Below are 57,671 nucleotides of genomic sequence, written 5' to 3' on the forward strand. Positions count from 1 at the left end.
AGTTGCCATGACCAATCTTAACAACCGATGGCTTATTTATGACTCAGGACACTAGAGCTTCACCGGCATCTCCTCGAGCCCGGACACGAAGTTGGCGGGACGACGCCGCAGTGGGCCGTCGTCGACGAGCACCATGTCCGGCAGCCGCGACAGCAGTTGCTCGAACATGATCTTCGCTTCGAGCCGGGCGAGTTGGTTACCGAGGCAGAAGTGGGTGCCGAAACCGAATGCGACGTGCGGGTTCGGCGACCGTTCGATGTCGAACACCTCGGGATGCTCGAACACCGCCTCGTCGAAGTTGGCGGATTCGAACAGCAGCATCATCTTCTCGCCCTCGCGCAGGTCGGTTCCGAAGAATTCGACGTCGCGGGTGACGGTGCGGCACATGTTCTTGATCGGCGACGACCAGCGCAGCATCTCCTCGACCGCCGCCGGGATGCCGTCCGGGTCGTTCACGAGCCGCTGTTGCTGGTCGGGGTGCCGCAGCAGTTGTTCCATGCCGCCGCTGAGAACGTGCCGGGTGGTCTCGTCGCCGCCGATCAGGATCAGCAGGGTTTCGCCGACGATGTCCGGGTCGCTGAGCCGGTGACCGTCGATCTCGCTGTGCACGAGGATGCTGGTGAGGTCGTCCGTCGGATTCTGCCGCCGCTCCGCGATGGTGCGGAGCGTGAATTCGTTGAATGCCAGGTACGCGTTGGCCTGGGCCTGGAGTTCCTCCGGGGTGGCGTTGCTGCCGAGGGCGTTCATCAGGTCGTCGGACCAGTGCAGGAACGTGTCGCGTTCCTCGGGCCGCACGCCGAGCATGTCACCGACGACGGCCATGGGGAGCGGCGCCGCCAGATCGCGCACGAAGTCCACTTCGTCCTTGTCGCACGCGGCGTCGATGAGGTGATCGCAGATCTCCCGGATCCGGTCGGTCTTCGCTTCCACCTGTTTACGGGTGAAGCCGGCGTTGACGAGGCGACGGTGTTGCAGGTGCTGCGGGTCATCCATGTCGATCATCTGCGGCAGCGGGCCCACCCCGGGGCGGATTCCGCCCGCGTTCGAGAACAACTCGGGGTCGCGTTCGGCCGCCAGGACGGCCTCGTACGACGCGGCGCCGAGAATTCCGTCCGCGCGATACACCGGTTCGTGGGCGCGCATCCATGCGTAGGCCTCCCGCGGGTCGCCGAGTTCGCCCGAGTAGAACCGTCCGTCGATCAGATCGAAATCCGGCCTGTTCGTCATCGAGGTACTCCTCCGCATTGAATCCCGCCGATCGTGCCCCGATAATAGAACGTGTTCCTACTATGACGCAGTGGTATAGCGGCAAGTTTCACAGATCCTCGGCTCGATAATTGACACGAGTTCTATTACCTGGAGGTGTACGTGGTTACCAACGACGGCAGCAGCGGGCTCGCGAAGACGTCCGTACTCGTCACCGGCGGCGGCAGTGGCATCGGACTGGGCGTCGCCACCGCCCTCGCGGCCGACGGCGTCCACGTCACGATCTGCGGTCGCAACGAGGAGAAACTGGTACGCGCAGCGGAGCAGATCACCGCCGGTGATCCCGCGGGGACCGTCGACACGGTCACCGCCGACGTCACGAACGAGGACGACATCATCCGCGCGGTCGCCACAGCGGCCGGGCGCACCGGGCAGCTCGACGGCGTCGTCACGTGCGCAGGCGGGAACGAAACGGTGGGACCCGTGACCCAACTCGACGTGGACGCGTGGCGGCGGACCGTGGACCTGAACGTCACCGGCACCATGCTGACGATCAAGCATTCCGCGCGGGCGCTCGTCGCCGGGGGCGGCGGTTCCATCGTCACAATCTCCTCGATCGCGAGCAGCAACACGCACCGCTGGTTCGGCGCATACGGTCCGTCCAAGGCAGGTGTCGACAACCTGACGCAACTCGCCGCCGACGAACTCGGGGCGAGCAACGTCCGCGTCAACTGCATCCGCCCCGGACTGACCCGCACCGACCTCGTCGCGCTCATCACCGACGGCGGACCCGTCCTGGACGACTACCTGGCCAACACCCCGATCGCACGGGTCGGCGAGGTCACCGACATCGCCGCGCTCGCCAAGTTCCTCCTCGGCCCCGACTCCACCTGGATCACGGGGCAGATCATCAACGTCGACGGCGGCCAGATGTTGCGTCGCGGACCCGACTTCACGTCGATGTTCGAGCCCATGTTCGGCGCCGACGGTCTGCGCGGAGTGGTCGCGCCGTGACGTCGCATCAGGTTCTCGGCAAGCAGGTCGACATGCCCGTGGAGATCCGGGCCGCGTCGGCGTTCACGGCGATGTATTCGGTGCCGACCGCCGCCGCCCAGTCGCTGATCGACTACACCGGCCTCGAGATCCTGCAGTTCCGGCCGGGACGTGGCATCTGCGTCCTCGTGTTCGTCGACTACGTGGACGGCGATCTCGGCCCGTACAACGAATTCGGGGTGGCGTTCCTCGTCCGCGACCACCGGGCCGACAGCACCTCGGTCCCCCAGGACCTGAAGGCGCTGACCCGGGGCCGGGCGGGTGCGCTGATTCATCAGCTGCCCGTCGACGGCGACTTCACTCTGGCCGCCGGCCGCGGCATCTGGGGCTTCCCGAAGTTCCTGGCCGATTTCGATGTCGACCACACCGGTTCCGTCAGGCGCGGTTCGGTGAGCGAGGGCGGCCGGCTGATCGCCCAGTTGAGCGTCAAACCGGGTATTGCGGTGCCGGGTTCGGGCGCAGGCACGTCGCTCGCCGCCTATTCGCACCTCGACGGGCTCACCCGGTTCACCACTTGGGACATGAACCCGACCGGGATCCGCTCCCGGCCCGGAGGCGCGGAGCTGAAACTGGGCAGCCACCCGATCGCGGACGAACTGCGGTCGCTGGGACTTCCGAAACGGGCGCTCGTCACGTCCTCGATCCCCGAATTGAAGATGACGTTCGGGGACGCGCAGCCGATCTGACCGCACGTGAGTGGCGAAGTGTGCGCGGGCACACTTCGCCACTCACGTGGGGGTTGCGCCGATTACCGAACTGGGGTCCAATACCGGCGACGCTTCTGGACGCTTGACCAATTCGTGGCGCCCCAGAGGGACGACCGCCGAAAGGACGATCGATAGTGCAGATCAGACGACGCAGCGTGCTCGCGGGGGCGGCCCTGACTCCGGCGCTCGCCGCGCTCGGCTCCGGGACGGCGGCCGCTAATCCCGACCAGAACTCCGAATTCCTCGTCGGCGTCGGCATTTCCGACGCCACCGGGCCGGTCGCCGACGTCGGGATGATGGGGTACTCCAGCTTCGAGCAGCGCGCCGAGGGACTGCATCAGCGGACCCGTGCGCGGGCGTTCGTGTTCGCCGAGTCCGGCCGGCAGCGCGTGGTCTACGTGTGCGTCGACGTGTGCATGATCTTCCAGTCCGTGCACGACGCCGTGCTGGCTCGGCTCGCGGAACTCCACGGCGACCTGTACACCGAGCGGAACGTCATGCTCACGGCGGTGCACTCCCACGCGGCGTGCGGCGGCGCGTCCCACGACTACGCCTACAACCTCGCCGTGCTCGGCCACAACCGTCAGGTGTTCGACGCCGAGGTCGGTGGCATCGTCGAGGCGATCACAGCCGCGCACGATTCGCTCGCCCCCGGTTCGGTGTCGTACGGCCGCAGCGAACTCACCGATGCCAGCGTCAACCGTTCGCGGATCGCCTTCGACCGCAACCCCGCCGAGGACCGGGACTACTATCCCCTGGGCATCGACACCTCGATGCGGGTCCTGCGAATCACGCAGGGCGGCAGAGACGTCGGGGCGATCAACTGGTTCCCGACCCACGGTGCTTCGCTCACCAACACGAACCATCTGATCTCCGGTGACAACAAGGGCGCGGCCGCCTACTTCTGGGAGCACGACCACGAGGGTGTCCGTTACCTCGACGACCAGAAGCCTCATTTCGTCGCCGCGTTCCCGCAGACGAACACCGGCGACATGTCCCCCAACCTCGACCTCCGGCCCGGCCACGGTCCCACCGACGACGAGTTCGAGAACACCCGCATCATCGGGCAGCGTCAGGTCGCGGCCGCACGCACGGCGTGGGAGTCGGCGTCGGAGACCCTCACCGGCGGCGTGGACAGCCGAATCATGTACCTCGACATGGCGAATCAGGAGGTCGGCGGCGAATTCACCCCCGACGGCCGCACCTATCGGACGTCCCCCGCGTGTGTCGGGGCCGCCATGAGCGCGGGCAGCACCGAGGACGGTCCGGCCATCCCGATCTTCCCGGAAGGCACCACCAACCCGCTCGTCGACGCACTCGGCGGTATGGACGCGCCGAACCCGCAGTGGCTGCAGGACGCGCAGGCCCCGAAACTCGTGCTCGTGGCCGTCGGTCTGCTGCCACCCGACGGGTGGGTTCCGCACGTGCTGAAGATTCAGATCCTCCGCATCGGCGACGTGTATGTCGTGGGCGGCCCGGCGGAATTCACGATCGTGTCCGGGCTGCGGATCCGCCGCACCGTCGCCGACAGACTCGGTGTGCCGCTGGAGAACGTGATCTTCCAGGGTTACGCCAACTCGTACGCGAGTTACTGCACCACCCCGCAGGAGTACGACGCGCAGCAGTACGAGGGCGGCTCGACCCTCTTCGGCCGCTACACGCTGCCCGCGTACCAGCAGGGATTCGCGGCGCTCGCCGACGCTGTGCGCACCGGCAGCGACATTCCCCGCGGCCCGGCGCCCCGTGACCTGTCGCAGTTCCAGCCGTACGTCGGTCCGGGCGTCGACCGCGACGAACCACCGGCAAGCCGCGTCTTCGGCGACGTACTGACCCAACCTGCCGCGAAAGTGTCGGCGGGCGAACAGATCGCGGTCGAGTTCGTCACCGGCCACCCCCGGAACGACCCGCGCCGGCGTGGCACGTTCCTCGAGATCCAGCGCCGGGGCGGCGACGGCTGGGTGCGTCACGCCGACGACGGCGACTGGTCGACCAAGTACCGCTGGACGCGCACCGGGGCGAACCGGTCTGTCGCGCAGATCACGTGGGACGTCCCGGCCGGAACTCCCGCCGGGCGCTACCGTGTGCAGCACTTCGGCAACAGCCGCGACGCGGCAGGCACGATCACCGCGTTCGCCGGGACGTCGAACGAATTCGAGGTCGGATAGCTCTCGACGTGCCCCCGATCACACGCGGCGACGCGGTGTCTCGCCCACCACATCGGCGTTGCACCCCAACGTATTTCACGACCATCCGTCACACCACCGACCGTGCGATGAAACTGCCCGGCAATACTTCCGGACGACAGTGGGTGCATGAACGATGCCGAGAGAGAACCCGGAGTTCATGTCAACGCGTGCGAGGCGTGCGGTCGGCTTCCGCACCCCCGCCGTCTCCGTCTGGCGCTTGCGAAACTGTGCGCCGTCTTTCCCGTCGAACTAGGGCTTCATGCCTTGGTCATTCATTTCCACGTCTCCTATCTGATGACCGTCACGGTCCTGACCGTCAGCACCACGGTGCTGGTGATCTGGGTGGTGGAGCCGTCGGCGATGAGACTGCTCGGCGGCTGGCTGCACGGTCCGCCCGACGGCAGGCACGGCCATCTCTCGACCGGACAGTCACTCTGGCGTATCCGTGTCCGGGTGAGCGACCAACCGGGACAGCTCGAGTCGCTGGCCCGCAACCTCGCGAAGCTGGATGCCAACATCCTGACCGTGCACGTCCATCACCTGGACGGCGGTTCGCTCGACGAGTTGATCGTCGGGGCGGGCCGGGAGACGTCACCGGAGGCGCTGTCGCATGCCGTCCGGGCCGGAGGCGGCCGCAGTGTGGGCATCTGGCCGGCTTCGGCGCTCGCGCTCATCGACGGCCAGACGAAGGCGCTGACGTTGGCGTCGCGGGTGGCGGCCGATCCGTCCGAACTGCCCCTGTCGATCGCGGAGCTGCTCGGCGCCCAGTATGTCGATTCGCTCGTGAGCGACCATCCGACCACGGCGGCGTCGGTCGCGATCCCGTCGGGCGAGGGTGAGCCGCTCGTCTTCGTGCGGCCGGTGGACGAGCCGTTCACGCCGGCCGAGATCGCCCGCGCTCGCCGCCTCAGCGAGCTGGCGCAGCGAACCCGCGAGACCGCGAACTCGGGGGGACTCGCCGACCCTGCCACGTGATCTTGCGGACATCCCCGACTACAGCCTGGGTGCGGGAGACACTACGACGGTGATGTTCGCCCGCACTTCGACTGTCCTGACGATCGGCGTCGCCACGCTCGGCCTCCTGGCCACCACCGCCGGTGCGGCGCCGACGTACGCCGTCATCGCCACCGTTCCCGTCGGGTTGACGCCGATGCAGGTGGCGGTCGCACCCAGCGGCGCCGTCACATACGCCACGAACTCCGGGGCCAACAGCGTGTCCGTCATCGACACCGCAACGAACGCCGTCACCGCCACCGTCCCGGTGGGCGGCGGACCCACCGGAATCGCCGTCACCCCGAACGGTGCGCGGGTGTTCGTCGTGAATACCGCTGACCGGAGCGTGTCCGTGATCGACACCGCCACCAATACGGTGGCGGCCACGATCCCGGTCGGTGAATTCGCCTTGGCGGTCGCGGTATCCGCCGACGGGGCCCACGCCTACGTCACCAACGGCGTCGAGAGCACCGTCTTCGTGATCGACACCGCCACGAACACGGTGACCGCCACGGTTCCGGTCGGCGCCTTCCCCATCCAGCTCGCGACCAACGGCACGCACGTGTACGTCACCAACTCCTCCGACAACACGGTGACGGTGATCGACACGGCCACGACGAGTGTCGTCGACACGATTCCCGTCGCCTCCCACCCCAGTGCCGTGACGGCCACGAATGACCGGGCCTACGTGCGGAGCGGCGCGGAAATGTCGGTGATCGACGCGACCACCAACACGGTGACCGCCACGTTCGGCGTCGACGGGACGATGGGCGGTGCCGCGGTGACCGCGGACGGACACACGCTGTACGTCGTCGACTCCGAGGGCGGCGCCGTCACGGTGTTCGATCCGGGCACCAACGCCGAGGTGACGTCGCTCGCCGTCGGCGACAGTGCCGGTGGCGTCGCGGTCTCCGCCGACGGCGCGAAGGCCTACGCCACCAGCCAGAACGACAACACGATCGCCACCCTCACGCGCGCACCGGGCGACGCGACGCCGCCGCGCTGACACTAGACCGACACCACCGCCGGATCCTCCTCCACCGACTGATCTTTCGACCGCCGGTCGACTGCGGTGGCGAGGACGAGAACGGCGAGCGCACCGACGGTCAGCGCGGCACCCATCCAGATCGGGGACGTGAAGCCGAGTCCCGCGGCGATGGTGATGCCGCCGAGCCAGGCCCCGAGTGCATTGCCCACGTTGAAGGCGGCGATGTTCGCGCCGGACGCCATCGTCGGCGCCTGTGCCGCGTAGTTCATGATCCGCATCTGCAGCCCGGGGACGGTCGCGAAACCGAAGGCGCCCATGAAGAACAGGGCCACGATCGTCATCGGCTTGCTCCCCGCGGTGAGCGCGAACACGACGAGCACGACGGTGAGCACGGCGAGGATCGTGATCAGCGTGCGGGCGAGTGCCTTGTCGGCGGCACGGCCACCGAGGACGTTGCCGACGAACAGACCGCCGCCGAAGAGCACGAGGAGCCACGGGACGCTGGTCGACGCGAATCCGCCGACCTCGGTGAGGGTGAACGCGATGTATGTGAACGCCCCGAACATGCCGCCGAATCCGAGGATGGTGACGGCGATCGAGAACCACACCTGCGGAGACCGGAACGCCTGCAGTTCGGTACGCAGACCGCCGGATTCCGGTGCGTCCGCCGGACGGGACACGGACGGCACCAGCGTTGCGATGCCGATCAACGCCACGACGCCGATGACGGTGATGGCCCAGAACGTGGAGCGCCAGCCGAACTGCTGGCCGAGGAACGTGCCGAACGGGACGCCGAGAACGTTGGCGATGGTCAGTCCAGCGAACATCGTCGCGATCGCGCCTGCCCGCTTGCTCGCGGGCACGAGGTCGGCGGCGAGGACCGAGCCGATGCCGAAGAACGCGCCGTGGCACAGGGCTGCGAGGACGCGTCCGCCCATCATGACCTCGTACGTCGGGGCCAGCGCCGACAGCAGATTGCCGCCGATGAACAGCACCATCAGCGCCTGGAGCACGCGTTTGCGGTCGAAGCGGGTGACGGCTGCGGTGATGACGATCGCCCCGATGGCGACGGAGAGGGCGTAGCCGGAGATGAGGTAGCCGGCCACCGACTCGCTTACCTGGAAATCGGCCGACACCTCCGGCAGCAATCCCATGATGACGAATTCGGTGAGACCGATCCCGAAGCCGCCCATTGCGAGGGCGAGCAGACCCAGTGGCATTGCAGCCACTCCTTTCGTACAGACTGGGAGATAAGAGCGCTAGCTCGAATACCGCGTCTGCATTAGTTGCAGGCGCGCCATAAATAGTTGCACACGCCTGATATGTGCGCAAGCTGGTATTCTGGCCTGGCAGTCGTATCCACAGGAGGTGGGCAATGGCAGTCGCCGACGACGCCGTCGAGATCCGGTCGAAGGGATGGCGCACGCTCGCGGCCCTGCACGGGCTGCTCGAGGCGGAGCTCGAGCGTGCCCTGCAGCGCGGGCACGATCTCTCGGTGGTCGAGTACACGGTGCTCGACGCCCTCGGCCGTCAGGACGGCTGGCACATGCGCATGGCGCAACTCGCCCGCGCGGCGGCGCTGAGCAGCAGCGCCACCACCAGGCTGGTGAACCGTCTGGAGAACCGCGGACTGCTCACCCGCATTCTGTGCGACGACGACCGCCGCGGCATCTACACCGAGCTCACACCGGCCGGGCGGGCGGCGCTGGACGAGGCCCGTCCCACCCACGACGCCACACTGGAAGCGGCGCTCGACCGGGCCGCCGACATTCCCGAGCTCGCCCACCTCGCCCGAGCCCTGCACGAGGTCCCCGCATAGGTGAGTGGCAAGGCGTGCCGGAGCACTCCTTGCCACTCACGTCAGGACAGCGGAGTGAAGTCGCGCGACGCGATGTACTCCGGCCGCGGACGCGCCGCGGCGAACGGCTCGACGAGGGTGTTCTCGACACTGTTGAACACGAGGAACAGGTTCGACCGCGGGTAGGGCGTGATGTTGTTCCCCGACCCGTGCATGAGGTTCGAGTCGAACCACAGCGCGGTGCCTGCGGCACCGGTGAACTGGTCGATCCCGAACTCCGCCGCCATCCGCGTCACGTCCTCCCGACGCGGAACCCCGACCTCTTGCGAGACGAGGGACGACGTGTAGTTGTCGTCGGGGGTGGCGCCGACGCACTGGACGAATCGCTTGTGCGAACCGGGCATCACCATCAACGACCCGTTGAACGGGTAGTTCTCGGTGAGCGTGATCGAGCAGCTGACGGCCCGTGGGACGGGAAGACCGTCCTCGGCGTGCCAGGTCTCGAAGTCCGAGTGCCAGTAGAAACCGGTGCCCTTGAAACCGGGCATCGAGTTGATCCGGCTCTGATGGATGTAGACGTCGGAGCCGAGGAGTTGTCGCGCGCGGTCGAGGATCCTGCCGTCGCGGATCAGCTCGGCAACCACGTCACCGCGCCGGTGCACGTCGAAGACGGAACGAACCTCGTCGGTGCCGCGTTCGCGGATGACGCGCCCGCTGTCGCGCATCGCGGGGTCCCGGGACAGCCGGTCGAGTTCCTCCCGGCACGACATCACTTCGCTCGCGTTCAGGAAATTGTCGATGATGGTGAAGCCGCGTGACTCGTGTCCGGCGAGGGCCGACGAATCGAACGGCCCGTCGGCGGGTCTGCCCCACACGGCGGGTTCGCTTCGTTGGAGCATCGACGGCTCGGCGGCGATCCGAGTCGGGTAGCGATCGTGGCGGTTGGTGTCTCCCTGAACCTCAGCTACCTGAGTCATTGTCCCTCCTCGGCACTTACCTCTGCTTCTCCGTCGCTACGACGACAGAGTCTTCTGATCGGCGCGGAGCCGCTGGACGGCGTCGTCCAGGTGTTCGGCGAGCAGTTTCTGCACCTCTCCAGCTGTACCCGACCGGATCGCCTCGCGCAGGGTGGCATGTTCCTGCGCCTGCTCGCGGATGTCGTCGTAGGTGGTCTGCAACGCACCCAGGCACATCCGGGTCTCGATCAGCAGCGTCCTCGCCGCCCGAATGAGCCGCGGGCTCTGCGAACTCTCCACCAGGATCTGATGGAACTGCTGGTCGGCGTCCGAGACGGCGGCGGCGTCGCCGCGTTCGGCCGCGGCCTGCATCACGAGCACGGTGGGTTCGAGCGCCAGGTAGGTGGCTTCCCGGCGGCCGTCGTCGAGAATCATTTCGAGCGCCCCGCGCTCGATGACCGAGCGGCTGCGGTACACGTCGACGACGTCGTCGAGGGTCAGTTCCGTCACGAAGATCCCGCGGTGACGGATGCTGTGCAGTATGCCCTCGGACACGAGTCTCTGCATGGCTTCGCGCAGGGGCCCGCGCGAGACCTGGAAGTGCGCGGCCAGTTCCGCCTCGCCCAGCTGTGCACCCGGTTCGAGCGCACCCTTCATGATGGCGACCCGCAGGCGGTCCGCGATGAATTCGGCAGTCGATTGACGACTGACGGGTTCCAGGTCAGTCAGAGCCATGACTGTGGCCTTTCTCGAACAAGGTTCCTAACGACGGGTGCACCGCCGTGTGGCCCGCAAGACGCAGGCCTTCCCAGATGGTCACCTGGTTTGCCGTGAGGACCGGCTTGCCGAGGCGCTGCTCGAGAGTACTCAGCGCACCCAGCGTCCTCATGGCCGTGTCGGGGATGAGCAGGGCTTCGGCGTCCGGGTGGTCGTTCTCCACCGCGAGTTCCACCACGGATTCCGGGCTGAGCAGACCGACCTCGGCCGCGGTGTCGATTCCCGCACTCGACATCGACAGCACCTCGATACCGGCGGCGGCGAGGAACTCGACGAACAGCTTCGCGACGTCCTCCGGGTAGCTCGCGGCCACCGCGACGCGGGTGATCCCCAGCGCGTGCAGGGCGTGGACGAACGCGAAACTGGTGCTGGACGTGGGCACACCGGTGGCCGCGGCGAGCGTCTCGGCCTGCTGCTTCGCCCCGTCGGGACCGTAGACGAAGCTGCCCGAGGTGCACGCCCACACGACGGCGTCCGGCTTCTCCTCGGCGAGGAGTGCGGCCCCGCCTGCGAGCTTCTCGGGGCTCCCGAGGTCGAGCAGTTCGGGCACGGCGTGCAGGTCGGTGCCGTAGATGTGCACGACCGGCAGATCCACTCCGAGCATCTCCGCGGCGAAGGGGTAGTCGTCCTCGGCGGCGTGATCGGGGTAGATGAATCCCACAGTGGGGGTCGGCGTGCTCGTCATACGTTCTCCTCTTTTCCGTGTCGTGAGGGTGATGTCAGAAGACGTTGCGGAGCCACTTGCCGGGGCCTGTCATGGGGAGTTTCATCCGGCCGAGACAGGCCCAGATCGTGAGCTGGTTGGCGGTGAGGACCGGTTTGCCGAGCTCCTGCTCGAGCGGGGCGATGACGTCGTAGGTCGGCAGATTCGTACAGCTGACGAAGATCGCCTCCGACCTGGGGTCGTCCGCGGCGATGATCCGCTCGGCGATCGTGCGGTAGTTGACCTTCCAGATGCCACCGCCGAGCCCGAGATGATCGGAGCGCACCACCTCGGTGCCCGCCTCGTGGAGGAACGCGTGCAGCCGTTCGGTCAGCGGGGCGTCGTACGGCGTGATCACCGACAGCCTGCTCAGCTCGAGGTGTTCGATGGCCTCGACCAGCGCACCGGACGTGGTGATCGCGTGCTGGGCGCCGGCCTCGCAGATCGCGTCGCACAGGGTTCGCTCGTATTCGAGGCCCTTGATGAAACTTCCCGACGTGCACAGATAGGCCACGACCTCGGGCTCGACGTGCAGGACGTCGCGCGTCGCCGCCATGAGGTGTCTTCGCTCGGACACGAGTTCGGCCATCTCCAGGCTGACGGGCACGGGTTCGTACGGCGTGCGCGCCAGATGGAGGCTCACCTCGAGGGGAGCCCATCGCCACAGTTCTCGTTCGAGCGCCAGGTCGAACGGGGCGATGATGCCGATTCCCCGTTGCGCGATAGGCCCCTCGAATTCGGGAATGTTCAGTTCCAACACCAGGCCTCACCTTCGTTTCGGCCGCGCCCGAGCATTATCAGATTGTTGACAATCATACGAGTTACTCATACGGTGTCAACGTGAGTCGGAACCCGATCGTCGCGGTGCTACATGCCCACGTCCTGCCGAGCGACGAACTCATGGCACCCGTCGCGTCCCGTGCCGAAGTTCGCTACACCGGCAAGGCGGGGCTGAGCGACGCCCTCGACGGCGCGGACGTGCTGTTCCTCTACGACTTCCTCACCGACGCGGTGCCGGGAGCCTGGCACGCCGCCGGTTCCCTGCAGTGGCTGCACATCGCCGCGGCGGGCGTCGACCCCGTGATGTTCCCCGAGGCCCGCGACAGCGACGTCACGATCACCAACTCACGGGGCGTGTTCGACGGGGCGATCGCCGAGTACGTGCTCGCCCAGATCCTCTCGTTCGCGAAGGATCTGCCGGGCTCGCTGCGCCTGCAGCAGTCCCACACGTGGCAGCACCGCGAATCCGAGCGGATCGCGGGCCGCACCGCCCTGATCGTCGGCACCGGTCCCATCGGCCGCGCGATCGCACGACTTCTCCGCGCAGCGGGTATGAAGGTCAGCGGGTCGGGCCGCACCGCACGCAACGCCGACCCCGACTTCGGAACGGTTTCCGCAACGGAGGATCTCCCGGAGCAGCTCGCCGTCGCCGATTATGTGATCGCGGTGGCACCGCTCACCGAGCAGACCCGCCACCTGTTCCGCGACTCGACGTTCGCCGCGATGAAGCCGGGAGCCCGGTTCGTGAACGTCGGACGCGGTGAGCTCGTCCGCACCGACGACCTCGTCGCCGCGCTCCGGGCGGGGACGATCGCGGGCGCCGCGCTCGACGTGTTCGACACGGAACCGCTCCCCGCAGGCCATCCACTCTGGGACATGCCGAACGTCTCGATCACGCCCCACAATTCGGGCGACTTCGCCGGCTGGCGAGATGACCTCGTAACCGTGTTCACCGACAATTTCGAACGCTGGGTTGCGGGGTACCCGCTCGAGAACGTAGTTGACAAGCACCTCGGGTACGTACCGAGCCGATGAAGACAGGGCCCGAACGTCCAGGCTGAAGGAGTTCTCATGAATCCCACCGACATGACCGCCGTCGAACTGGTCACGGCCTACTCGTCCGGAGAACTTTCGCCGGTGGAAGCGACGCAGGCGATGCTCGACGCCATCACCGAGCGTGACCGCACCATCAATTCCTACTGCCTCGTCGACGAGGAGCGAGCCCTCGCGCAGGCCCGGAAATCCGAGGAGCGCTGGACCACCGGTTACTCCAAGGGGCTGCTCGACGGCGTGCCGATCTCGATCAAGGACATCTTCCTCACCGACGGCTGGCCGACACTGCGGGGTTCACAGGCCGTCGACGAGGACCAGCCGTGGGACGTCGACAGTCCCGTGGCCGCCCGGCTTCGCGAGGACGGGATGGTGTTCCTCGGCAAGACCACGACCCCCGAGATCGCGTGGAAGGCCGTGACCGACAGTGCCCTGTGCGGGATCACCCGCAACCCGGCGGACCCGACCAAGACGGCCGGCGGATCTTCGGGCGGCAGTGCCGCGGCGGTCGCGGCGGGTCTCGGTCCCTGCTCCGTCGGCACGGACGGCGGCGGCAGTGTGCGCATCCCCGCCTCGTTCTGCGGCGTCGTCGGGTTCAAACCCACCCACGGTCGCATCCCGCTGTTCCCGGCGAGCCCGTTCGGACCGCTGGCGCATGCCGGCCCCCTCACCCGCACGGTCGAGGATGCGGCACTGCTGATGGATATCCTGTCGCTGCCCGACCCGCGCGACCCGACGTCGCTCGCCCCGTTCCCGACCACCTTCCGCGGCGAGATCGGCCGCGACGTGGTCGGACTCGGCGTCGCGTACTCCCCCACGCTCGGCTATGTGACCGTCGATCCGGAGGTCCGGGCGATCGTCGACCGAGCCGTGCAGGCCCTCGACGCGGCGGGTCTGCCGGTCACCGCCGCCGACCCCGGCTTCAGCGATCCGATCGAGGCCTTCGAACTGCTGTGGGCAGCCGGCGCCGCGGCCATGCTGAAGAACTTCCCGGAGGGTGCGCGCGACAAGGTCGACCCGGGGCTCGGCAAGGTCTGGGAACGGGGCGAGAAGTTCAGCGCCGTCGACTATCTCGATGCTCGCGCGGTCGCCGCGGACATCGGCATCAGGATGGGCAGATTCCATCTGACGCACAACGTCCTGCTCACGCCCACCGTCCCGATTCCGGCTTTCGAGGCCGGTTACGACGTGCCGCCGGGCAGCGATCTCACGAGCTGGCCGCAGTGGACCCCGTTCACCTACCCGTTCAACCTGACGCAGCAGCCGGCGATCAGCATCCCCGTCGGCCGCACCGCAGCGGGTCTGCCGGTGGGTCTGCAGATCATCGGCCCCCGCCACTCGGACGACCTGGTACTCGCGGTCGCGCGATACGCGGAGCACGTCCTCGGCTAGGTCGGCCGAAAAGCACACGGTTCGCTCGTCATCCGAGGATGATCAGCAGTAGGCCCGGTGCTGTGCGAACGTCTGCGCTGCTGCCCGGGTGACAGTTGCCTGACAGGGATTTTCGGGGTCGGGGAGAGCCCGGGAGAGTAGATGACAGCGACGCCGGTGTTCGGGGGCCTGCCGCATTCGCCGCAGGGCCGGGATCCGCTCGCCCCGGGCATGCTCGTCGCCACCCGATACCGGCTCCTGGGACGGTTCGCCGGACCCGATTGGGTGCAGTGGTGGCACGCACACGACACCGAACTGTGCCGGGACGTCTCGCTCAGCCTCGTCGACTCGGCGCACGTCCGCGCCACCGACACGCGTCCGGATCCGGTGGCGCGCTTCTGCCGGAACACCACCGGAACCAGCTTCAGCCACGAGGGCCGGATCGCGCAGGTCTACGACATCGCGGCAGTCGGCGACCGGATCGCCGTGGTCGCGGAATGGACGCCGGGGTGGCGTGTCGCGGATGTCGCGCACACGGTCCCACGGCCGTTGGATGCCGCTCGCACCGTGCGGCACCTGGCCGCCGCGACCGCAGACGCACACCATTTCGGTGCCCGCATCTCACTTGATCATCCCAACCGGGTGCGGATCTCCCACGACGGACTCGCGGTCCTCGCCTTCCCCGCCACCCTTGCCGACGGCAGCGCGGCCGACGACGTCGCAGGACTCGGTGCGCTGCTGTACGCCCTGTTACTCGGCACGTGGCCGTTGTCCTCGTCCGGCGCGACCCGGGCAGCCGGGCTGCCCCCGGCCGGCAGGCGCGGTGACGGTTCCGTCGTCCCGCCACATCGTGTGCGGCCCGCGATTCCACGACGCCTGTCCGACGTGGCCATGAACGCCCTTGCTCGGCGACCCGGGATGTCCACCGCGCAGGCGGTCGTCGACGCCCTCGACCGCATCCTGGCGGACGCGCGGGCCCGCTCGGCATCCGCATTCGCTCCGACCACGAAGAGGGCCCGCCCGGCACCCGCCAACCGGGTACCCCGGCCGAACGCGCCGCTTCCCGCGTTGAGCGGCGCACTCGCCCTTATCGTCGCGCTCGGCGCCGCCGGGTGGGCGGCGGGCGCCACATTCAGCTCGTCGGACGCTCCCCCGGCCGCCGTCGCAGACAACATGCTCAGCCAGATCGCGCCGGTTCCGGACCCCCGTCAGGCGCCGCTCACCCCGTCGTCCGCGGCCGCCTACTCCCCGCTGCGCTTCCCCGACAACGGTGCCACCGCCTCCCTCGCCGTCGACGCGAACCCCGCGACGTCCTGGGCGACCGACCGTTACCCGCAGCAACTGTCGGCGACGAAGCAGGGAATGGGTCTGATCGTGTCGTTTCCCGGGCCCGTCGATCTGCGGACCGTCTGGATCGACTCCCCGACACCGGGCACCACGGTCGAGATCCGGACCGCGCCCGTCGCGTGGGCGAGCATCGATCGCACCCAGCTGATCGGCAGCGCCACGCTCGGCGACGGGGTCACCCAGATCGTGGCCCGGACGCCTGCACCCACCGACCGGGTCCTCGTCTGGATATCGGGACTGTCGGGCGGCGAGTCCGGGTTCCAGTCGCGCCTGTCGGAGATCGGCTTCCTGGGTCGCGGCGCATGAGCCGCAACATCTTCGGCCCCACGCAGCCGAACGAGGGAAGCACCGCGCGCGACCATCTCGCCAACGAGCGGACCTACCTCGCCTGGCATCGCACCGGTATCAGCGTCGCCGCACTCGGTGTGGCGGTCGCGAAGTTCGCGCCGCACCGCGGCGGCCACGCCGTGGCTGCCGGATTGATCCTGATCGGCGCGGGACTACTGGTCTCCGCGTACGGCACCGTCCGCTATCGGGTTATCAGCCGGCAGATCGAATCCGGGGAATTCGCGCCGGCGACGTTCACCGCCGTGGTCACCTCCAGCATCGTCACACTGCTCGCGCTCCTCGCCGTGGTGGTCCTACTCTGACCCGGGCAGGGCCGTGACGCAGCGGAATCCGATGTGGCTCATCCCGGTGTCGACCATCTGCGGCCGCCGTGCCGCGGGCCGATACCGCCGACAGTAACTGTCCGCGCACAGGAACGACCCACCCTTGATCACCCGCCGGGGCACCCGGAACTGTGGCTGCCGGGCGTCGAAGCTCTCCGACATGCCGGGCCCACGCGGATTGCGTGGCGCGCAGCACGACTCCGCCGTGTCGGCGTGCCGATCCGAGTACCAGTCGGCGGTCCATTCCCACACGTTGCCTGCCATGTCGAACAGACCGTAGTCGTTGGGCGGATAGCTACCGACGGCGGTCGTGGTGCCGTACCCGGTGGCCGCGCGCCAGGGAAACTCCCCGTGCCAATAATTCGCCAGCGGAGGGGATTCACTCTCGGCGGTGTCACCCCAGGTGAATTCGGCGTGGTCGAGTCCGCCGCGCGCCGCGGCCTCCCATTGCGCCTCGGTGGGGAGGGACCGCCCTGCCCACTCCGCGTACGCTGCCGCATCCTCGTGGGCGACGTGAACGACGGGATGCCGTTCGCGGCCGGTGATCGTCGATGCCGGCCCCGTGGGGTGCCGCCAGGACGCGCCGACGGTCCAGGTCCACCACTGACTGAGGTGACGGAGATCGACCGGGCCCCGAGTGGGGGTGAACACCATCGATCCCGGTTGCAGATTCTCGGCGGGAGCACCGGGGAATTCGGCGGGGTCCAGCGGCCGCTCGGCGACGGTCACATAACCGGTGTCCCGGACGAACGCGGCGTACTGCGCGGTGGTGACCTGGTGGGCCTCGATGGCGAAGGCGTCGACGGCGACCCGATGCGCCGGACCTTCTTCCGGGTAGTGCCGATCCGAGCCCATCGTGAAGGTCTGAGCGGGGATGTGCCGGACTTCGGAGACGGTCTGGGTATCCACACGCCTTCCCTTCTGCCTGATCAGGTGACGGCCGGCGAGAAGACGCTCGTCCAATCGTTCCTCATGCTTACCACGGTCCAGTTCTTTTCTCGTGCGTGTTCGAGAGCCTGCTCCGCTCCCGCGACGTAGTCGAATTCGCGATCGGCGTCGTCGTGCAGGATCAGCACCCGAAGCGATGGGCGGTCGGGTAGCCCGGAGAACGCGAGCATCGGCAGGTCGCCGTTGGAGTTGCCGACCGACAGGATCGGCCGTCGCCCGATCCGACTCCAGATTCGGACCGGTTTCTCCGGCCCGTCGTCGAAAAAGTCCATCGCGGCCTTGTAGAGCAGGTCGCTCGTCTCCGCCCCTTCACGGTACGAGAGTCCGAGGGCACTGCCGATGACGCGTTCCGGCGGAATCCCGTAGAGCCGTCCGGCGACCGGGCGCATGAAGTCCCGGTCACCGCCGGACGCGATGTAGATCGTGAATTCGTTCGCCTCGAGATAGCGCAGCAACTCGACCATCGGCGCGTATCCGCAGCCGGCGTACGGGCGGCCGAGCGTCGGGTGATCCGCGTCGTCGAAGAAGGCCCGCACCCTTGCGTCGTAATTCTCGACGGTGATCGAATCGAATGCCTCGGTGACTGCGCCCATCAACAGTTTCAGGTCGCCGTCGTCGCCCTGGTAGTGCTTGACCATCGCCGCACCGAGCCACTGAAGGTCGTGCTCGTGGGCCGCCTTCCACGGTTGCGTCTGCTGGAGGCCGGGATCCTTCGCGGCCATCTCGGCGAAGCGCCGGATGGTGAAGTCGAGCTGGATGGGCATCGGCTTCTCACACCAAAGTGTGCCGTCGTTGTCGAATACGGCCACCCGGTCGGCGGGCTCGACGAAGTCCGGTCCCCGTGTCGTCACCCGCCCGACGAAGTCCTCGATCGCGGACCGCGTCGATCCGTCCGCCCAGGAACCACCCAGCCCGGCCCCCACGTCGGTCAGTCCTTCGCCAGGAACGCGTGCAACTTCGCCACCGCGTGGTCGATCGTGAAGCTCGCCGGCTCCTGCCTCGGGGGGAACTCCTTGAACGTCTCGAGGAATTGGGTCGTGATGAATGTTCCGTAGATGGCGATGTAGTCGTGGTCGAGGAACCAATCCCAATAGGTGTTCGACGTGATGTCTGCCCGCTCGAACGGATCGGTGCGCAGGTTGAACAGTTTCGGCAACCGCAGTTGAGTGAACGGCTCCGCCCACAGGCCGAGGGTGCCCTGCGCCCGCTGCTCCATGAACACGATCTTCCAATTGTCGAAACGGATGCCCAGCACGTCGCAGTCGTCGGAGAAGTACACCATTCCCCGGCGCGGCGACGTCTCTACCTCACCGGTGAGGTACGGGAGCAGGTTGTAGCCGTCGATGTGCACCTTGAACGTCTTCTCGCCGATCGTGTGCCCGGTCTTCAGTTGCTCCACCACGTCCGGTGCACCCGCGGCGGCGAGGAAGGTGGGAAGCCAGTCGTGGTGCTGCACGATCTCGTTGGACACGCTGCCCGCGGGGATCCTGCCCGGCCAGCGGATCACCTCGGGGACGCGGAACGCACCCTCCCAGTTGGTGTCCTTCTCACTGCGGAACGGGGTGGTCGCCCCGTCCGGCCAGGTGTTCGCGTGGGGACCGTTGTCGGTGCTGTAGATGACGATGGTGTTCTCGGCGAGACCCAGCTCGTCGACCGCGTCGAGCAGTTGGCCGACGTGCTTGTCGTGATCGATCATGGTGTCGTGGTACGGCGACTGCCAGTGCCCGGCTTGGCCGACGCTTTCCGGCTTCGTGTGGGTCCGCAGGTGCATGTGCGTCGTGTTCATCCACACGAAGAACGGTGTCTCCGCTTCCTTCTGCCGCGTGATGAAGTCGATTGCCGCGGAGACCGTCTCGTCGTCGATGGTCTCCATCCGCTTCTTGCTCAGCGGACCGGTGTCCTCGATGCGTTGCTTCCCGAGCGGCCCGTACCGCTCATCGACCTCGCCGGCGTCCTCCTCGGTGGCCCAGCAATGAAGAACACCGCGCGGCAGCATCACCTCGTGCAGTTTCGGGTAGTCCTCTGCGCTCGGGTAGTCGGGAAGCTCCGGTTCTTCCTCGGCGTTGAGGTGATAAAGGTTGCCGAAGAACTCGTCGAACCCGTGAGCGGTCGGCAGATACTTGTTCAGGTCGCCGAGATGGTTCTTCCCGAACTGCCCGGTGGCGTATCCGAGGGGCTTGAGCAGTTCGGCGATGGTGGGGTCTTCGGGCGACAATCCGACGTCGACTCCCGGGATTCCGACCTTGCTCATGCCGGTGCGATACACGCTCTGCCCCGTGATGAACGACGCGCGACCGGCAGTGCAACTCTGCTCACCGTAGGAGTCGGTGAACTTCATGCCCTCCTCGGCCAGACGGTCGATGTTCGGTGTCCGGTACCCCATCAGTCCGTCGCTGTAGCAGCTGAGATTGGTGATACCGATGTCGTCGCCCCAAATGACCAGGATGTTGGGTTTCGCGTCCGTCATCTGTCTCTCCTCGCATCATCGGGGGAATCGCAGTCCTGACGTTGCTCGCGGTGCGCCCGCGCCACATCACCCGTACCGGGTGAGAACCTCGTGTCCGAGTACCGGCGGTCAGTCCGGGGGGATCGACGGCGGTCGATCCACGGCGAGGATGTACACGCTGATCACCGTCACCCACGCCGGGAAGACCAGCGTCACCCAGAGACTGAAACTCACGACCACCAGCAGGGTGAGTGACAGCAGGTAGGTGGTGACAGCCAGCCATCGCGGCATCAGTCCGGTGCGCAGCCAGATGGTTCCCAGCGAGATCATGAACACCCCGGCCATGCGAACCCCGTAGACGTTGTTCACATGCAACATCACCTCGCGCCCGAAGAAGACGAGGTCGGTCTGCGGAACGCCGGAGAGCCGGGACACGGCGAGGAGCCCGCCGGCGATTGCCGTCGACACGAACGTCATGGCGAGAAACAGCAGCCCACTGCCGAGGAAGACGGTCGAGAAGAATCGGTCTTCGAGGTTCCCGAGCCGGTCGCGGATGACACCGATGAACCACAGGAACGCGATGCCCGCGAAGGGTGCGAGTATCAGGGCTGCCGTGATCTGCCGTTGGTGGTGTAACCACGGGGTCGCGGCTGCGCCGGGCAGCGCGCTACGCAGCAGAACGATGCTGGAGGCGAACAGGACACCGAAGACGACACCGGCGACGGCCGCGGCCCGTGGAGTCCGTAGCTGGTGGAACTCGGCGTCGCTCTGTGTGCGGGCCATGAGATCAGTCTTCGCCGAGGTCGAGGTCCGGGGCAACAGGGAGCCCGAATCGTGCCCGTTTTCAGCCCGCGTCGTCGGTCCTGCCCGGTCGCACGACAACCGGAACTCCCTCATAGGGCGCGAGGGAGATCGGGAAGCTGTGGAGTTCGTCGACGGTGCCGATCTGTTCGTCGGTGAACAGGTTGACGGCGGGCGATCCGGCCGGCAGGAACTGGGACTGCACGGTCGCGGCGATCTCCTCGGACGTGAAGTTGAGAACGGTGACTTCGAGACTCGAGTCCGCCAGTTCGTGGACCATGACGAGCAGCCCCTTGTGCGACACGGTGGGCACGTCGAGCTGGACCGCGGTGGCGATGCCGAACCGGTTTCGGATGTCGATGATGCGGGCGAGACCGCGAGCGAAGGACGCCGGATCCTGCAGTTGCACCGGCAGACTTCCGTACAGGCTGGTGCCCCGGGGAATGCCCGACTCCGACCGGGCGGCTTCGGGATTGACCCCCATCAGGTCGTGCGCACCGCGGTTGATCCACCGGGTGTCGCCTTCGGCGAGAAGGTCGGCGACGTCCTCGGACGGCACGGGCAGCAGCCCGCACAGATCCCAGCCCGACAGGGCGAAGACGCCGGGCTGGAGCGCGTTGAACATCGCCAGGAGCAGATGCGCCTGCTTGACGGTGTCGATGTCCGCGGCATCCATCCTGTCGAGGTCACGGATGCCGAGCGCCGCGGTGATGACGCTGGCGGTCGTGCAGGCGATCCCATTGGTCGTGAACGTGCGGTTGTACGGGGCCCAGCGTCCGGTGAGCCGCTCGCACAAGTCCTTACGGATACGGTCACCGAGATCCGACCCCGTGATCGACTCGCCGCCGTACGCGAACTCGTCGTCCTTGTGCAGCGTCGCGAAGTGGACCAGTTCGAATGTCAGCTCGTCGTGGTTCTGCAGGGCATGGACGAGCGACGCGGCGTCGACACCGTGATCGCGGGCGAGGTTCATGGTGAGCCGGAGAAATTCGGTGTTCCCCATGACGAGGGCGTGATGGTAGGCGGGGCGATTGATGAAGTCGTAGGACAGGTCGGCTCCGGTCGTCCCCATCGCCTTGATGTCGTCGATGGTGAGGTTCAGTTCCTGGAACGTGAATCCCCCCATCTTCCGCACGATGCTGGCGATCAGGTGATTCGCCGCCTCCGACAGTGGATGCCCCTCCGACCAGCCGGGCAGTCCCTCGGTCCGGCGTTCGACCCCGAGGAATCCGTTGGCATCCAGTCGAAGTGCACCCGCACCGAGGTCCGCGATGGAGTGGCAGGCATCCCCGATGACGAGGCGCATGCCCGCGAACGACGGATCCAGCCAGTTGATGGAGGGCTGCCCGGCCTTGAAATAGTGCAGGTACACCCACCTCCGCTCGATGCCGTCCACCCCCTTCACCACGGGGGTGACACTCCAGTTGGTTTCCTTGACACCGAGTTCGTAGAAGATGACGCGCTGGAGTTGACCGATGATGTACCCGGCCCGGGCGAGTTGCGCCTCGGTGTCGGCGTCGATGTTGACCGAGTCCCGGCCTTCCGGCACGCGGGGAAGCAGGTGCCAATCCTGCTGTTCGATCTCCACCATGTGATAGATGCCGGGGTAGTCGGCGTACGCCATCTCGGCGAGCCGGAAGTCGGCACCCTTGCCGGTGTGACCGGGGACGATGTCGTCGATGACGATGCCGTCGTATGCGGCGGCGACGACGCAGAGTTTGCGGAACTCCTCCTCGGTCCCGAAGGCCGAGTCGATCTGCATGCTGATGCGATCGAAATGGCCGTCTACCGACGGCGTGGCCCGCCACCCGTTGATCCCGCCCGCCTGCTTCACCGGCCCGGTGTGGACGGCCGTCACCCCGATCTCGGAGAACGCCTGCCACAGGGACTCGTCGCCGAGCGAACTCAGGAAACTCGCGCCCGGAGCCGTGATGATCGAAATCGGGTACGCCGTGAACCACACCGATCCGCGTTCCACCGCTGCGCGCGGATTCGGATCGGCATACGGGTTCTGCCACATGCTGCCCTTGCCGGACAACTGCTCCGCGATCAACTTCGCATCGTGCAGGATCGACTGATTGATCAGCCACTCCACATAGTTCGGGTTGTCCGGCACGGGCTCGCCCGACTGCGCATCGACCCTGGTCGCACGGCGGACCGACGGTTTCAACGGCCGAGGGCGCGCCGGGTAGAACTGCTCGTCGTAGCTGATCTCGCTGGGCTCGTGATGGATCTCGGGGTTCATGGTCCTCCGTCGTCATCTCGTCTGCTCCGCCGCACGGTCGGCTACCCGTCCACCGTCCCACGGAAACGACCGCCCGGCATGGGGAGTTGGACGACTGTCAGCGGACCGCGGAACTTTCGGGTGCGACGAACTCGGCGGAGGCCTCGGACCACAGGCTCACCCGCCTGTCCCGGCGCTCGAAGAACTCGATCTCGCGTCTGATGCCGGAACTCTGATCCCATCCGGGGAGGTCGAGGATGATCAGTTCCTCCATCGCGTCCATGAACACCCGGTCGACGGGTCCCCATATCCTGCCGATCGCCGTGTTGTCCTTTCCGGTGAAGGTCAGGTTGACGGGATGAGACATCGACACCTGGCTGAACACCGCATGGCCGGATTCGACGATGTATCCCGCTACCTCGTTGCTGGCGAGAAACCGCTCGTGCGTCACCGCCGGATCGGCATGGCTGTAGGGGCAGGCCAGAAAGATCTTTCTCATGGTTTCCTCGTGATTCGTGGGGCGCAGGCCGCGGTACAGGGCCCGCTCATCGAGACCCCGCCGGGAGTGGATGCACGGTCCGGCACCATCGCGAGATCGCCTCGATCATCAGCGACGCGACCTCCCGGTGGGCGACGTCGTTCGGAATGTCGTGGTAGCCGCCCGGGATGACGACGCTCTGTCCGTGCTGCAGTTCTCGCGCGAATTCGGCAGCGCGATCGGGTGTCGCGAAGGCGTCGAATTCGCCGTTGACCAACAGGATCGGCATCGTCATCGCGGGCAGACACGCCCGCACTTTTCCTCCGGCCACGGTGAGCGCCTGCCAGAGGTTCGGTTCGGCGGGAGCCGTGTCGAAGCCGAGCGGATCGTTCTCGAGCGCATCGAGGTACGACCGGTCCTTCGCCATGACGAGGTCCGTCCGGCCCTCCGCCTCACGCGGCAGTCCCCAGAGGGGCGCTCCCGTCATGATCAGTCCGGTGCGCAGGGACGGTGTGCGAACCGAGAGGAGGGCCCCGGTCAGTGCGCCGAGCGAGTGGCCCAGGACGACCACCGGCACGCCGGGCCCGTCGCCGGCCATGATGTCGACCAGAACTCCTGCATTGGAAGCGAGTTCGTCCACCGAGGGGAAGAGCCCTGCCGGTCCGCCGGTGTGACCGTGGCCGAGGTGATCGGGCGCCCACACGTCCAGACCGGCCGAGTTCAGCTGCCCCGCGAGCCGGTGATAGTGACCGGAGTGCTCACCGAATCCGTGCAGGAGCAGGATCCGCGCCCAGGGCTGCGAGGCTTCCCACTGCCGGTAGTAGACCTTGTTCCTGACACCGTCGAAGTAGGGCATGTCAGGCCTCCGGACTTCCCGGATCGGTCGACGGCGGTGCGGTCGGCAAGTCCTCGAACCAGGTCGGGGACGTGAGCCAGTTCAGCGGAATCGGAGGGCTCGGGTAGCCCGCGACGAGAACGACGTTGCCGTGCACCGTGTAGTCGCCGGTCTGGACGAAGACCTTCACCCGGTCGCGGAGGTTGTAGAACTCGGGGAGGTACCGCAGCTCGTGGACGTTCTCCTCCCCCACCAGTGCTGAGACGAACTTCCGGGCTTCGGGGTTGGCGGTCACCATGTCCTCGGTGACGATGGCTGCTTCGAAATCCCCCACCTCGCACAGCACCGACAGCAGATCCCCGACCGACGGCAATCCCGGCGCGATGCCGAGATCGATGGTCTCGACCTGCGGCGACAGTGGAACGAGGCTCGCGGAAGACGTGCCGCTTCCCGCGTCCGCGACGTAGATCATCTCGCCGTGCCGGAGCTGGCTCACGACGGCGGCCAGGCGTTCGTGCAGCAATCGGGTTTTTGGTGCCATGGGATTCGTCCTTCGATCGAGGGCGTGAGGTGTGCGGCGCAGCGCGCCGGGCACAGAATGTGCTCTAGTCGACAATCGACTAGAAATCTAAGACGTCCCCGCCCGGAGGTCAAGCACTGAACGGATCCGGATCCAACGCTTGACCGATCGTCCGGCGAGGGCGCACACTTTCCTGGTCGATTGTCGACAAGGAGTCAATCGCTTCCGCGTATTCGCGCTTCCACATCCACATGACCCTCGAGGGAGAACACCATGGGCCAGCTGCTGCAGGGTAAGACAGTCATCGTTACGGGTGCAGGCGGAGGAATCGGCCTCGCCACGGCGTTGCATCTCCACGACGAGGGGGCACAGGTGGTCGCCACCGTGCACTCCGAGTCCAGCCTTCCCCAGCTGAAGGTCGACGACGATCGCCTGATCGGCCGCGTCGTCGATGTCACCGAAGAAGAGCAGGTCAAGAACCTCGTCGACTTCACGGTGGCGACGTTCGGCAAGCTCGACGGCATCGTCAACAACGCCGGCATCCTGAAGCCCGGCACCATTCTGGACGCGTCGGTCGAGGACTACCAGAAGACGTTCGACGTCAACGTGAAGGGCGTGTTCCTGGGGTCGAAGTACGCGATTCCCGAGATGCTGAAGGTGGGCGGCGGGTCGATCGTCAACTTCGGTTCCATCAACTCGATCGGCGCCGAGAAACTGCTGACGACATACACGGCAAGCAAGGGCGCCGTGCTCACCCTGACCAAGGCCATCGCCCTGGACTTCGGCGCGCAGGGCATCCGCGCCAACACACTCTGCCCGGGCTTCGTCGACACCCCGCTGAACGTGCCGCACTACACGGCACTCGGCGGCCGCGAGGAACTCGAGGCCGGGCTCCCCGACTTCCAGCCGATCGGACGCGCCATCCTCCCCATCGAGATCGCGCACTCCGTCGCCTTCCTGCTGTCGGACCACTCCACCGCCATCACCGGGACGGCGTTCGTCGTCGACGGCGGCGTTCTCGCCGGGGCCTGACACACCCACCCTTGCGGTGGGGGCCCTGCCGCCTCGGGCTCCCACCGCAATCCCATTTGACAGCCGACGTGACTCCCATCACCATTGACGTAATGTCGACAATTAGACGAAACGAGGTCGACCACGATGACTTCCACTGACTCCGATGTCACCCAGCACGACGTTGTCGACGTGTTGGTGATCGGCGCGGGTCCGTCCGGCGCGGTAGTCACGCACACTGCCGCCACGGCGGGACTGAGCACCCTCTGCCTCGAGCAGGGCGACTGGGTCAACCCCAGCGACTTCCCCGCCAACCACCCCGAGTGGGAACTGCTCATCCAGCACGACTGGGCGCACGATCCGAATGTCCGTGCCCTGCCGTCCGACTACCCGGTCGACGTGACGGAATCCGACATGTGGCCCGTGATGTTCAACGCCGTCGGGGGAAGTTCCATCTTCTACGGCGCGGAGTGGCCGCGGCTGCTGCCCTCGGACTTCCGGGTCAAGACGCTCGACGGTGTCGCGGACGACTGGCCGATCAGCTACGACGACCTCAAGCCGTACCACGACGAGGTCGACGAATTCATCGGCGTCTCCGGAGTCGACGGCGACACCGCCTACCCCGAAGGTCTCGAATACCCGCTGCCGCCCCACCCGTTGGGCAAGCCCGGCATGAAAGCGGCCGAAGCCGCGAACAAGCTCGGCTGGCACTGGTGGCCGGGCACCAACGCGATTCCCAGCCAGAAGAACAAGACACTCGAGCAGTGCGGTCGCTGGGGCGTCTGCGAATGGGGTTGTCCGCAGGGCGCGAAGGCCTCGTTCGACTTGATCTACATGCCGCAGGCGCAGCAGGCCGGCGCCCGCGTGGAGACCGGTGCGCGTGTCCGCCGGATCGTCACCGGCGACGACGGACGCGCGGCAGGCGCCGAATGGGTGGACCGCACCGGCGCCGTCCATTTCCAACCGGCCCGGGCAGTGATCATCTGCGCGAACGGCATCGGAACACCTCGGCTCCTGCTGCTGTCGGCCGACGAGAAGCATCCGGACGGCCTGGCGAATTCCTCGGGCCAGGTGGGCCGGAACCTCATGCTGCACCCCAACTGCACCGCCATCGGGTACTACGAGGACAACCTGGAGAGCTGGCGTGGGCCGGCCGGACAGCTCATTCACTCCATGCAGTTCTACGACACGGACACCTCCCGCGGGTTCGTCCGCGGCGCCAAGCTGCACGCCCTCCCGACGCCGGGACCGCTGAACACGATCGAGACCCACCGGCAACTCGATTTCGACGACCTGTGGGGACCGGCCATTCACGATGTCGCGCGCGCGGCGTCCAACGGCATCCTCTGGGCGGCCAACGTGGAGGATCTGCCCGAGGAACACAACCGGGTCACCCTCTCCGCCGAGGAGTTCGATGCCGACGGCCTGCCTGCGCCGAAGGTCGAGTACCGCGTCAGCGAGAACACCCGCAAGATCCTGAAGTACACCGTCGAGCGCATGGTCGAACTCCACGAGGCGGCGGGCGCGAAGCAGATCTTCACGCAGGAATTATGGGTCGACCAGCCGGGGCACCTCCTCGGGACGGCCCGGATGGGCGACGACCCGGCGACGTCCGTTGTCGATTCGCACGGCCGGGCCCACGATGTCGAGAACCTCTACATCGCGGACGGCAGCATCTTCGTCACGTCCGGCTCCGCCAACCCGACCTGCACGATCAGCGCGCTCGCCCTGCGGGTGGGCAAGAAGGTCGTCGAAGACGTCAACGCACGGAAGGCATCGGCATGAGCACCACATCCCTCGACCTGCACTCGACGCCGAAACGGCGACTGTCGGTACCGGGCAGGCACACGGCACCGCCGCGGCCGCTCACGGATTCCGAACTGACGACGCTCCTGCGGATCGCGGACTGCCTGATCCCCGCGTCCGGTGAGAATCCCGCCGCCAGCGACGCCGACGAGTACCTCCGCTACCTGAATCTGGCGCTCGCCGCCCGGGCCGATGTCTTCGACGCGGTCCTCTCGGCGATCGACAAGGCAGCCGGTCTGCACGGTGACGACCTCCGCGCAGAGATCAAGCGGATGTGGGCCGAAGACAAGTTCACGTTCGATCCGCTGTCGTCGATCCTCGCCGGCGCCTACTTCATGACTCCCCAGGTCAAGGCGTTGATCGGGTACCCCGGGCAGCACCGCGACGCCGCCGGATTCGAGGATGCCGCCAACGAACTGGACACCGGGATACTCGATCCGGTGCTCGAACGCGGACACTTCTACGTGTCCGCGAACGGCGAATAGCCTGCTCGGACGCTCCCCCGTCCCGCACTGTTGATCTATTGTCGACAAGAGGCTCCCGGCGTGGTCAACGTCGAAACAACCACCATCAGAAAGGACAACCCGATGACTCTGTCACCGAATCGTCCACCGGGATCGACTGTGGGTCGGCGCGAGGACGGCGACATCTCCCTCGGGCGGATCCATCAGCGCACCACTCCGGGCACGGTCGCGGGCGTCCTGCGCACGGCGATCCTCGACGGCACCCTGGCCCCCGGCAGTCAGCTCCGCGAGGCACACATCGCCGCCGACCTGGGCGTGAGCCGGGCGCCGCTGAGGGAGGCGCTGAGCATCCTCGCCGACGAAGGCCTCGTGGTGAAGATCGCGTACAAGGGTGCGTTCGTCGCCGAGGTCAGCGCGAAGGGGATGGCCGAGATCGCCAGCCTGCGCAAACGGCTCGAGCCCTACGCGATCGAGTTGGCGCTGCCACGCCTGTCGGGCGCAGGCCGGACCAAGATCGTGCGGACCCTCCAGGACATGGCCCGGGGCGCGGACGACGGCGACCTGACCCGGACCATCGACGCGCACATGAGCTTCCACCGGGTGATCTACGAACTGTCCGAGCACGGCCTCCTGCTGGACCTGTGGCGCAGCTGGGAATCCCAGCTCCAGTTGTTCCTCTCGGCGGATCATCAGTCGTTCCCCGATCTCCACGACGTCGTCGCCGAACACGAGCGCCTGCTCACCATCATCGATACCGGCGACCTCGAGGCGATCACCCGCGAGATCGACCGGCACGTCCACGGTTCGACCGACGCTGCCCCGGCCGCAACCACTCCAGTCGACGGTTCTCAACCGTCGAATGCGTGAGTACGTCGACTTCCTCGGCAGTCAGCCGCCCTACGACGCGCTGGACTCCGCCGACCTCGATGCCCTGGCTCGGACGGTGGAGGTCGAGTACTTCACCGCCGGCGCCCGGATCGTCGAGGCAGGCGAGGCCCCACTCGATCACTTCTTCGTAGTCCGCACCGGAGAGGTCGAGGTGATCGACCGCGGCCGGGTCGTCGACCTGCTCGGCCCCGGCGAAACGTTCGGGCAGATCTCGGTGCTGTCCGGTCTGCCTCCGCCTCTCGCGATCCGCGCCTCGGAAGACACACTCTGCTACCGCTTCCCCGACCCGCGGCCGGTGCTGCAGCACCCGCAGCGACTCCAGTTCGGGCATTACGGCACCCTCGTCACGCGGGAACGGTTGGCCCGCTCCGGACTGGTCGATCAGGCATTGCGCGCGGCCCGTCATCAGATGCGCCCAGTCGTCTGGTGCCCCGCCGATGCGACCGTGGGCGAGGCCGCGTCCGTGATCACCGAGGCCGGCCAGTCGTACGCGCTGATGGACCGGGGCGGCGCGATCGGCATCGTCACCGACAACGACTTCCGGCGGGCGTTCGCCGACGGGCACGTCGACGCGCACAGCCCGGCCTCGGTCATCGCCTCGTTTCCCGCCCGGTCCGTCCCCGCCGAGACGCTCGTGGGCGATGCGTTCCTGACGATGGTCGAGTCGGGGGTGCACCACCTGGTCGTGACCGGCACCGGTGACAGACCGGTGGGGATTCTCCGTGTCGTCGACCTCGCGTCGGCCGAAGTGCGCAATCCCCTCGTCGTCCGCCGTGCCATCGACGACGCGACCACGGTGGAGGACCTGGCGGCCGCGGCGGCCCTGCTCCCCGGAACCTGGGTCGAGTTGTACGACACCGGGGCGTCCGTCATGCACGTCGCGGGACTGATGTCCGCGGTGATCGACGCGATCATCCGGCGGCTCGTCGAGCTGACCGACGTCGGCGACGACCACGTTCCCCACCGGACGTCCTGGCTGCTTCTCGGATCGGTGGCCCGCCGCGAACCGCTGCCCAAGTCGGACGTCGACACCGGCCTGGTCTGGGAAGACCTGCCCGGCACCGACTCGCCCGCCCGGAAGTTGCAGAACTGGGCCGGGCGCGTCCTGGACAACATGGAACGCTGCGGCCTGCCCCGCTGCGCCGACGGCGCCAACGCGACCAACCCCCTGTTCGCGCGTTCGCGCACCGACGCGGTCGCCGCCGCGACGTCGTGGATCACGAATCCCACCCAGAAGAACGCTCTGCTGCTGTCGTCGATGATCGCCGACAGCAGACCCGTCAGCGGGATGTCGCTCGGACGTTCGGTGTCCGACGCCATGCTCGCGACCACCCGCAGCCGCGAGTATCTGTCGGCCCTCCTGCGCTTCACCACCTCCCGGCGACCTCCGGTCGGGTTCGTGCGCAACTTCGTCGTCGAGCACTCCGGCGCCAACCGCGGCCACCTCGACCTCAAGGCGGGTGGACTCGTGCCGATCGCCTCCCTCGGACGGTGGATCGCGGTGGTCACCGGCGACGATCGCGGCTCCACCCTCACCCGGTTGCGGCGCGGCGAGGCCGCCGGTCTGCTCACCGCGGACGAAACCGAGACGCTCGTGCGCGCGTTCGAGTATGTGTACGGATTGGTCCTGGGCCGCGAGATCGAAGCCATCAAAGGCAGCACCGACGCGACGACGTGGGTCGCGCCCAACCAACTGGACACGCTCACCCGCCGGTATCTGCGTGAATCGTTCCGCGCGGTGGCCGAGGTCCAGAACCGGCTGGAAAGTGAATGGGTAGCGCGCCTTCCATGAGGGCACACCGGAGGTTCCGCCGCGCCGACGCTCTGGTGCGCCCGTGGCGCGACGCCGAGTTCGCGGTCGTCGATCTGGAGACGACCGGACTGGACCTCGCGCGGGACACCATCGTGTCCTACGGGGCGGTCGTGGTCCGGCACGGTCGGATCGTCATGGCGGAGAGTGTCTACGGACTGGTCCACCCCGAGTGCGACATCCGCCCGGAGGCCGTGGCCGTCCACACAATCCGGGAGGCGGACGTCGCCGATGCCCCACCGTTGAGCGAGGCCGTCGGCGTCCTGCGACATCTCCTCACCGACCGTGTCCTCGTCGCCCACGCGGCGTGGGTCGAGACGGCCTTCCTCTCCCGCGCCTTTCGCGACAGCGGGCTGAAGTTCCGGCCGACGGTCGTCGACACCGCGGCCCTCGCCCGTGCTGTCGGCGTGGCGCCGCGACAGCACCGGTGCGAGCCGAACCTGGAATGGCTGGCCGACACGCTCGGCCTGCCCGTCGTCGATCCCCACCACGCACTGGGCGACGCCGTCACCACGGCACAGGTGTTCCTCGCCCTGGCGTCCCGGCTCGAGCGCCTCGGGCACGACACCGCGCGCTCCCTCGTGGATCTGAGTGCCGGCGACCGTCGCCTCGGGCGCGGTTGACGCAAAGGTAATCCAGCCGAAACAACTGGTGATTGAGGTCACACCGATTTGTGGTAGATTGTCGACAGTAGAACAAGCGCGATGCACCTTTCGCCTTCTTCCACGACAACCGAACCTCGTCTCGGCACATCCCCCGCCGAGATACCCGCGACAGAGACCAGCGAGGTCACGATGGCCATAACCCCGGAAGAGCCCCCGGTGTCCACTCAACCGCCCACCGAGCCCGACCGCCCGCTCCTCGATTCCGGAGCGGACACCGATTCCGCCTATCTGGAGAAGCTCGGCTACAAGCAGGAGCTCAACCGAACGCTGGGGCTGTTCTCCGCCTTCGGAGTCCAGTTCACCTCGATCGCGATCGCCTCCGGAATCTTCACGACCCTGATCGTCGGCTTCGGGTTCTTCGGGCCCGCGTCGTTCTGGTCGTTCCTCGTCGGCGGCGGCCTCCAGGTGTTCACCGTGGGACTCGCGGTCGCGCAGCTCGTCTCGGCCTACCCACTGGCCGGCGGCGTGTACCAGATCACCGGGCGGATCACCGGGAAGCCGTGGCTGGCCTGGCAAACCGGATGGTGGCTGCTGATCGCGCACACCGTCGCGGTCACCACCGTCGCCGTGAGCATCGCCCCCTTCGTCGCCGGCTGGTTCGGCGTCACATTCGAGGACAACACCGACGCCCTCCCGTGGGCGCTCGGCCTGATCGTGCTCGGCACCGTCATCAACATCGCCGGAGTCAAGGTCGCTGCCGTGCTCAACAACATCGGCGTGGTGGCGGAAGTGCTCTGCGTCGTCGCACTGGTAGCCGTGCTGCTGATCGTGAAGCATCCGACCCAGCCGCTGTCGTTCCTGAGCGAGTCCGGCGGAACGACCACCGGCGGCAACTGGTTCGTCCCCTTCCTTCTCGCGATGATCCTTCCCGCATATGCGATCTCGTCGTTCGACGCGACCGGAAACGCCTCCGAGGAGACCAAGGACGCCGCCCGGAAGGCGCCGATGGCATCGGTCATGGCCAACGTCTCCTCCTACGTCGTCGGCATCTTCATGGTCGCGTTGATCATGCTCGCCATCCAGGACCTCCCGGCGGTCATGGAGAGCACCACCCCGGTCAAGCTGATCCTCGACACCGCGGTCGGTGCCGCGTTCGCGAACATCTTCGAAGCCGTCGCGATCGTCGCCCTGTTCGCCGCCCTGGTCATGCTGCAGCTCACCGGCATTCGCGTCCTGTGGTCACAGGCACGCGACGGCCAGATCCCCGCGGCCTCCTGGCTGCGCAAGGTCAGTGCCCAGCGGATCCCGATCAACGCGACCCTCACGATCTTCGCGATCTCCGTGGTGTTCGCGCTGTGGTCCTCGCTGCTGTCCGTACTCGCAGCGATGACGGCACTCGCCTGGGGAATGGCCTACGGTGTCGTGGTCGTCGTCGGCTTCTACGGACTGGTCAAGCGCAAGCTGCCGTCCCACCCGTGGCACTACGGCATCGTCAGCCCGGTCATCTTCATCCTGGCGATCGCCTGGTCGGTCGTGCTGTGCGCGCTCCTGATCTACTCCGACCCCACCCATGTCGGCCTCGGCATGCTGCTGGTCATCGCGTCGGGCGCCGTCATCTACATGCTTATCCCCAAGAGCAGGCGCGGGAAGTCCATCGACACCCAGGCCGGACACCTCTGACAACCCACCTCCCCGACCACCGACCCACATTCGAAAGGACTTTCATGTCTTCCACGCTTCGTTCCGTCACCAACATCATCGACGGCAAGGCCGTGGCAGGATCCTCCGAGCAGGTGCGACAGGTCCGCAACCCGTCCACCGGCGAGGTCGTCGCCGAACTCCAGGAATCGACCGTCGAGGACGGCTACCGCGCCGTCGACGCGGCCCGCGCCGCTTTCCCCGCCTGGGCCGCGAAGACGCCCGGCGAGCGCTCGCAGATTCTGCACGACCTCGCCAACCTCCTCGAGGCGAACCTGGACGAACTCGCCGACCTCGAGACGCTCGATTCCGGCAAGCCGACGACGGCGGCGAAGGGTGACGAGCTTCCCGGGATCGTCGCGGCGTTCCGGCACTTCGCCGGAGCGGGCCGGGCATTGTCCGCGCAGGCCGCCGGGGAATTCACCGCCGGCAACACCAGCTTCGTCCGGCGCGAACCCCTGGGCGTCGTCCTCGGCATCACACCGTGGAATTTCCCTCTCTGGCAGGCGATCTGGAAGCTGGCCCCCGCACTGGTCGCCGGCAACACCGTGGTCATCAAGCCGGCCGAGCTGACCCCGCTGGCCACCACCCGGTTCGCGGAACTCGCGCAGCAGCTGCTGCCCGCGGGTGTCCTCAATGTCGTGCACGGCAAGGGCAGTGTGGTCGGGGACGCTCTCGTTCGTCACCCCGACGTCAACCTCGTCTCCTTCACCGGCTCGACGTCCGCCGGACAGCGGATCGCCGAGGCTGCGGGTGCCACACCCAAACGGCTGGTGCTCGAGCTGGGCGGCAACGCTCCCGTCGTCGTCTACGACGACGTCGACCTCGAGGCCGCACTCCCGATCCTCACCAACGGCATCCTGTTCAACGCCGGCCAGGAGTGCATGTCGGCAACCCGGCTGCTGGTGAGCGAGACCATCCACGACACGTTCGTCGCGGCGCTGGCCGACAGCCTGCGGGCGGCCAGGATCGGCGACGCCGCCGACACGTCGACGGTTCTCGGACCTCTCATCTCGGAGGGCCAGCGCGCCCGCGTCGCCGAGCTCGTCGACGGCAGGCCCGACCACGCACGGGTCGTGACCGGCGGCAAGATCGTCGACGGTCCCGGCTACTTCTACGAAGCCACCCTCATCGACGGTCTGCAACAGGACGATCAGCTGGTGCAGGAAGAGATCTTCGGCCCGGTGGCGACGGTCCAGACGTTCACCGACGAGGCGGACGCGCTGGAGAAGGCCAATGCGGTCGAGCAGGGTCTCGCCGCGTCGGTCTGGACCCGCGACATCGGCCGAGCCCTGCGCAACGTCAACGCGATCGAGTCCGGGGTCGTGTGGGTGAACAATCACATGGCGGTCGGCCCGGAAGGACCGCTCGGCGGTTTCAAGGGCTCGGGCTACGGCAAGGAGGGCGGCGCGGCCGGTCTCGAGGAATTCACCCGGGTCAAGCACGTCATCGTGAGCCTGTCGTGACGGCACCGAGCCGCCACGACACCGCGTGGGGCACGTGGGTGCCGGCAGAGCCGGAAGATGCGGTCGGACGGGCGATCCGGCGGATCGACCTGCGCAGTGGAACGGCATCGCCCTGGGCGCACGCCACCATGGTCGTGCCGTCACGAGGGCGCACGTGCTGGTTGGTGACGCTGTGGGACGGCAACGTCGACGTGTGGCGGGTCGACGACACGACCGCGAGATACGAGTTCGATTTTCGCACTCGGACCGACTAGACCAGCTCCACCCCTCCGATTCGAAAGGAAGAGCGCGTGACAGTCCTTGCCATCGACCAGGGCACGTCCGGCACGAAGGCTGTCGTCGTCTCCGAGGACGGCGACGTCCTCGCGATCGCCGAAACACCGGTCCGTCCGGCATATCTCTCCGCAGGCGGCGTGGAGCAGGACCCGATGGAACTGCTGGGTTCGGTCCTCGAGGCAGGACGGAGCGCGGTCGCGAAAGCGGGTGTGCCCGTGTCTGCCGTCTCCCTCGCCAACCAGGGCGAGACCGTCCTGGTGTGGGACCCGGACACCGGCCGACCCCTCAGCCAGGCCGTGGTGTGGCAGGACCGCCGGTCGGACCAGCTGTGCCGCACCAAGTCCGAGTCCAAGGCATGGGTCGAACAGCGGACGGGCCTCGTGCTCGATCCCTATTTCTCGGCGCCGAAGATGCAGTGGCTGCGGCAGAACGCCACCACGGCGGGGGTGGTCACCACGACGGACACCTGGATCGTGCACTACCTGACCGGGGAGTTCGTCACCGATTCCGCCACCGCCAGCCGTTCGCTGCTCACCGACCTCGACACGGTCGCGTGGGATCCGCAGCTTCTCGAGTTGTTCGAGCTCTCCGCCGAGCGGATGCCTGCCATCGTCGCCAACGACGTCGTCGTGGGAACCACGGATGTCTTCGGATCCGACGCTGCCGTCGGCGGTCTCGTCGTCGATCAGCAGGCGGCTCTGCTGGCGGAGCGGTGCTTCGACGCGGGCACCGCCAAGTGCACGTTCGGCACCGGGGCGTTCCTGCTGGCCAACACCGGCACGCTCCCGGTCCGCTCGGCCGCCGGGTTGGCGTCCTGCGTCGCGTGGAACGTGCGCGGGAAGACGTCGTACTGCGTCGACGGCCAGGCCTACACCGCCGCCTCCGCCATCCGGTGGATCCAGGACCTCGGCTTGATCGAGTCGGCGCGCGACCTCGACAGTGTGGCCGCACACGATTCCGGTGGAACGTATTTCGTGCCCGCACTGGCCGGCCTCGCCGCACCGTGGTGGCGGCCGGACGCGACGGCATCGTTCTCCGGGATGACGTTGTCCACCGATCGGTCCCAGTTGGTGGCCGCCGTCCTCGAGGGGCTGGCGGCGCAGACGGCGGAGCTGGTGTCTGCCGTCGAAGGTGACCTGGGCGCTCCCCTCACCCGGCTGCGAGTGGACGGCGGGCTCACTCGGTCCCGCCGCCTCATGCAGGCCACGGCCGATCTGACCCAGATCCCCCTCGACGTCTATCCGTCGTCCCACGCCACCGCTCTCGGTGCGGCGGCCTGCGCCAGATTGTCACTGAACCCCGACCTGTCCCTGGAGGACGCGGTAGCCGACTGGGAACCGGCGACCACCTACGAGCCGCGGTGGTCGGTCGACCGCGCGGCAGAATTCCGACACCACTGGCGGGCGGCCGCACGAGCGGCGCTGCCACAGGAGAAAAGCGATGACTGACACCCCTCCGCCCCCTGATTACGATTTCGTCGTGCTCGGTGCGGGCATCGTCGGCTCGGCGATCGCGCGGGAGCTGGCCGGATATCACCACACCGTGGCACTCGTCGAGGCGCGGGACGACGTGGGCGACGGGACGAGCAAGGCGAACACGGCGATCCTGCACACCGGATTCGACGCGAAGCCGGGCACACTCGAATCCCGCATGGTGAGCCGCGGTTACACGCTGCTCTCCGAATACGCACAGCAGACCGGGATTCCCGTCGAACGCTCGGGCGCCATCCTCGTCGCGTGGAACGACGAGGAACTGGCCGCACTGCCGGGCCTGCGCGACAAGGCCGCCGACAACGGCTACCCCCACTGCGACATCATCGACGCCGACGAGATCTACCGGCTCGTGCCCGCGCTCGGTGACGGCGCGCTCGGCGGACTCACCGTCCCCGACGAGTCGATCATCTGCACCTGGACCACCAACCTCGCACTGGCGACGGATGCCGTCGCCCGCGGAGTGACGCTGCGGACGCGGACCCGCGCCGAATCGGTGACCACCCTGGCCGAGCGGACGATCCTGCACACGTCGAGCGGCGACATCGGCGCGCGGTGGGTGATCAATGCCGCCGGGCTGGGAGCCGACTACATCGACAGGGAATTCGGCTACGACCGATTCCACGTCACCCCGCGGCGCGGCGAACTGCTCGTCTACGACAAGCTCGCACGACCGCTGATCGACAAGATCGTGCTCCCCGTCCCGACGTCCCGCGGCAAGGGTGTTCTGGTCAGCCCGACGATCTACGGCAACGTGATGCTCGGGCCCACCGCGGAAGATCTCACCGACCGTTCCGCGACGGCGACGTCGGAAGCCGGCTTCGAGTTCCTGCTGGACAAGGGCGCCAAGCTGATGCCGCGCCTGCTCGAGGAGGAGGTCACCGCCACGTACGCCGGACTCCGTGCCGCCACCGACCACGGCGACTACCTCGTCGAGGTCGACCACGATCAGCGCTACGTCCTGGTCGGTGGAATCCGCTCGACCGGACTGACGTCCGGAATGGCGGTGGCCGAGCACGTCGGCGAACTGCTCACCAAGGCAGGTGTTCTCGACAGCGCACGCATCGAATTGCCGCCGCCGCCCCGGATGCCGAACATCGGCGAGGCATTCACTCGCCCGTATCAGGATGCCGAACTCATCGCGCGCGACAGTGAATACGGCAGGGTGGTCTGCTTCTGCGAGCGCGTCACGGCGGGTGAGATCCGCGACGCGTACCAGTCGCTGATCCCCCCGGCCGGACTCGAAGGGCTCCGTCGCCGCACCAGGGCGATGAACGGCCGGTGCCAGGGCTTCTTCTGCGGCGCCGAGATCGGTTCGTTCGTCACTGCACACCGATGCCCCGCCGGCTCGCCCGAGGCGACCGAGACCCGGAAGGAATCCGTCCGATGAGCGCTCCCGACACCTCACGCACCGTGGTGACCGCCGAGGTCGCCATCGTCGGCGCGGGTCCCGCCGGGTTGGCCGCGGCCACGCAACTCGGAAAGGTCCACGGGCGCCAGGCTCTCGTCCTGGACCGTGAAAGCCGTGCGGGTGGGATCCCGCGCCATTGCGATCACCCCGGCTACGGCATCCGAGACCTGCACACGTTCATCGGCGGCCCGGCCTACGCCGAACGCCTGGTGCGGGAGGCGAAGTCCGCGGGCGCCGACATCATGCCGAACGCGATGGTGACGGCGGTGCATCCGGACGGCGCGCTCGACATCACCTCACCCGCGGGTCTTCTCCGCATCGAGTCCAGGGCACTCGTCCTGGCCACCGGTGCCCGCGAGCGTGCCCGCCCGGCCCGCATGATTCCCGGCGACAGACCGTCCGGGGTCTACACCACCGGACAGCTGCAGAACATCGTGCACCTGCATCACGGACGGGTCGGAACGCGCGCGGTGGTCGTCGGCGGCGAACTGGTGAGCTGGTCCGCGGTCATGACGCTGAAGCACGCCGGGTGCAGGACCGTGCTCATGACGACGCAGTACCCGTCGCCGGAGTCCTACGCCGCCTTCACCATTCCCGGTAAGGCGTTGTTCCGGTTCCCGATCGCCACCCGCACCCGCGTCGTGCGGATCATCGGTCACGGGAACCTGGAGGCGGTCGAGATAGAGAATCTCGACACCGGCGCACGCGAGATCGTCGAGTGCGACACCGTCGTCTTCACCGGCGACTGGATCCCGGACCACGAACTCGCGCGCACGGCGGGTATCGCCATCGACCCCGGAACGAAGGGACCGCTGGTCGACACCGCCCTGCGCACCAGCCGGCCGGGCGTCTTCGCCGCGGGCAACGTGCTGCACCCGGTCGACACCGCCGACATCGCAGCCCTCGACGGCACGTTCGTCGCAGACCGGGTGGCCGCGTTCCTCGACGCCGGCGAAGCGATCGATCCAGGTGCGACCGCGGTACGCATCCTCGCGGCCCCGCCGTTCCGCTGGGTTTCCCCTGGACTGCTCCGGGCAGGCGACCCCGCCCCACCACGCCGGCGCCTGCTGCTGTGGACCGATCAGCTGGTCCGGTTCCCGAAGGTGACTGTCTCGCAGCGGGGTCGCGTCGTCGCGACCAAGCTGCTGCCGTGGGCCGCGTCACCGGGGCGGGTCTTCCGCGTGCCGTGGTCGATCATGGATGCCGTCGACCCAGCGCAGGGGCCCGTGACCGTCGGTCTGGCCAACGCGCCTCACGGGGAAACCACGCGCAATGCGGCAGGGGAATTCATCCCGACCCGCTGCAGCTGAGCACACCCCGACACCCATCTTCGTTCAGCACCATCTCGCACACAGATTGTCGACAATAAACCTCCATCGATCGGAAGACTCATGACGGAAGTACAGGGCGGTTTGCACGGCCCCGAGATGCGGCGGGCCATCACGGCCGCCGCGATCGGAAACTTCATCACCTGGTTCGACTTCGCCGCATACGGATTCCTCGCCGTTCTACTCGGCAGGATCTTCTTCCCCTCCGAAAATCCGGCGACGAGCCTGCTGGCAACGTTCGCCGCGTTCGGAGTCGCGTTCCTGATGAATCCGATCGGCGGCTTCGTCTTCGGACGGCTCGGAGACAAGGTCGGCCGCAAGAAGATTCTTGCGACAGTGATCATTCTGATGTCGCTGTCGACGTTCGCGGTCGGTCTGCTGCCGGGATACGCCACCATCGGCCTCGCGGCCCCGGCACTGCTGGTGACACTGCGGATCATTCAGGGTTTCGCCGCCGGCGGCGAACCCGGCGGTGCGGCGACGTTCCTCGTCGAGTCCGCAAAACGTGGCAGGCGGGCGCGCACCGTCAGCTTCTGGCACTGCTCGAGTTATCTCGCCAACGCTGCGGCCTCGGTTCTCATCCTCGGCCTCAACGCCGCACTGAGCGAAACGGCGATGTTCGAATGGGGCTGGCGGATCCCCTTCCTCATCGCGGGACCGCTCGGGTTGGTCGGTCTCTACATTCGCCTGAAGCTCAGCGACACTGCGGAATTCGAACGACTCCAGTCGTCCGGAGAAGTCAGCGAGTCTCCGGTCAAGGATGCCCTCGCGACCAGTCGCCGGCAGATCGTGCAGGTGGTCGGGTGTATTGCGCTGCAGGCCGCGGCCTTCTACTTCATCTTCGTCTACATGGAGACGTATCTGCAGTCGGAGGTGGGATTCTCGTTCGGCCTGGCCTCCGCGTCGACGGTCACCTGCCTGTGCTCGGCGGCGGTCGCCATCTTCGTGTTCGCCCGCTTCTCCGACCGCTACGGCCGCAAACCGGTGATCATCCTCGGTGCCGTATCGAGCACGCTGATCGTGTATCCCGCGTTCATGGTGTTCGCGACGGGGAATGTCCCCGCAATCGTCGTTGCGCACGCCGCGATGGGGATCTGCCTCGCCATGTTCATGTCCGCGTCGGGCGCAGCGATGGTGGAGATCTTCCCGAGTCGTGTTCGGTACGCAGGATTCTCGATCGGATTCAACATTTCGGTGGCAGTCTTCGGCGGCACCGCGCCGTATGTGGCGACGTATCTGATCGCGGCAACCGGCAGTCCGTTGGCGCCCTCGGTCATCCTGATCGTGACGGGCGTGATGGCCATCGCGGCGGCGGCGACGCTGCACGAAACCGCGGGCCGGAAAGTCGATGCGCGGGCGGAGGCGGAGCCCCTCCGCCGCGATCCCATCACCGTCGGCGAATAGCAGCCGAAGAACCCCGGCCGATCCCTTGACACCACCGAGGATCGACCTTAGATTTGACATCGTTCTCTTGTCGACAATCGCCAATTTAACAATTGTCGAAGGCCAGAGCGAGTTCCCGGAAGTTCACCAGTCGAGGACCCCACAACGGGCATCGACCACCACCACCGAACAAGGACACGACATGACCAAGAAGCTGGGTGGCATCCTCGCCGCCGTCTCCACTCCCTTCGCCCAGGACGGCTCCGTCGACGAAGGCGCACTGCGCAACCACGTCGACTTCCTGATCGAGAACGGACTGCACGGCCTGGTCCCCGGCGGCAGCACCGGAGAGTTCGCAGCACTCACGCTCGACGAGCGCAAGCTCGTCAACACGGTCGTCATCGACCAGGCCGCCGGTCGCGTGCCCGTCGCACCCCAGACCGGCTCCACCCGCACCGCGGAGGCCATCGAACTGTCCCGGCACGCAGCCGACGCAGGCGCCGACGCCGTCCTGCTGGTGCAGCCCTTCTACGAGGCCCCCACCCGCCACGAGGTCATCGAGTACTTCGCCACCGTCGGCGAAGCGGCGAACATCCCGGTGATCGCGTACAACCTGCCGGGTGTCACGGGAATGAATCTGGATCGCCCGTTCTACCGTGAACTGCTGGAACGCACGGACGCCGTCCGGTACATCAAGGACACGTCCGGGTCGATCGAGCAGGCCTTCGACCTCATCTTCAACCTCGGCGACGCCATCGACACCTTCGTCGGCTGGGACACGATCGTGCTGCCCGCCTTCTCCGCCGGTGCCGCCGGTTCCATCTGGGGTGCGCCCAACTTCGCCCCCAAGGAGTGCGTCGCGATCTACGAACTCGCCAAGGCCGGCAAGTACACCGAGGCCCTCGAAATCTTCAAGCGGCTGTGGAACGTCCTGGACTTCCTCGGCAAGGAAGGCTATGCCGTGGCCACCAAGGCCGCCGCTCAGGCCGTCGGCGTGGACCTCGGAGTGCCCCGCGCACCGTACGGTGAACTGCCCGCGGACAAGAAGGAAGAGCTCACCAAGCTCATCGCCGAGACCGGCCTCACCTACGCCCGCTAGTCACCACCAAGAAGACCGCGCGCGTTAATCACGGAGTGACCCTTCCCCGACACGTGCGCAGAGGCCGGCAGCAATCACCCCCGCTGCCGGCCTCGCCTCTCGCCCGCAGGCGCAGAGAAGTTCAGCCCTGGCAGGGTGGAACCAGGCCACCGCAACGCAGACGAACACACGGAGGAAGATCGTGCGCTGGAGTCGAGTAGTCAACGTAGTGAAGTGTCACGTCGGGGGCGAGATCAACAACGTCGTCACCGGCGGAATCGGCGACGTCCCCGGCGCCACGGTCTTCGACAAGATGAAGCACTTCCGCGAGCATCGCGACGACCTCCGTCAGCTTCTGCTCCACGAGCCGCGGGGCTCGGTGACCCAGTGCGTCAACTTCGTCGTCCCGGCGACCGACCCCGAGGCCCAGATGGGTTACGTCATCGCCGAGTCCACGGAGTACCCGGCCATGTCGGGCAGCAACACCATGTGCGTCGCCACCGCGCTTCTCGAGACCGGCATGATTCCCATGGTCGAACCGGTCACCGACATCGTGCTGGAAGCACCCGCGGGGCTCATCCGCATTCGCTGCACCTGCGAGAACGGCAAGGTGACGAGCGTCGAGTTCGAGAACCAGCCCGCGTTCGCCTACAAGATCGGGGTGCCGCTCGAACTCGACGGCTACGGCACATTGACCGTCGACGTGGCGTGGGGTGGCATGGCCTACGTGCTCGCCGACGCCGACCAGCTCGGATTGAAGTTGCAACCCGACGAGGCCCGCGAAATCTGCGACCTCGGACAGAAGCTCAAGACCGCCGCCGTCGAACAGATCCCCGCGGTGCACCCGACCAATCCCGAGTTCGCGGGAATCACCCAGACCGAGTTCGTCGGCCCCCTCTCACGCACCGACGGGGTGCTGACCGCCCGGAATGCCGTGGTGGTCTCCCCCGGCCGACTCGACCGCTCGCCCTGCGGCACCGGCACGTCCGCTCGACTGGCGGTGCTGAAGGCGAAGGGCCTCATCGAGGTCGGGGAGAAGTTCGTCCACGAATCGGTGATCGGCAGTCGCTTCGAGAGCCGGATCGACAGACTGACGAAGGTCGGAACGTACGACGCCGTGGTCCCCCGCGTCAGCGGCCAGGCGTACATCACCGAACTCAGCCAGGTCGGGCTCGACCCCGCCGACCCGTTCCCGACCGGCTATACCCTGTCTGACACCTGGCCGACCGGCAACTGACCCGCACGTGAGTGGGAAAGTGTGCCCGGGCACTCTTTGCCACTCACGTGGGGATGAGGGGTTTGACGGCGCGGCCGAGGAACTCGACGAATCCCAGCAGATCCGGTTCGTCCTCGGTCGGCGCGAAAGCCACCGACGTCGCGCCCAGGCGGGCGAGCCTTCGCACCTCCTCGGCGACGGTGTTCGCGTCACCCGCGACCCCGATTCCGGTGTCGGCCGGCTTCTCCCACCGCGCCAGTTCCTCGTCCACCCGTTGCCGTGCGCCCTCCCCGGTGGCGGCGATCTTCGGGACGACCAGGTGATGCGATGACACCCCGTCGGCTCCGATTTCGTCCAGGATCAGGTCGCGGACCCTGCGGATGTCGTCGTCATCGACCGCGGACGCGAGGAGGTTGCCGTCACCCAGACGCGCCGCCAGGCGGACCGACTTGGGACCTTCGCCGCCGAGCATCAGCGGAACCCGTTCGGTGGGAGGCCAGTCGAGCTTCACCCCGTCGAGCCGGACGTACCGCCCCTGCGTGCTCACCGACTCGCCGTCCAGCAGTGCCCGGAGCGCCACCGTGTACTCCTCGAGGAGAGTCATCGGCGACGCCGCACGCGCACCCACCTGCTCCATCCATCCCTGCACACCGTGCCCGATACCCGCGATCACTCGACCGGGAAACAACCGAGCGAGCGTGGCGATCTCCATCGCGGTGAGCGCGACATTGCGCAGCGGGACGGGCATCAACCCGACGCCGACGTGGATTCGCTCCGTCCACGCGAGTGCCGCGGCCGCCGCAGCCACGCCGCTCTCCTTGAAACAGTCTTCCCACAACCAGATCTCGTCGAGGCCACTGTCCTCGGCCACCCGCGCGAAGTCCTTCAACTTCTCGGGTTCGATCGTCGGGATGAACGTCACGCCCAGTCGCGGCACCGCAGTCGTCATCGATCCATCATGGAGGATGACACCCGGCCGTCGCGGAGCATCGCCATCATTCGCGTGGCGGCGCGGTGCTGGATTCGCGCGGCGGCGCGGTGCTCGCGCGGACGACCAGCGACGTCTTCATCAACGATCGTGTGCGGGTGCCGCCGCCCAGCCGATCGAGCAGGATCGTCGCGGCCGCGCGGCCCTTCTCGACGATCGGTTGATGAATTGTGCTGAGACCGAGAAGCTCTGCGACGGGTGCGTCGTCGAAGCCGATGACGGACATGTCGTCGGGCACCGTCAGGCCGCGCTCGCGTAACACCTGCCACGCCGCCACCGCGTGCACGTCGGACGTCGCCACCAGAGCGGTCGGCCGAGCCGCGTCGAGCAGGATCCGGGTGGCCTCGTCGCCCGCGGCGCGATCGATGTTGCCCGCCACGACGATCGACAGTTCCTCCACCGGGAGGTGGTGGTCGCGGGCCGCGGCGAAGTAGCCGGCGAGCCGCTCCCGCGCGTTGCGTTCGGTCGCCGCGCCGACGTCGTCCGCCGTGACCATCCGGCAGTCGGAATCCTGACCGAGCTTGTCGACGATGATCCCAATGCGTCGATGGCCCAGGCTCAGGATGTGGTCCATCTGCAGGTAGGCGCCGTGGCGGTCGTCGATGGCCACGAACGGCAGTCCCGCGCTTCTGGGCGAATCGACGACGACGGCCGGGATACCGCGCGCGATGATCGCCTCGACCAGGGGATGACCGTCGGGGACGTTGTGGATGACCACGCCGTCCACGAGTCCACGGAGAACCAGCGAGTTCGGTGGTGAATCCGGGGAGCCACCACGTGAGGCCGGAAACAGGGTGAGGGCGATGTCGGCCGAGTTCCCGATCTCCGCGATGCCCTTCATCAGCAGGGTCACGGACGGATCCTCGAGCGCTTGAACCGGGGAATCGGGCACGATCACCCCGACCGCGCCGATCCGTCCCGACCGCAGACTGCTCCCGGCGATGTTCGGCCCGGCGTAGCCGAGTTCCGCGGCGACGGAATAGATGCGTTCCCGTTGTGTCGCAGAGACCTTCGACGATTTGCTGAAAGCGTAGGAGACGGTGGCGACCGATACTCCGGCCGCTCGGGCGACGTCTTTCATCGTGACCAAATGGTGCTCCCTCGTCGGCGATCATCGGCCGCAACCGGCCGTTGCGCACCGGAGCGCACAAATGACAAAGCCCGATCCTAGTCCGCGTCCGGACGCTCCCCACGTTCCCCTCGGCATCAGCCATTGACAGCTCTCCAGCCGGTGATACGATTCACCACCATAAGTTAATCGTTTCACCATTTCCGGTTTCACCATCCATGGGAGCACTCATGACCAAGGTCCTCTACCTCTACGGCGGCTGGCCCGGCCACCATCCGTACGACATCGCCGCATGGGCACGCGAACTGTTTTCCGAGCTGAACTACCAGGTCGAGGAGTCGCAGGACATCTTCACCCTCGATCGCGACCTGACCGGATACGACCTGATCGTGCTCGGCTGGAACAACGCGCTCACCACCGAAGACCTGAGCGATTCGCAGGAGAAGAACCTGCTCGACGCCGTCGCGGCCGGAACCGGGGTCGCGGCGTGGCACGGCGCCGCCGCCGCGTTCCGGGCGAGCCTGAAGTACCACTTCCTCCTCGGCGGCGACTTCGTCGAACATCCTGCGGGAGAGGCCTTCCCGCAGCCATACAAGGTGAGCATCACCGACCGCGAGCACGAGGTGACCGCCGGTGTCGAGGACTTCGCGGTGGCGTCCGAGCAGTACTACATGCACGTCGACCCGAACAACCGGGTGCTCGCGGAGACCGAGTTCAGCGGCGAGCACCTGCCCTGGCTGGAGGGCCTGCGCAGCCCGGTGGCGTGGGTGCGCCAGTGGGGCGCCGGCCGGGTCTTCTACCACTCGATCGGCCACACGCCGGCAGACCTGTCGGAGCCGAACGTGCGCCGACTGACCAAGCAGGGACTGCGCTACGCCGCCCGCGTAGCGAACTGACACAGCAAGGAGAAACGATCATGGCGAAATTGACCGGCGGGCAGGTGGTCGCCCAGGTCCTGAAGCAGTACGGCGTCGAGTACGTGACCGGGATTCCCGGCCACGGGATCTGGTCGCTCACCGATGCGTTCCTGGAGAAGGGGTCCGAGATCCCGTTCATCCAGGTCTACCACGAGCAGAGCGCCACGCACCTCGCGGACGGGTACTACCGGGTGTCCGGGAAGCCGATGGCCGCGGTGGCGTCGATCGGGGCGGGCGCGGCGAACACCGTGCTCGGTCTCGCGACCGCGTACAGCGACTCGACGAGTCTGCTGTGCATCACCGGCGGGCCGCCCACTCACATGCGCGGGCGTGGTCTACTCCAGGAACTGGAGCGGCACACCGACAACGGCTTTCCGCAGGTCACCGACGCAGTGTCGAAGCGCAGCTGGGTCGCCACCCGCGTGGAGGAACTGCCGTTCATCATGCACCGTGCGTTCAGCACCATGCTGACCGGTCGCCCGGGGCCCGCGCACATCGAGGTGCCGATGGACGTGCAGGCCGAGGCCGCCGACGTCTCCCTTCACGACCTCGCACGGCGGCTGCCGGTCGGGCTCCAGCAGCCCGACCCGTTGGCGATCGACAAGGCCGTCGACGTGCTCCGTGACTCACGCCGGCCGGTGATCGTCGTCGGCGGCGGCGCCATCACGTCCGACTCGGCCGACGAGGTGCTCGCCCTCGCCGAGGCGTGGCAGATCCCCGTGGTCACCACGTGGAACGGCAAGGGCGCGTTCCCCGAGGACCACGCCCTGTTCGCGGGCAGCGTCGGCCAAACAGGAACGATCGTGGGCAACGCCGTCGCCTCTCGCGCCGACGTGGTGATCTCCATCGGATGCCGGTTCACCGACTGGTCTTCCTCCAGCTACGCGCAGGGAGTCACGTTCTCGATTCCGCCTGCCAAGCTCATCCACATCGACATCGATCCGCACGAGATCGGCAAGAACTACCCGGCCGAGGTCGGCATAGTCGCCGACGCCAAGCCAACCGTCGCCGCGATCGTCGCCTCCCTCCCCCGCAGCAGCGCCGACCGGTCCGAATACCTCGCCGAACTCGAGCAGCTGAAGGCCGAGTGGGAGACCAAGCTCGCAGGCCGGCGCGATTCCGACCGGTTCCCGTTCACCTCCCAGCGCCCCCTCGGCGGTCTGCGGTCGGTGATGGAACGGGACGGCATCATCGTCGCCGGCTCCGGCAACACCCAGGGCGCCGTGAAGCAGACGTTCCCGGTGTATCACCCGCGCACCCACCTGACGTCCGGCGGATTCTCGTCAATGGGCTGGGCCGTGCCCGCCGCGATCGGCGCCAAGCTCGCCGCCCCTGACCGGCAGGTGGCGTGCGTGCTCGGTGACGGCGACTTCCTCATGACGTCGCAGGAGATCGGTGTCTGCGTGCAGCACGACATTCCGGTGGTCTTCGTGGTCCAGGACAACGCGGGCTTCATGTCCATCCGCGGTGGGCAGCGCAAGCAGACCAGCCGGCACATCGGCACCGAGTTCAATCGCCCCGACGGCACCCCGTACAGCCCCGACTTCAAGGCACTCGGCCAGTCGTTCGGACTCGAATCGTTCCGGGTGGACGACCCGGCCGACCTCGAGAGCACCTACCGGAAGGCCTTCGACTCGAAAGCGCCTGCGCTGATCGAAATCCCGACCGATCGTGATGCGGCGGGACCGTGGGTTCCCGGTTGGTGGGACTTCCCCGTTCCCGCGTACATCGAGGACGAGCGTCAGGACGAGTACTGGGCGACCCGAGCCAAGGAACAGCACCTGTGAGAACGTCCGGACACGATCAGATCGACGCGTATTCACCGCTGCGCGAAGGCGCGGTGGTCGATGTGGGCGACTCCGACACGGTCACCGCCGATGTCGTGGTCGTCGGATCCGGGATGGGTGGTTCGACGCTGGCGTGGGCGCTCCGCGATCGGGACGTCGACGTCCTGGTCGTCGAGCGCGGGCGGTTCCTCCCCCGCGAGGTGGAGAACTCGCAGGCCGCGGAAATGTTCCTCGAGGGCCGGTACAAGACCGCGGAACCGTGGTTCGACGGCAGCAACGGTGAACCGTTCCAGCCCGGCGTGTACTACTGGGTGGGCGGTAACACCAAGTTCTACGGCGGCAGCCTCCCCCGCTTCCGCGTCACGGATTTCGAGGAGACGCAGCACTACGACGGCATCTCACCGAAGTGGCCGTTCAGCTACGCCGATCTCGAACCGTTCTACGCCGCGGCGGAGCGTCTCTACCAGGTGCACGGCATCGACGGCGAGGATCCGACTGAACCGCCGCGGTCGTCTCCGTACCCGTTGCCACCGCTGCCGCACGAGCCGACGATCGAGCGTTTCGCGTCCTCGCTTCGTCAGCAGGGCCTGCACCCGTTCCACACACCGAACGGCATGAACCTGACCACGCAGGAGCATCGCAGGCAGTCGACGGCGTCGGACGGCACCCCGTCGCAGACCGATCACAAGAGTGAGGCGGAGAACCGCGCGCTGCGGCCCGCTCTCGAGTCGGACCGGGTGCGCCTGCTCACCGAAGCCAAGGTGACGCGTCTGCTCACCGATGCGAAGGGCACGCGAATCGTCGCCGCGGAGGCCGAGTTCCGTGGTCGCACGATCCGGATCACGGCCAACCAGTTCGTGGTCTCGGCAGGGGCGGTCAACACCGCGGCACTGCTGCTCCGATCGGCCGACGAACGGAATCCGGACGGCCTCGGCAACTCGTCAGGGCTGCTGGGCCGGAACTACATGGTGCACAACAGCACGTTCTTCATGGGCGTCAACCCCTTCCGGACGAACACGACTGCGTGGCAGAAGACGCTGGGAATCAACGACTGGTACGTCGCGGGCCCGAACAACGAGTACCCGCTCGGCAATCTGCAGATGCTCGGCAAACTGCAGGCCGCGCACGTGAAGGGGGCGCGGCCCTGGGCTCCGATGTGGGCGCTGAAGGCGGTGGTGGATCGCAGCCTCGACATCTACCTCACCACCGAGGATCTGCCGACGCGGAACAACCGGGTCCGGATCGACGGCGACCGGATCATCGTCGACTGGACTCCCAACAACACGGCACCGCACAGTGAACTGGTTCGCCGCGTCTCCGCGGCGGTCCGCAAGGCGGGGTATCCGATCATCCTCACCGAGCGGATGGGGATCGCGACGAACTCGCACATGTGCGGAACCGCGGTCGCGGGTACCGATCCGGCGGCGAGTGTCCTCGACCCCCACTGTCGCAGTCACGACGTCGACAATCTGTGGGTCGTGGACGGCTCGTTCTTCCCGTCGTCGGCGGCGCTCAATCCCGCGTTGACCATCGCGGCCAACGCGCTGCGCGTGGCGCCGGAGATCGCTTCTGCCGCAGTGTGATGTGATCCGACCACGGTTCGCCCGGCCTCGTTCTCAGAGGCCGGGCGATCGCGTGCTCACCTCGAGCCGCTCTCACCTCACGCGGGCGAGCGGAGACTCCTCGGTCTCACGGGTTTCCCCGGCCGCGCTCGCCACGAGCCCGGCGAGGACGGCGCCGGCCAGGACGACGTAGAAGGCCTGCAGGAGTCCGAACTGTTCCCCGAGCAGCCCGAGGAGCGGCGGACCGACCAGAAATGCCATGTACCCGAGCGTCGACACCGCGCTGACGCGTCGCGCGGCGTCGGCCCCCGAGTCGGCCGCCGCGGACAGCGCGAGCGGAAATCCGAGAGCGACACCGACACCCCACACCGCACAGCCGAACGCGGCGAGTACCAGGTTCCCCGCCAGGATCACGATCAGGACCCCCGCCACCGCGAGCGCCGCGAACCAGCGGACGATCGCAGCGCGGCCGTACCGGTCGACGACGCGCCCGCCGAGCAGGCGGGCCGACGTCATCGCGGCCACGAACACGACGTAGAACGCGGCGCCGGTGGCCGATCCGACGCCGTACCCATCGACGATTCCCAGTGGCAGCCAGTCGTTGGCACTACCTTCGGCGAATGCCATGCCGAGCGCGATCAGGCCGAGGAGAACGATCCGGCTGTCCCGCCAGACGGTCGGACCGCCGGACGTGCCGGATCGACGGCGCGTGCGCCCGACCTCTCGTCCGGTGGCCGGAGGGAGTAGCGCCACGACGCTCACGCTCGACCCGAGGACCACGACGGCCAGCACCCCGAGATGCACCGGCACCGGAACGTCGAACAGTTCGGCGATCGCCCCGAGGCCGGCGCCGGCGAGCGTTCCGAGACTGAACGCACCGTGCAGCGACGGAAGGAAGCTGCGTCCCATGCGCTTCTCGATCGCTGCGCCCTCGACGTTGAGGGCCACCTCGCACATGCCGAATCCCGCACCGGTGAACGCGAGTCCCAGACCGACCAGGGCCGCGATCGCGACACCCGAACCGAGCCCCACCGTGAACAGGCCGAGGCTCGCGACGGTGGCCGCGGTCGTGATGACGTGCCGGGCACCGATCCGGGCGACGACGGGACCGGCGAGCAGCAGTCCCGCCATCGATCCGATCGACAATCCGAGAATGATCAGACCCATGTCGCCCGTGCCGACTTCGAGGGACGAGCGAATGGCCGGAGTGCGGGTCACCCAGGACGCATAGGTGATCCCCGTTCCGACGAAGATGACGAAAGTTGCTGTTTTCCAGCCACGCTCACCGCGCTTCAACGGCGGACTCCCGGTAGGCACAGCTGTCTCCTGTTCGTGTCGGGGAATGGTTAATCGTATCACCGGGTGAGGACACGAAAGGCGGTCCGGCACCTCGGGAGAGGTACCGGACCGCAGGAACCGGAAGTGCCGGACGACCTATCCGGTCGCGACCTCGTGCCTGGTCGTCTCCGACGCCGGCTTGTGGTAGCGCGGCACCAGGCGCATCAGCGCGGGACCGCCGATCGCGATCAGCGCGAGGAGGATGGCCGGCAGCAGCGGCATCCATTCGATACCGAGGTTGTCGACGACGACGGTGATCGCGGCAGGCCCGACGAGCATGCCCACGTAGCCGATTGCGTTGACCAGACCGATGTTCCGTCCCGCGTTCTCGGGATCTCGTCGCCCGGCCGCCGACAGCATGAGCGGTGCCATGCACGCCAGGCCGAGTCCCAGCAGCACGAAGCCGGTGAGGGCGAGCGGCGCCGAGCCGCCCAGCATCGCGAGCAGCGCACCGGCGGCGCCGATGACACCGCTCGCACCGACGATGAGTCGCGCACCGAAGTACTCGGCCAGCTTGTCGCCGAACAACCGGCCGACGAACTGCGCTCCCGAGTAGAGCGTGACAGCCGTCGCTGCCAGGCCTGCCGTGGTGCCGACTGCGCGGCGCACGAATTCCTGACCCCAGTCCAGGACCGCGCCCTCGCTCAACATCGATCCGAGCAGGAGCACACCGAATCCGATCATCACGAGGAGCGTCGCGGTGGTGGCCGAACGCTTCCCCGGGTGTGCGGGGTCGGCGGCGCCCGGAATCTCGTCCCGTTCAGGAGGCAGCAACTCGTCGAGCGACAGAAGCCATTTACCGAAGACGAATCCGAGGACCGACAGGACCACGCCGATCGAGATGTAGGCGACGGCCGGGCTGTCGGTGAAGTGCCGGGCCAGAGCGCTGCCGACAAGTCCGAGAACGAAGCCACCCGCCGGGTAGGCGGCGTGGAACGCGGACATGATGGGCCGCCCGTAGTACCGCTCGACCTGCACACCGTGGGTGTTGAACGCCGTGTCGAAGGCACCGCGGAGCAGTCCGATGAGCACGCCGATCACCATCGCTCCGACCAGTCCGTCGAGGAACGCGAGGGGGATGTAACAGAGGGGGTAGACGACCATCGTGGGCATGGCCGTGTTTCTCGGACCGTACCGATCGATGAAGGGGCCGATGGCGAAACAGCCGACAGCGGCGCCGATACCGATCGACAGCGCGAGGAGGCCGAACTGAGAGTCGCCGCCGTCGCCTTCCCATCCGAGGTGACTACGCAACGAGGTGGTGCTCGTCGACCACATCAACATCACGGCGCCCAGCTGGAAGAAGCCGAAGAATGTCGCGATTCGCGCCTTACGCACGCGTGTATGGTCGAGCACGGGAGCGGTGCCTGCTCCATGTGTTGCCATGATTTCGTCCTTGCGGTAGGTCTCGGACCGCCGCGGGCGCCTACGGGGGTAGGCGTCCGTTCAGCGAGTAGCGAGTGCGTGAACTTTCGATCAACGCCGACTGGATGGCCGGAATCTTGGTGAAAACACTACGAAGGTGACGCGCCGCACAACAGGTACAGACCGTGTACCTCCTGCGCGCAGACTGCACAGAATGAGAAGCCGGCGCCGTCCGTGTCATGGTCGCCCGCTCCGCCGAGCCACGATGGACGACCCCTCGAGCAGATCCAGCCCCTTCACCGCGAGCAGCAGGCTTTGGCGGGTGGCGGCGTCGTCCAGGGATTTGCCCAGGATCGCGGCGATGCGGTCGAGCCGGTTGTACAAGGTCCGGCGCTGGATGAAGAGTTTCTCCGCCGCTTCGGTCTTGCGGCCGTCGACGGCGAGGAATGCTCGCAGTGTCGGCAACAACGGGGTCGTGGACTGCGCGTCCTTCGTGAGCAATGGGCCGAGCTCGTCCTCGACGAAGCTGGCGAGCTCGGGCCCCTGCGCCAACGTCACGAGCAGACGTTCGACGCCGAGGTCGTCGAAATGCAGCATGGGTGAGGCAGGCAGGGAGCGCGACACCGCGGCGGCACTCTTCGCCTGTGTGACCGCGACCTGCAGCATCGATGCGGGCATTGCGCGGCTCATGCCGCCGCCGTGCTCCATTTTCCCGAGCAGACCCGCGAGCTCGGCGCGGGTCCGGCCGGACTCCGCCGCCACAGCCACGACGTAGTCGCCCATGTCGGCGCTGATCGCACCCGTGTCGATCGGACGGCCGGCGCGCGGACCGGACGACTCGTCGCGGGCATCCTTGTTCGCGATGACGACGACGATCTGTCCCGACCCCAGCTGGTACCCGAGTCTGCCTGCCTGGTCGACGAATTCGGCCCCGGAGAGATCGCCGATCAGCAGTCGCGTGATCAGTGCCGTGCTCCGCTGATCGTCCCTCGCTTCGCGGCTCCGGTCGGTCAGCAACGAGATCGCGACGGCCGCGGCGGCACGTTCGGTCGCGAAGGCCGCGGTGGACCGTTCGGTCGCGGGCCGGTCGGTGAAGACGTGAATCCAGCCCCACGGCTGACCGCGCATCAGGACCGGTCTGCGGACGCATCCGCGGTCGTCGCTGTGGAGGCCCCGCGCGTGCCGGTCCCAGTCCTCGATGCCGGCTTCCTCGTCGAATTCGCCGACGTACGCCATCACGCGATGTGCGATGTTCTCGAGCACCACCGTGCCGTCGGCGAGTTCGGCCAGCGTCTGCACGATCGAGAGGTAGTCGGCGCCGTCCAGGAGGAGGTTCGAGAACGTGGACTCGACTTCCCGTTCGTGGGTGAGCGCCTGCAGGCGCTTGTCGGTCAGGATCTCGTGCACCTGCGACGAGACACCGGCGAACGACACCTCGCGGGCAAGGGCGATGATCGGCAGGCCGCAGGCCTGCCCTTCGGCGACCACTGCATCCGGTACGCGGTCGAACATCCGTCCCGACTCCTCGATGACGAGAGCGGCGGCCCCGGCATGAGCGGCTGCGCGGACGAACACCTGTTGAAGGGCGCCCGTGCTGCCCATTCCGAGCCCGGCGGTCAGGAGTAATTCTCCACCCCGCAGGAAGCGGGCGATATCCGAGATCTCCGAGGAATGCACCCAGCGGACCTCACGGTCGAGGCTGTCCGATCCGGTCAGGACACGGGCTCCCGCGTCTTTCAGGAGATCGATGTCGAGAGCGTCGGCGACGGTGAAGACCATGCTCAATGGTACACAGAACGTGCATGAACCGACGCAAATAGTTCCCACAATGCAACTGTCGGAAACGTGTGTGGCACCGCGATGCTGAGTGGCAACAGATCCAGCCCCTCGCTCATCCGAAGGAAGCATCCCATGTCATTCGTTCTCAAGGCCGCCGTCGGTGAACCAGCGCAGCGGGCGAGCAACCCCGCCGTGGTCGACACCGTCGCCGCCGTCATCGCCGATGTCCGCGCGAACGGCGACGAGGCCGTTCGGAAGTACTCCGAGAAGTTCGACGGCTGGTCCCCCGAATCGTTCCGGCTGAGCGAGGACCGGGTGGCGGAGATCGTGAAGTCCGTTCCCGAGACCGTCCTCGACGATCTGCGATTCGCGCAGCGCCAGATTCGCGACTTCGCCCAGGCGCAGCGGGACTCCATCCAGGACCTCGAGGTCGAGACCCTGCCGGGAGTGTTCCTCGGGCACCGCAACGTCCCGATCGACGCGGCTGCCGCCTACGTTCCCGGCGGGCGCTACCCGCTGACCGCTTCCGCGCACATGACGGTCCTCACCGCGAAGGTCGCGGGTGTCGAACGCGTCGCCGCGACGACGCCCCCGAATGCCGGCGAGCCGCCGCAGATCAGTGTCGCGGCGATGCACCTTGCCGGCGCCGACGAGATCTTCGTTCTCGGCGGAGTGCAGGCGGTCGCCGCACTCGCACTGGGCACCGAGTCCATCGACCCGGTGTCCATCCTCACCGGCCCCGGCAACGCCTACGTGGCCGAGGCGAAGCGCCAGCTGTTCGGCGAGGTCGGGATCGACCTCTTCGCCGGGCCGACCGAAACGCTCATCGTCGCGGACGATCTGGCCGACCCGTTCACCATCGCCGTCGACCTGCTGAGCCAGGCCGAGCACGGCCCCGATTCGCCGTGCGTGCTGATCACCACGTCGGAGTCCGTGGGACGGGCGGTGATCGACCATATCGACGCCTTGCTCCCCGGATTGGTCACCAACGCCATCGCCGGCCCCGCGTGGCGTGATCACGGCCAGATCCACGTGGTGGACACGCTCGACGAGGCGTACCGGCTCGCCGACGTCTTCGCGTCGGAGCACGTCCAGATCCTCACCGAGGACCCCCGTCAGGCCCTGACCTCCATGCGGAACTACGGCGCCCTGTTCCTCGGCGAAGGCACGTGTGTTCCCTACGGCGACAAGCTGATCGGGACCAACCACGTTCTCCCGACGCTCGGTGCGGCCCGCTACACCGGCGGCCTGTGGGTGGGCAAGTTCCTCAAGACGCTCACCTACCAGGAGGTGCGCGACCTCGGCAGCAGCGCGAAGCTCGGCGAGGTGTGCGGCCGCCTGTCGCGGCTGGAGAAGTTCGAGGGGCACGCCCGCTCCGGCGACCTTCGCGCCGCCAAGTTCGGCAACGCCCCGCTCCCGTGGGGCGACCTCCCGACCCGGGTGACGTCCGAACGATGACCCGCACCGAACACGACCTCCTCGGCGACCGCGAGGTCCCCGACGACGCCTACTACGGCATCCACACTTTGCGGGCGACGGAGAACTTCCCGATCACCGGCATTCCGCTGGCCAGCCATCCCGACCTCGTGTCGGCGCTGGCGTCCGTCAAGCAGGCTGCGGCGCAGACCAATGCGAGCCTCGGCCTGCTGCCGCGGCGCGAAGCGGACGCCATCGTTGCGGCCTGCGAGGAGATCCGGGCCGGCGCGCTGCGCGACCAGTTCGTCGTGGACGTCATCCAGGGCGGTGCCGGCACGTCGACGAACATGAACGCGAACGAGGTGGTGGCCAACCGGGCTCTGGAATTGCTCGGTCACCGGCGCGGCAGCTACGAGTATCTCCATCCGCTCGAGCACGTGAACATGAGCCAGAGCACGAACGACGTCTACCCCACCGCAATCAAGGCCGGCCTGCAAACCGCCCTGACCAGGCTGCGGGCGGCCATGCGGGACTTGGCGGCGGAGTTCGCGGTGAAGTCGACGGAGTTCTCCGACGTCCTCAAGGTCGGCCGCACCCAGTTGCAGGATGCGGTTCCGATGACCCTGGGCCAGGAGATCGCGACGTTCGCTCTCATGATCGACGAGGATTCCCAGCGGCTCAGGGAGGCGGCGACGCTCATCTCCGAGATCAATCTGGGTGGAACGGCTATCGGGACCGGTCTCAACGCGCACCACGAGTACGCATGGCGGGTGCGCGAACATCTTGCCGCGATCACCGGAATCGAGGTGACGACGGCGTCCGACCTGATCGAAGCCACGCAGGACGTCGGGGCATTCGTCCAGCTGTCCGGGGTGCTCAAACGCACCGCGGTGAAGCTGTCCAAGATCTGCAACGACCTTCGGCTCCTGTCGTCGGGGCCGCGTGCCGGTTTCGGTGAGATCACGTTGCCGCCCGTGCAGGCAGGATCGTCGATCATGCCGGGCAAGGTGAACCCGGTGATCCCGGAGGTGGTGAACCAGATCGCCTTCCGGGTGGTCGGCAACGACCTGACGGCGACGATGGCGGCCGAGGGTGGGCAGCTTCAGCTCAATGCCTTCGAGCCGGTGATCGCGCACAGCCTGTTCGAGACGATCGAACTGCTCACGCGCGGATGCACCGTCCTGCGGGAACGCTGCGTGGTCGGCATCGGCGCGAACATCGACCATCTGAAGAACATGGTGGACGCGTCCATCGGCGTGGTCACGGCCCTCAACCCGCACATCGGGTACACCGCGGCCACCGCGATCGCCGCCGACGCACTCGCGACCGGGCGCACCGTCGCCGCGCTCGTGCTCGAGCGGGGTCTGCTCAGTCGCGAGCAACTCGACGACGTGCTGCGGCCGGAGAACCTCACTCGACCGCTCGTGCCCTGACCGCCGCGAGCAGCTCATCCCGCCGGGATGAGCTGCTCGTGCGGGGTTGACATCCCCGACACTGCCGCTAACCTTTAGTTATACGTATAACCATTTCACCGACTGTCGGTTCACGTCGACCCGCCCGGCAGATCCGTGACACCACTCTCTACGACCGAGGAGCAGGACCCATGAGAGACGCATCCGTGGGGGAGCCCACAGGCCCGAGCAAACACAGCTACGACGTCGTCATCGTCGGCAGCGGAATGGGCGGCGGAACGCTCGCCTACGCGCTCGCCGACTCGGGAGTCGATGTGCTTCTGATCGAGCGCGGCGACTTCCTGCCGCAGGAGAAGCAGAACTGGGACCCGCAGGAAGTCTTCGAAGGTCACCGGTACGCGAACGCCGAGCAGTGGTACGACACCGAGGGCAGGCCGTTCAGCCCCGGCACGTACTACTACGTCGGCGGGAACACGAAGCTGTACGGCTCGTCGCTGGTGCGGTTCCGGCGTGAAGACTTCCAGTCGACGCAACACGAGGCCGGCGAATCTCCCGAGTGGCCCTTCTCGTACGACGACTTCGCCCCGTATTACGCACGGGCAGAACAGGTGTACCGGGTCCACGGCGATCACACCGACGACCCGACGCTCCCCCGCGACGAACCCTTCCCCTACCCGGCGATCGGACACGAGCCACCGGTACAGGAGGCGGCCGACGCACTGCGGCGCCTCGGGTACACGCCGTCGAACATCCCACTGGGCATCGACCTGCGCGACGGCGGAGGATGTATCCGATGTCGGACCTGCGACGGGTTCCCCTGCCGGGTGCTGGCGAAGTCGGACGCGGATGTGTGCTGCGTCCGACCCGCCATCGCGTCCGGCTCGGTGGAACTGCTGACCAACGCGTACGCCGAGCGCGTGCTCACCGACGAGACCGGGCACCTGGCCACCGGCGTGCAGATCCGGCACCGCGGCACCGAACTCGTCGTCGATGCACGCACCGTGGTGGTGTCCTGTGGCGCCGTCAACTCCGCGGCACTGCTGCTCCGGTCGGCGAACGCCGCACACCCGGACGGTCTCGCCAACTCCTCCGGCATGGTCGGACGAAACTACATGGTGCACAACAACTCCATCATGGTCGGCGTCAACCCGCTGAAGAAGAACACGTCCGAGTTCCAGAAGACGTTGTACATCAACGATTTCTACACTCACGGCACCGCCGACCACCCCTACCCGCTGGGACACGTGCAACTCATCGGCAAGTTGCAGGG

General features: G+C 67.3%; 49 protein-coding genes and 1 pseudogene (1 of these 50 running past the window's edge). 31 read left to right on the top strand and 19 right to left on the bottom strand.

Annotation, left to right across the window (positions count from 1 at the left end):
• Positions 1–51: 51 nt before the first annotated feature.
• Positions 52–1,227 (bottom strand): cytochrome P450, encoded by a 1,176-nt coding sequence (locus QM841_RS30405; RefSeq protein ID WP_283334847.1) that lies wholly within the window; start codon positions 1,225–1,227, stop codon positions 52–54.
• A gap of 141 nt (positions 1,228–1,368) precedes the next feature.
• On the opposite strand from QM841_RS30405, the gene QM841_RS30410 reads away from it, so the two are divergent.
• The 5 genes from QM841_RS30410 (at position 1,369) to QM841_RS30430 (ending at position 7,151) form a co-directional block, all read left to right on the top strand.
• Positions 1,369–2,220: an SDR family oxidoreductase gene (locus tag QM841_RS30410; protein WP_283334848.1), complete on the top strand. Its 852-nt coding sequence runs from the start codon at positions 1,369–1,371 to the stop codon at positions 2,218–2,220.
• Entirely contained in the window at positions 2,217–2,945 is a 729-nt protein-coding gene (locus QM841_RS30415; RefSeq protein WP_283334849.1) for an acetoacetate decarboxylase family protein, read from the top strand. The genes QM841_RS30410 and QM841_RS30415 overlap by 4 nt, the downstream gene beginning before the upstream one ends.
• Before the next feature lie 155 nt (positions 2,946–3,100).
• Positions 3,101–5,131: a neutral/alkaline ceramidase gene (locus QM841_RS30420; protein ID WP_283334850.1), complete on the top strand. Its 2,031-nt coding sequence runs from the start codon at positions 3,101–3,103 to the stop codon at positions 5,129–5,131.
• A gap of 147 nt (positions 5,132–5,278) precedes the next feature.
• Complete coding sequence (locus QM841_RS30425; protein WP_283334851.1) at positions 5,279–6,127, top strand: ACT domain-containing protein; 849 nt, start codon at positions 5,279–5,281, stop codon at positions 6,125–6,127.
• Between the two features lie 52 nt (positions 6,128–6,179).
• Positions 6,180–7,151, top strand: coding sequence for a YVTN family beta-propeller repeat protein (locus QM841_RS30430; protein WP_283334852.1), 972 nt, complete (start codon positions 6,180–6,182; stop codon positions 7,149–7,151).
• A gap of 2 nt (positions 7,152–7,153) precedes the next feature.
• Here the strand turns inward: QM841_RS30430 and QM841_RS30435 are convergent, their stop codons facing one another.
• A complete protein-coding gene (locus QM841_RS30435; protein WP_283334853.1) occupies positions 7,154–8,353 on the bottom strand; it encodes an MFS transporter in 1,200 nt (399 codons plus the stop codon).
• Between the two features lie 155 nt (positions 8,354–8,508).
• On the opposite strand from QM841_RS30435, the gene QM841_RS30440 reads away from it, so the two are divergent.
• Positions 8,509–8,952 (top strand): MarR family winged helix-turn-helix transcriptional regulator, encoded by a 444-nt coding sequence (locus QM841_RS30440; protein WP_283334854.1) that lies wholly within the window; start codon positions 8,509–8,511, stop codon positions 8,950–8,952.
• Between the two features lie 41 nt (positions 8,953–8,993).
• Here QM841_RS30440 and thpD read toward each other — a convergent pair whose 3' ends face one another.
• The 4 genes from thpD to QM841_RS30460 are packed head-to-tail and all read right to left on the bottom strand — an operon-like array spanning position 8,994 to position 12,124.
• Entirely contained in the window at positions 8,994–9,908 is a 915-nt protein-coding gene (gene thpD / locus QM841_RS30445) for an ectoine hydroxylase (RefSeq protein WP_283334855.1), read from the bottom strand.
• Between the two features lie 36 nt (positions 9,909–9,944).
• On the bottom strand, positions 9,945–10,622 hold the full coding sequence (locus QM841_RS30450; protein ID WP_283334856.1) for a GntR family transcriptional regulator: 678 nt from the start codon (positions 10,620–10,622) through the stop codon (positions 9,945–9,947).
• A complete protein-coding gene (locus QM841_RS30455; RefSeq protein WP_011596947.1) occupies positions 10,609–11,349 on the bottom strand; it encodes a maleate cis-trans isomerase family protein in 741 nt (246 codons plus the stop codon). Before QM841_RS30455 ends, QM841_RS30450 begins: the two co-directional genes overlap by 14 nt.
• A 34-nt stretch (positions 11,350–11,383) precedes the next feature.
• Complete coding sequence (locus QM841_RS30460) at positions 11,384–12,124, bottom strand: maleate cis-trans isomerase family protein (RefSeq protein WP_037197713.1); 741 nt, start codon at positions 12,122–12,124, stop codon at positions 11,384–11,386.
• An 83-nt stretch (positions 12,125–12,207) separates the two neighbouring features.
• Between QM841_RS30460 and QM841_RS30465 the strand changes: the two genes are divergently transcribed.
• From QM841_RS30465 to QM841_RS30480, 4 genes are all read left to right on the top strand, one after another.
• Entirely contained in the window at positions 12,208–13,182 is a 975-nt protein-coding gene (locus tag QM841_RS30465; RefSeq protein ID WP_280778976.1) for a D-2-hydroxyacid dehydrogenase, read from the top strand.
• Positions 13,183–13,218: 36 nt separating this feature from the next.
• On the top strand, positions 13,219–14,589 hold the full coding sequence (locus QM841_RS30470) for an amidase (protein WP_283334857.1): 1,371 nt from the start codon (positions 13,219–13,221) through the stop codon (positions 14,587–14,589).
• A gap of 141 nt (positions 14,590–14,730) precedes the next feature.
• Positions 14,731–16,221: a protein kinase family protein gene (locus QM841_RS30475; protein ID WP_283334858.1), complete on the top strand. Its 1,491-nt coding sequence runs from the start codon at positions 14,731–14,733 to the stop codon at positions 16,219–16,221.
• On the top strand, positions 16,218–16,565 hold the full coding sequence (locus tag QM841_RS30480; RefSeq protein ID WP_247252241.1) for a YidH family protein: 348 nt from the start codon (positions 16,218–16,220) through the stop codon (positions 16,563–16,565). The genes QM841_RS30475 and QM841_RS30480 overlap by 4 nt, the downstream gene beginning before the upstream one ends.
• Here QM841_RS30480 and QM841_RS30485 read toward each other — a convergent pair.
• The 8 genes from QM841_RS30485 to QM841_RS30520 form a co-directional block, all read right to left on the bottom strand.
• Positions 16,557–17,441, bottom strand: coding sequence for a formylglycine-generating enzyme family protein (locus tag QM841_RS30485; protein WP_283334964.1), 885 nt, complete (start codon positions 17,439–17,441; stop codon positions 16,557–16,559). The genes QM841_RS30480 and QM841_RS30485 overlap by 9 nt on opposite strands.
• 74 nt (positions 17,442–17,515) lie before the next feature.
• Positions 17,516–18,457: an HAD family hydrolase gene (locus tag QM841_RS30490; protein WP_283334859.1), complete on the bottom strand. Its 942-nt coding sequence runs from the start codon at positions 18,455–18,457 to the stop codon at positions 17,516–17,518.
• Positions 18,458–18,462: 5 nt separating this feature from the next.
• Positions 18,463–20,001: an arylsulfatase gene (locus QM841_RS30495; RefSeq protein WP_283334860.1), complete on the bottom strand. Its 1,539-nt coding sequence runs from the start codon at positions 19,999–20,001 to the stop codon at positions 18,463–18,465.
• A 108-nt stretch (positions 20,002–20,109) separates the two neighbouring features.
• The gene (locus QM841_RS30500; RefSeq protein WP_283334861.1) at positions 20,110–20,763 is read right to left on the bottom strand and encodes a hypothetical protein; all 654 of its coding nucleotides are present in this window, start codon (positions 20,761–20,763) and stop codon (positions 20,110–20,112) included.
• Between the two features lie 61 nt (positions 20,764–20,824).
• Positions 20,825–23,026, bottom strand: coding sequence for a maltose alpha-D-glucosyltransferase (gene treS, locus QM841_RS30505; protein ID WP_283334862.1), 2,202 nt, complete (start codon positions 23,024–23,026; stop codon positions 20,825–20,827).
• A 97-nt stretch (positions 23,027–23,123) separates the two neighbouring features.
• On the bottom strand, positions 23,124–23,504 hold the full coding sequence (locus tag QM841_RS30510; RefSeq protein ID WP_283334863.1) for a DUF1937 family protein: 381 nt from the start codon (positions 23,502–23,504) through the stop codon (positions 23,124–23,126).
• Between the two features lie 46 nt (positions 23,505–23,550).
• A complete protein-coding gene (locus tag QM841_RS30515; protein WP_283334864.1) occupies positions 23,551–24,339 on the bottom strand; it encodes an alpha/beta fold hydrolase in 789 nt (262 codons plus the stop codon).
• Position 24,340: 1 nt separating this feature from the next.
• Positions 24,341–24,859, bottom strand: a complete 519-nt coding sequence (locus QM841_RS30520) for an RbsD/FucU domain-containing protein (protein ID WP_283334865.1) — start codon at positions 24,857–24,859, stop codon at positions 24,341–24,343.
• Positions 24,860–25,111: 252 nt separating this feature from the next.
• On the opposite strand from QM841_RS30520, the gene QM841_RS30525 reads away from it, so the two are divergent.
• The 15 genes from QM841_RS30525 to QM841_RS30595 all read left to right on the top strand — a co-directional run bounded on the left by QM841_RS30525 (position 25,112) and on the right by QM841_RS30595 (position 42,789).
• A complete protein-coding gene (locus QM841_RS30525) occupies positions 25,112–25,870 on the top strand; it encodes an SDR family NAD(P)-dependent oxidoreductase (protein WP_280778986.1) in 759 nt (252 codons plus the stop codon).
• Positions 25,871–25,996: 126 nt separating this feature from the next.
• A complete protein-coding gene (locus tag QM841_RS30530) occupies positions 25,997–27,634 on the top strand; it encodes a GMC family oxidoreductase (protein WP_283334866.1) in 1,638 nt (545 codons plus the stop codon).
• On the top strand, positions 27,631–28,140 hold the full coding sequence (locus tag QM841_RS30535) for a hypothetical protein (RefSeq protein WP_283334867.1): 510 nt from the start codon (positions 27,631–27,633) through the stop codon (positions 28,138–28,140). Before QM841_RS30530 ends, QM841_RS30535 begins: the two co-directional genes overlap by 4 nt.
• 60 nt (positions 28,141–28,200) lie before the next feature.
• A complete protein-coding gene (locus tag QM841_RS30540) occupies positions 28,201–28,986 on the top strand; it encodes a GntR family transcriptional regulator (protein WP_283334868.1) in 786 nt (261 codons plus the stop codon).
• Positions 28,979–30,799, top strand: coding sequence for a putative nucleotidyltransferase substrate binding domain-containing protein (locus tag QM841_RS30545; protein ID WP_283334869.1), 1,821 nt, complete (start codon positions 28,979–28,981; stop codon positions 30,797–30,799). Before QM841_RS30540 ends, QM841_RS30545 begins: the two co-directional genes overlap by 8 nt.
• Entirely contained in the window at positions 30,796–31,440 is a 645-nt protein-coding gene (locus QM841_RS30550; RefSeq protein WP_280778993.1) for a 3'-5' exonuclease, read from the top strand. The genes QM841_RS30545 and QM841_RS30550 overlap by 4 nt, the downstream gene beginning before the upstream one ends.
• A 198-nt stretch (positions 31,441–31,638) precedes the next feature.
• Entirely contained in the window at positions 31,639–33,102 is a 1,464-nt protein-coding gene (locus QM841_RS30555; protein ID WP_283334870.1) for an APC family permease, read from the top strand.
• A gap of 44 nt (positions 33,103–33,146) precedes the next feature.
• Positions 33,147–34,586 (top strand): aldehyde dehydrogenase family protein, encoded by a 1,440-nt coding sequence (locus QM841_RS30560; RefSeq protein ID WP_283334871.1) that lies wholly within the window; start codon positions 33,147–33,149, stop codon positions 34,584–34,586.
• Entirely contained in the window at positions 34,583–34,840 is a 258-nt protein-coding gene (locus tag QM841_RS30565; RefSeq protein ID WP_280778996.1) for a hypothetical protein, read from the top strand. The genes QM841_RS30560 and QM841_RS30565 overlap by 4 nt, the downstream gene beginning before the upstream one ends.
• Positions 34,841–34,876: 36 nt before the next feature.
• Positions 34,877–36,310 (top strand): FGGY family carbohydrate kinase, encoded by a 1,434-nt coding sequence (locus QM841_RS30570; protein WP_280778998.1) that lies wholly within the window; start codon positions 34,877–34,879, stop codon positions 36,308–36,310.
• Positions 36,303–37,742, top strand: coding sequence for an NAD(P)/FAD-dependent oxidoreductase (locus QM841_RS30575; RefSeq protein WP_283334872.1), 1,440 nt, complete (start codon positions 36,303–36,305; stop codon positions 37,740–37,742). The genes QM841_RS30570 and QM841_RS30575 overlap by 8 nt, the downstream gene beginning before the upstream one ends.
• A complete protein-coding gene (locus QM841_RS30580) occupies positions 37,739–39,073 on the top strand; it encodes an NAD(P)/FAD-dependent oxidoreductase (RefSeq protein ID WP_283334873.1) in 1,335 nt (444 codons plus the stop codon). The genes QM841_RS30575 and QM841_RS30580 overlap by 4 nt, the downstream gene beginning before the upstream one ends.
• Before the next feature lie 81 nt (positions 39,074–39,154).
• On the top strand, positions 39,155–40,495 hold the full coding sequence (locus QM841_RS30585; protein WP_283334874.1) for an MFS transporter: 1,341 nt from the start codon (positions 39,155–39,157) through the stop codon (positions 40,493–40,495).
• A 181-nt stretch (positions 40,496–40,676) separates the two neighbouring features.
• Positions 40,677–41,573: a dihydrodipicolinate synthase family protein gene (locus QM841_RS30590; protein WP_043780845.1), complete on the top strand. Its 897-nt coding sequence runs from the start codon at positions 40,677–40,679 to the stop codon at positions 41,571–41,573.
• A 181-nt stretch (positions 41,574–41,754) separates the two neighbouring features.
• Complete coding sequence (locus tag QM841_RS30595) at positions 41,755–42,789, top strand: proline racemase family protein (RefSeq protein WP_283334875.1); 1,035 nt, start codon at positions 41,755–41,757, stop codon at positions 42,787–42,789.
• Between the two features lie 43 nt (positions 42,790–42,832).
• Here the strand turns inward: QM841_RS30595 and QM841_RS30600 are convergent, their stop codons facing one another.
• Together QM841_RS30600 and QM841_RS30605 are read right to left on the bottom strand one after the other, a co-directional pair.
• Positions 42,833–43,717 carry an LLM class flavin-dependent oxidoreductase gene (locus tag QM841_RS30600; RefSeq protein ID WP_283334876.1) on the bottom strand — a complete coding sequence of 295 codons (885 nt, stop codon included), beginning with the start codon at positions 43,715–43,717 and terminating at the stop codon, positions 42,833–42,835.
• A 46-nt stretch (positions 43,718–43,763) separates the two neighbouring features.
• Complete coding sequence (locus tag QM841_RS30605; RefSeq protein ID WP_349307430.1) at positions 43,764–44,846, bottom strand: LacI family DNA-binding transcriptional regulator; 1,083 nt, start codon at positions 44,844–44,846, stop codon at positions 43,764–43,766.
• Between the two features lie 209 nt (positions 44,847–45,055).
• On the opposite strand from QM841_RS30605, the gene QM841_RS30610 reads away from it, so the two are divergent.
• The 3 genes from QM841_RS30610 to QM841_RS30620 are packed head-to-tail and all read left to right on the top strand — an operon-like array spanning position 45,056 to position 49,112.
• Complete coding sequence (locus tag QM841_RS30610; RefSeq protein WP_005244749.1) at positions 45,056–45,721, top strand: ThuA domain-containing protein; 666 nt, start codon at positions 45,056–45,058, stop codon at positions 45,719–45,721.
• A gap of 20 nt (positions 45,722–45,741) precedes the next feature.
• Positions 45,742–47,529, top strand: coding sequence for a thiamine pyrophosphate-binding protein (locus QM841_RS30615; protein WP_283334878.1), 1,788 nt, complete (start codon positions 45,742–45,744; stop codon positions 47,527–47,529).
• Positions 47,526–49,112, top strand: coding sequence for a GMC oxidoreductase (locus QM841_RS30620; RefSeq protein ID WP_283334879.1), 1,587 nt, complete (start codon positions 47,526–47,528; stop codon positions 49,110–49,112). Before QM841_RS30615 ends, QM841_RS30620 begins: the two co-directional genes overlap by 4 nt.
• A gap of 72 nt (positions 49,113–49,184) precedes the next feature.
• On the opposite strand, the gene QM841_RS30625 is transcribed toward QM841_RS30620, so the two are convergent.
• From QM841_RS30625 to QM841_RS30635, 3 genes and pseudogenes are all read right to left on the bottom strand, one after another.
• Entirely contained in the window at positions 49,185–50,408 is a 1,224-nt protein-coding gene (locus QM841_RS30625; protein WP_283334880.1) for an MFS transporter, read from the bottom strand.
• A 117-nt stretch (positions 50,409–50,525) separates the two neighbouring features.
• A pseudogene (locus tag QM841_RS30630) lies at positions 50,526–51,842 on the bottom strand (MFS transporter); the annotation flags it as partial.
• Between the two features lie 189 nt (positions 51,843–52,031).
• Complete coding sequence (locus QM841_RS30635; protein ID WP_283334881.1) at positions 52,032–53,573, bottom strand: PucR family transcriptional regulator; 1,542 nt, start codon at positions 53,571–53,573, stop codon at positions 52,032–52,034.
• A 132-nt stretch (positions 53,574–53,705) separates the two neighbouring features.
• Between QM841_RS30635 and hisD the strand changes: the two genes are divergently transcribed.
• The 3 genes from hisD to QM841_RS30650 form a co-directional block, all read left to right on the top strand.
• A complete protein-coding gene (gene hisD / locus QM841_RS30640; RefSeq protein WP_283334882.1) occupies positions 53,706–55,031 on the top strand; it encodes a histidinol dehydrogenase in 1,326 nt (441 codons plus the stop codon).
• Positions 55,028–56,422, top strand: a complete 1,395-nt coding sequence (locus tag QM841_RS30645) for an aspartate ammonia-lyase (protein ID WP_283334883.1) — start codon at positions 55,028–55,030, stop codon at positions 56,420–56,422. Before hisD ends, QM841_RS30645 begins: the two co-directional genes overlap by 4 nt.
• 170 nt (positions 56,423–56,592) lie before the next feature.
• Positions 56,593–57,671, top strand: the 5' portion of a protein-coding gene (locus QM841_RS30650; RefSeq protein ID WP_283334884.1) for a GMC family oxidoreductase. The gene runs 508 nt beyond the window's last position; 1,079 of the gene's 1,587 nt are visible here — the first part of the coding sequence; its start codon is at positions 56,593–56,595; the stop codon falls past the right edge of the window.

The organism is Rhodococcus sp. IEGM 1307, from assembly GCF_030056915.1.
Taxonomy (GTDB): domain Bacteria; phylum Actinomycetota; class Actinomycetes; order Mycobacteriales; family Mycobacteriaceae; genus Rhodococcus_F; species Rhodococcus_F opacus_D.

Coding starts and splice junctions, on each gene's coding strand:
- QM841_RS30405 (WP_283334847.1), bottom strand. CDS start 1,227: ATGACGAACAGGCCGGATTTCGATCTGATCGACGGACGGTTCTACTCG.
- QM841_RS30425 (WP_283334851.1), top strand. CDS start 5,279: ATGAACGATGCCGAGAGAGAACCCGGAGTTCATGTCAACGCGTGCGAG.
- QM841_RS30430 (WP_283334852.1), top strand. CDS start 6,180: ATGTTCGCCCGCACTTCGACTGTCCTGACGATCGGCGTCGCCACGCTC.
- QM841_RS30435 (WP_283334853.1), bottom strand. CDS start 8,353: ATGCCACTGGGTCTGCTCGCCCTCGCAATGGGCGGCTTCGGGATCGGT.
- QM841_RS30440 (WP_283334854.1), top strand. CDS start 8,509: ATGGCAGTCGCCGACGACGCCGTCGAGATCCGGTCGAAGGGATGGCGC.
- thpD (WP_283334855.1), bottom strand. CDS start 9,908: ATGACTCAGGTAGCTGAGGTTCAGGGAGACACCAACCGCCACGATCGC.
- QM841_RS30450 (WP_283334856.1), bottom strand. CDS start 10,622: ATGGCTCTGACTGACCTGGAACCCGTCAGTCGTCAATCGACTGCCGAA.
- QM841_RS30455 (WP_011596947.1), bottom strand. CDS start 11,349: ATGACGAGCACGCCGACCCCCACTGTGGGATTCATCTACCCCGATCAC.
- QM841_RS30470 (WP_283334857.1), top strand. CDS start 13,219: ATGAATCCCACCGACATGACCGCCGTCGAACTGGTCACGGCCTACTCG.
- QM841_RS30475 (WP_283334858.1), top strand. CDS start 14,731: ATGACAGCGACGCCGGTGTTCGGGGGCCTGCCGCATTCGCCGCAGGGC.
- QM841_RS30480 (WP_247252241.1), top strand. CDS start 16,218: ATGAGCCGCAACATCTTCGGCCCCACGCAGCCGAACGAGGGAAGCACC.
- QM841_RS30485 (WP_283334964.1), bottom strand. CDS start 17,441: ATGGGCTCGGATCGGCACTACCCGGAAGAAGGTCCGGCGCATCGGGTC.
- QM841_RS30495 (WP_283334860.1), bottom strand. CDS start 20,001: ATGACGGACGCGAAACCCAACATCCTGGTCATTTGGGGCGACGACATC.
- QM841_RS30500 (WP_283334861.1), bottom strand. CDS start 20,763: ATGGCCCGCACACAGAGCGACGCCGAGTTCCACCAGCTACGGACTCCA.
- treS (WP_283334862.1), bottom strand. CDS start 23,026: ATGAACCCCGAGATCCATCACGAGCCCAGCGAGATCAGCTACGACGAG.
- QM841_RS30510 (WP_283334863.1), bottom strand. CDS start 23,504: ATGAGAAAGATCTTTCTGGCCTGCCCCTACAGCCATGCCGATCCGGCG.
- QM841_RS30515 (WP_283334864.1), bottom strand. CDS start 24,339: ATGCCCTACTTCGACGGTGTCAGGAACAAGGTCTACTACCGGCAGTGG.
- QM841_RS30520 (WP_283334865.1), bottom strand. CDS start 24,859: ATGGCACCAAAAACCCGATTGCTGCACGAACGCCTGGCCGCCGTCGTG.
- QM841_RS30525 (WP_280778986.1), top strand. CDS start 25,112: ATGGGCCAGCTGCTGCAGGGTAAGACAGTCATCGTTACGGGTGCAGGC.
- QM841_RS30530 (WP_283334866.1), top strand. CDS start 25,997: ATGACTTCCACTGACTCCGATGTCACCCAGCACGACGTTGTCGACGTG.
- QM841_RS30535 (WP_283334867.1), top strand. CDS start 27,631: ATGAGCACCACATCCCTCGACCTGCACTCGACGCCGAAACGGCGACTG.
- QM841_RS30545 (WP_283334869.1), top strand. CDS start 28,979: ATGCGTGAGTACGTCGACTTCCTCGGCAGTCAGCCGCCCTACGACGCG.
- QM841_RS30550 (WP_280778993.1), top strand. CDS start 30,796: ATGAGGGCACACCGGAGGTTCCGCCGCGCCGACGCTCTGGTGCGCCCG.
- QM841_RS30560 (WP_283334871.1), top strand. CDS start 33,147: ATGTCTTCCACGCTTCGTTCCGTCACCAACATCATCGACGGCAAGGCC.
- QM841_RS30575 (WP_283334872.1), top strand. CDS start 36,303: ATGACTGACACCCCTCCGCCCCCTGATTACGATTTCGTCGTGCTCGGT.
- QM841_RS30580 (WP_283334873.1), top strand. CDS start 37,739: ATGAGCGCTCCCGACACCTCACGCACCGTGGTGACCGCCGAGGTCGCC.
- QM841_RS30585 (WP_283334874.1), top strand. CDS start 39,155: ATGACGGAAGTACAGGGCGGTTTGCACGGCCCCGAGATGCGGCGGGCC.
- QM841_RS30590 (WP_043780845.1), top strand. CDS start 40,677: ATGACCAAGAAGCTGGGTGGCATCCTCGCCGCCGTCTCCACTCCCTTC.
- QM841_RS30600 (WP_283334876.1), bottom strand. CDS start 43,717: ATGACGACTGCGGTGCCGCGACTGGGCGTGACGTTCATCCCGACGATC.
- QM841_RS30610 (WP_005244749.1), top strand. CDS start 45,056: ATGACCAAGGTCCTCTACCTCTACGGCGGCTGGCCCGGCCACCATCCG.
- QM841_RS30615 (WP_283334878.1), top strand. CDS start 45,742: ATGGCGAAATTGACCGGCGGGCAGGTGGTCGCCCAGGTCCTGAAGCAG.
- QM841_RS30635 (WP_283334881.1), bottom strand. CDS start 53,573: ATGGTCTTCACCGTCGCCGACGCTCTCGACATCGATCTCCTGAAAGAC.
- hisD (WP_283334882.1), top strand. CDS start 53,706: ATGTCATTCGTTCTCAAGGCCGCCGTCGGTGAACCAGCGCAGCGGGCG.
- QM841_RS30645 (WP_283334883.1), top strand. CDS start 55,028: ATGACCCGCACCGAACACGACCTCCTCGGCGACCGCGAGGTCCCCGAC.